Origin of the sequence: Tessaracoccus oleiagri, assembly GCF_900103275.1 — a bacterium.
Lineage (GTDB): Bacteria > Actinomycetota > Actinomycetes > Propionibacteriales > Propionibacteriaceae > Arachnia > Arachnia oleiagri.
Genome location: NZ_FNGP01000006.1, coordinates 55,956 through 111,766 on the forward strand (window position 1 = coordinate 55,956; position 55,811 = coordinate 111,766).

Annotated in this window: 56 protein-coding genes and 2 tRNA genes (2 of these 58 cut by a window edge); 15 read left to right on the forward strand and 43 right to left on the reverse strand. The window is 71.3% G+C overall.

The genetic code is table 11. From position 1 onward, the window contains the following. From BLR46_RS13890 to BLR46_RS13900, 3 genes are all read right to left on the reverse strand, one after another. Nucleotides 1-1,462: the 5' portion of an ABC1 kinase family protein gene (locus tag BLR46_RS13890; protein ID WP_093253449.1), read on the reverse strand. The gene continues 230 nt to the left of window position 1, outside the view; the window shows 1,462 of its 1,692 coding nt (coding positions 1-1,462); the start codon lies at nucleotides 1,460-1,462; its stop codon lies off the left edge, out of view. A gap of 81 nt (nucleotides 1,463-1,543) precedes the next feature. Then, nucleotides 1,544-4,042: an ATP-dependent Clp protease ATP-binding subunit gene (locus BLR46_RS13895; RefSeq protein WP_093253453.1), complete on the reverse strand. Its 2,499-nt coding sequence runs from the start codon at nucleotides 4,040-4,042 to the stop codon at nucleotides 1,544-1,546. Between the two features lie 91 nt (nucleotides 4,043-4,133). Beyond that, a complete protein-coding gene (locus BLR46_RS13900; protein ID WP_093253455.1) occupies nucleotides 4,134-4,490 on the reverse strand; it encodes a histone-like nucleoid-structuring protein Lsr2 in 357 nt (118 codons plus the stop codon). A gap of 287 nt (nucleotides 4,491-4,777) precedes the next feature. On the opposite strand from BLR46_RS13900, the gene BLR46_RS13905 reads away from it, so the two are divergent. Continuing rightward, nucleotides 4,778-5,656: an NADH-quinone oxidoreductase subunit D-related protein gene (locus tag BLR46_RS13905; protein ID WP_176761793.1), complete on the forward strand. Its 879-nt coding sequence runs from the start codon at nucleotides 4,778-4,780 to the stop codon at nucleotides 5,654-5,656. Between the two features lie 9 nt (nucleotides 5,657-5,665). Here the strand turns inward: BLR46_RS13905 and BLR46_RS13910 are convergent, their stop codons facing one another. The 11 genes from BLR46_RS13910 to BLR46_RS13960 form a co-directional block, all read right to left on the reverse strand. Continuing rightward, complete coding sequence (locus BLR46_RS13910; protein WP_093253461.1) at nucleotides 5,666-6,241, reverse strand: hypothetical protein; 576 nt, start codon at nucleotides 6,239-6,241, stop codon at nucleotides 5,666-5,668. 90 nt (nucleotides 6,242-6,331) lie between these two features. After that, nucleotides 6,332-6,820, reverse strand: coding sequence for a DUF3180 domain-containing protein (locus BLR46_RS13915; RefSeq protein WP_093253464.1), 489 nt, complete (start codon nucleotides 6,818-6,820; stop codon nucleotides 6,332-6,334). Continuing rightward, nucleotides 6,817-7,380 carry a 2-amino-4-hydroxy-6-hydroxymethyldihydropteridine diphosphokinase gene (folK, locus tag BLR46_RS13920; protein WP_093253467.1) on the reverse strand — a complete coding sequence of 188 codons (564 nt, stop codon included), beginning with the start codon at nucleotides 7,378-7,380 and terminating at the stop codon, nucleotides 6,817-6,819. Before folK ends, BLR46_RS13915 begins: the two co-directional genes overlap by 4 nt. A 2-nt stretch (nucleotides 7,381-7,382) precedes the next feature. Next, nucleotides 7,383-7,745 (reverse strand): dihydroneopterin aldolase, encoded by a 363-nt coding sequence (gene folB, locus BLR46_RS13925; RefSeq protein ID WP_218118484.1) that lies wholly within the window; start codon nucleotides 7,743-7,745, stop codon nucleotides 7,383-7,385. Between the two features lie 56 nt (nucleotides 7,746-7,801). Next, nucleotides 7,802-8,575, reverse strand: coding sequence for a dihydropteroate synthase (folP, locus tag BLR46_RS13930; RefSeq protein ID WP_218118485.1), 774 nt, complete (start codon nucleotides 8,573-8,575; stop codon nucleotides 7,802-7,804). Nucleotides 8,576-8,577: 2 nt separating this feature from the next. Beyond that, entirely contained in the window at nucleotides 8,578-9,144 is a 567-nt protein-coding gene (folE, locus tag BLR46_RS13935) for a GTP cyclohydrolase I FolE (protein WP_093253732.1), read from the reverse strand. Further along, the gene (ftsH, locus tag BLR46_RS13940) at nucleotides 9,144-11,204 is read right to left on the reverse strand and encodes an ATP-dependent zinc metalloprotease FtsH (RefSeq protein ID WP_281230860.1); all 2,061 of its coding nucleotides are present in this window, start codon (nucleotides 11,202-11,204) and stop codon (nucleotides 9,144-9,146) included. The genes folE and ftsH overlap by 1 nt, the downstream gene beginning before the upstream one ends. Nucleotides 11,205-11,277: 73 nt before the next feature. Beyond that, the gene (hpt, locus tag BLR46_RS13945; RefSeq protein WP_093253469.1) at nucleotides 11,278-11,829 is read right to left on the reverse strand and encodes a hypoxanthine phosphoribosyltransferase; all 552 of its coding nucleotides are present in this window, start codon (nucleotides 11,827-11,829) and stop codon (nucleotides 11,278-11,280) included. A 4-nt stretch (nucleotides 11,830-11,833) separates the two neighbouring features. Further along, entirely contained in the window at nucleotides 11,834-12,760 is a 927-nt protein-coding gene (gene tilS, locus BLR46_RS13950; protein WP_093253471.1) for a tRNA lysidine(34) synthetase TilS, read from the reverse strand. Next, nucleotides 12,753-13,622 carry a zinc-dependent metalloprotease gene (locus BLR46_RS13955; protein WP_176761794.1) on the reverse strand — a complete coding sequence of 290 codons (870 nt, stop codon included), beginning with the start codon at nucleotides 13,620-13,622 and terminating at the stop codon, nucleotides 12,753-12,755. Before BLR46_RS13955 ends, tilS begins: the two co-directional genes overlap by 8 nt. After that, nucleotides 13,622-15,076 carry a D-alanyl-D-alanine carboxypeptidase/D-alanyl-D-alanine-endopeptidase gene (locus BLR46_RS13960; RefSeq protein WP_143008317.1) on the reverse strand — a complete coding sequence of 485 codons (1,455 nt, stop codon included), beginning with the start codon at nucleotides 15,074-15,076 and terminating at the stop codon, nucleotides 13,622-13,624. Before BLR46_RS13960 ends, BLR46_RS13955 begins: the two co-directional genes overlap by 1 nt. Before the next feature lie 41 nt (nucleotides 15,077-15,117). Between BLR46_RS13960 and BLR46_RS13965 the strand changes: the two genes are divergently transcribed. The 5 genes from BLR46_RS13965 to BLR46_RS13985 all read left to right on the forward strand — a co-directional run bounded on the left by BLR46_RS13965 (nucleotide 15,118) and on the right by BLR46_RS13985 (nucleotide 20,937). Beyond that, nucleotides 15,118-15,669: an inorganic diphosphatase gene (locus tag BLR46_RS13965; RefSeq protein WP_281230861.1), complete on the forward strand. Its 552-nt coding sequence runs from the start codon at nucleotides 15,118-15,120 to the stop codon at nucleotides 15,667-15,669. A gap of 58 nt (nucleotides 15,670-15,727) precedes the next feature. Further along, complete coding sequence (locus BLR46_RS13970) at nucleotides 15,728-16,891, forward strand: sensor histidine kinase (protein ID WP_093253478.1); 1,164 nt, start codon at nucleotides 15,728-15,730, stop codon at nucleotides 16,889-16,891. After that, nucleotides 16,888-17,553: a response regulator gene (locus BLR46_RS13975; protein WP_093253481.1), complete on the forward strand. Its 666-nt coding sequence runs from the start codon at nucleotides 16,888-16,890 to the stop codon at nucleotides 17,551-17,553. Before BLR46_RS13970 ends, BLR46_RS13975 begins: the two co-directional genes overlap by 4 nt. A gap of 85 nt (nucleotides 17,554-17,638) precedes the next feature. Further along, the gene (locus BLR46_RS13980; protein WP_245701739.1) at nucleotides 17,639-18,409 is read left to right on the forward strand and encodes an ABC transporter ATP-binding protein; all 771 of its coding nucleotides are present in this window, start codon (nucleotides 17,639-17,641) and stop codon (nucleotides 18,407-18,409) included. Beyond that, entirely contained in the window at nucleotides 18,409-20,937 is a 2,529-nt protein-coding gene (locus BLR46_RS13985; protein ID WP_093253486.1) for an FtsX-like permease family protein, read from the forward strand. Before BLR46_RS13980 ends, BLR46_RS13985 begins: the two co-directional genes overlap by 1 nt. An 18-nt stretch (nucleotides 20,938-20,955) precedes the next feature. Here BLR46_RS13985 and BLR46_RS13990 read toward each other — a convergent pair whose 3' ends face one another. Continuing rightward, on the reverse strand, nucleotides 20,956-21,885 hold the full coding sequence (locus BLR46_RS13990; RefSeq protein WP_093253490.1) for an NAD(P)-dependent oxidoreductase: 930 nt from the start codon (nucleotides 21,883-21,885) through the stop codon (nucleotides 20,956-20,958). Between the two features lie 72 nt (nucleotides 21,886-21,957). On the opposite strand from BLR46_RS13990, the gene BLR46_RS13995 reads away from it, so the two are divergent. Next, nucleotides 21,958-22,920 carry a TRM11 family SAM-dependent methyltransferase gene (locus BLR46_RS13995; protein ID WP_093253494.1) on the forward strand — a complete coding sequence of 321 codons (963 nt, stop codon included), beginning with the start codon at nucleotides 21,958-21,960 and terminating at the stop codon, nucleotides 22,918-22,920. Between the two features lie 9 nt (nucleotides 22,921-22,929). Next, nucleotides 22,930-23,421 (forward strand): SixA phosphatase family protein, encoded by a 492-nt coding sequence (locus tag BLR46_RS14000; protein ID WP_093253498.1) that lies wholly within the window; start codon nucleotides 22,930-22,932, stop codon nucleotides 23,419-23,421. A 1-nt stretch (nucleotide 23,422) separates the two neighbouring features. On the opposite strand, the gene BLR46_RS14005 is transcribed toward BLR46_RS14000, so the two are convergent. From BLR46_RS14005 to ssd, 20 genes are all read right to left on the reverse strand, one after another. Beyond that, entirely contained in the window at nucleotides 23,423-24,496 is a 1,074-nt protein-coding gene (locus BLR46_RS14005; RefSeq protein ID WP_093253501.1) for a winged helix DNA-binding domain-containing protein, read from the reverse strand. Then, nucleotides 24,489-25,841, reverse strand: coding sequence for a flavin monoamine oxidase family protein (locus BLR46_RS14010; protein WP_093253504.1), 1,353 nt, complete (start codon nucleotides 25,839-25,841; stop codon nucleotides 24,489-24,491). The genes BLR46_RS14005 and BLR46_RS14010 overlap by 8 nt, the downstream gene beginning before the upstream one ends. 144 nt (nucleotides 25,842-25,985) lie before the next feature. Further along, nucleotides 25,986-26,061 (reverse strand) — tRNA-Thr (locus tag BLR46_RS14015). A 65-nt stretch (nucleotides 26,062-26,126) separates the two neighbouring features. After that, nucleotides 26,127-27,785 carry an alpha/beta hydrolase gene (locus BLR46_RS14020; RefSeq protein WP_093253507.1) on the reverse strand — a complete coding sequence of 553 codons (1,659 nt, stop codon included), beginning with the start codon at nucleotides 27,783-27,785 and terminating at the stop codon, nucleotides 26,127-26,129. A gap of 9 nt (nucleotides 27,786-27,794) precedes the next feature. Then, a complete protein-coding gene (locus BLR46_RS14025) occupies nucleotides 27,795-29,225 on the reverse strand; it encodes a DoxX family protein (RefSeq protein ID WP_093253512.1) in 1,431 nt (476 codons plus the stop codon). Between the two features lie 83 nt (nucleotides 29,226-29,308). Continuing rightward, nucleotides 29,309-30,451, reverse strand: a complete 1,143-nt coding sequence (locus BLR46_RS14030; RefSeq protein ID WP_093253515.1) for a DNA polymerase III subunit delta' — start codon at nucleotides 30,449-30,451, stop codon at nucleotides 29,309-29,311. Nucleotides 30,452-30,455: 4 nt separating this feature from the next. Then, the gene (gene tmk, locus BLR46_RS14035; RefSeq protein ID WP_245701740.1) at nucleotides 30,456-31,100 is read right to left on the reverse strand and encodes a dTMP kinase; all 645 of its coding nucleotides are present in this window, start codon (nucleotides 31,098-31,100) and stop codon (nucleotides 30,456-30,458) included. After that, entirely contained in the window at nucleotides 31,097-32,440 is a 1,344-nt protein-coding gene (locus BLR46_RS14040) for a hypothetical protein (RefSeq protein ID WP_143008319.1), read from the reverse strand. Before BLR46_RS14040 ends, tmk begins: the two co-directional genes overlap by 4 nt. 4 nt (nucleotides 32,441-32,444) lie before the next feature. Then, nucleotides 32,445-35,054, reverse strand: a complete 2,610-nt coding sequence (gene topA, locus BLR46_RS14045) for a type I DNA topoisomerase (protein WP_093253522.1) — start codon at nucleotides 35,052-35,054, stop codon at nucleotides 32,445-32,447. A gap of 68 nt (nucleotides 35,055-35,122) precedes the next feature. After that, complete coding sequence (locus BLR46_RS14050) at nucleotides 35,123-36,562, reverse strand: methyltransferase (protein WP_093253525.1); 1,440 nt, start codon at nucleotides 36,560-36,562, stop codon at nucleotides 35,123-35,125. A gap of 63 nt (nucleotides 36,563-36,625) precedes the next feature. After that, on the reverse strand, nucleotides 36,626-36,985 hold the full coding sequence (locus BLR46_RS14055; RefSeq protein ID WP_093253529.1) for an Rv3654c family TadE-like protein: 360 nt from the start codon (nucleotides 36,983-36,985) through the stop codon (nucleotides 36,626-36,628). After that, nucleotides 36,982-37,347, reverse strand: a complete 366-nt coding sequence (locus tag BLR46_RS14060) for a hypothetical protein (protein WP_143008320.1) — start codon at nucleotides 37,345-37,347, stop codon at nucleotides 36,982-36,984. Before BLR46_RS14060 ends, BLR46_RS14055 begins: the two co-directional genes overlap by 4 nt. Beyond that, nucleotides 37,344-37,574 carry a DUF4244 domain-containing protein gene (locus tag BLR46_RS14065; RefSeq protein WP_093253536.1) on the reverse strand — a complete coding sequence of 77 codons (231 nt, stop codon included), beginning with the start codon at nucleotides 37,572-37,574 and terminating at the stop codon, nucleotides 37,344-37,346. Before BLR46_RS14065 ends, BLR46_RS14060 begins: the two co-directional genes overlap by 4 nt. Before the next feature lie 148 nt (nucleotides 37,575-37,722). After that, complete coding sequence (locus BLR46_RS14070) at nucleotides 37,723-38,196, reverse strand: nucleoside deaminase (protein ID WP_093253538.1); 474 nt, start codon at nucleotides 38,194-38,196, stop codon at nucleotides 37,723-37,725. Between the two features lie 13 nt (nucleotides 38,197-38,209). Beyond that, a complete protein-coding gene (locus BLR46_RS14075) occupies nucleotides 38,210-39,148 on the reverse strand; it encodes an aldo/keto reductase (RefSeq protein WP_093253542.1) in 939 nt (312 codons plus the stop codon). Nucleotides 39,149-39,158: 10 nt separating this feature from the next. Further along, nucleotides 39,159-41,405: a DEAD/DEAH box helicase gene (locus BLR46_RS14080; protein ID WP_093253740.1), complete on the reverse strand. Its 2,247-nt coding sequence runs from the start codon at nucleotides 41,403-41,405 to the stop codon at nucleotides 39,159-39,161. 17 nt (nucleotides 41,406-41,422) lie between these two features. Beyond that, entirely contained in the window at nucleotides 41,423-42,010 is a 588-nt protein-coding gene (locus tag BLR46_RS14085) for a type II secretion system F family protein (RefSeq protein WP_093253545.1), read from the reverse strand. Then, complete coding sequence (locus BLR46_RS14090) at nucleotides 42,007-42,789, reverse strand: type II secretion system F family protein (protein ID WP_093253547.1); 783 nt, start codon at nucleotides 42,787-42,789, stop codon at nucleotides 42,007-42,009. The genes BLR46_RS14085 and BLR46_RS14090 overlap by 4 nt, the downstream gene beginning before the upstream one ends. Next, nucleotides 42,783-43,916: a TadA family conjugal transfer-associated ATPase gene (locus BLR46_RS14095; protein WP_093253550.1), complete on the reverse strand. Its 1,134-nt coding sequence runs from the start codon at nucleotides 43,914-43,916 to the stop codon at nucleotides 42,783-42,785. Before BLR46_RS14095 ends, BLR46_RS14090 begins: the two co-directional genes overlap by 7 nt. Continuing rightward, a complete protein-coding gene (gene ssd, locus BLR46_RS14100; RefSeq protein WP_093253554.1) occupies nucleotides 43,909-44,919 on the reverse strand; it encodes a septum site-determining protein Ssd in 1,011 nt (336 codons plus the stop codon). Before ssd ends, BLR46_RS14095 begins: the two co-directional genes overlap by 8 nt. A 102-nt stretch (nucleotides 44,920-45,021) precedes the next feature. Here ssd and BLR46_RS14105 point away from each other — a divergent pair, with 102 nt between their 5' ends. Together BLR46_RS14105 and BLR46_RS14110 are read left to right on the forward strand one after the other, a co-directional pair. Then, a complete protein-coding gene (locus BLR46_RS14105) occupies nucleotides 45,022-45,759 on the forward strand; it encodes a class I SAM-dependent methyltransferase (protein WP_093253556.1) in 738 nt (245 codons plus the stop codon). 53 nt (nucleotides 45,760-45,812) lie between these two features. Continuing rightward, nucleotides 45,813-46,271: a phage holin family protein gene (locus BLR46_RS14110; RefSeq protein WP_093253559.1), complete on the forward strand. Its 459-nt coding sequence runs from the start codon at nucleotides 45,813-45,815 to the stop codon at nucleotides 46,269-46,271. On the opposite strand, the gene BLR46_RS14115 is transcribed toward BLR46_RS14110, so the two are convergent. The 5 genes from BLR46_RS14115 to BLR46_RS14135 form a co-directional block, all read right to left on the reverse strand. Beyond that, on the reverse strand, nucleotides 46,268-46,792 hold the full coding sequence (locus BLR46_RS14115; protein ID WP_093253743.1) for an NUDIX hydrolase: 525 nt from the start codon (nucleotides 46,790-46,792) through the stop codon (nucleotides 46,268-46,270). The two genes, BLR46_RS14110 and BLR46_RS14115, sit on opposite strands and share 4 nt — an antisense overlap. A gap of 98 nt (nucleotides 46,793-46,890) precedes the next feature. Continuing rightward, entirely contained in the window at nucleotides 46,891-47,481 is a 591-nt protein-coding gene (locus tag BLR46_RS14120) for a TlpA family protein disulfide reductase (RefSeq protein ID WP_093253561.1), read from the reverse strand. Continuing rightward, complete coding sequence (gene nth / locus BLR46_RS14125) at nucleotides 47,478-48,146, reverse strand: endonuclease III (protein WP_176761796.1); 669 nt, start codon at nucleotides 48,144-48,146, stop codon at nucleotides 47,478-47,480. The genes BLR46_RS14120 and nth overlap by 4 nt, the downstream gene beginning before the upstream one ends. A gap of 5 nt (nucleotides 48,147-48,151) precedes the next feature. Further along, a complete protein-coding gene (gene sp36 / locus BLR46_RS15150) occupies nucleotides 48,152-48,310 on the reverse strand; it encodes a Sp36 family protein (protein ID WP_093253568.1) in 159 nt (52 codons plus the stop codon). 9 nt (nucleotides 48,311-48,319) lie between these two features. Continuing rightward, a complete protein-coding gene (locus BLR46_RS14135; protein ID WP_093253570.1) occupies nucleotides 48,320-48,580 on the reverse strand; it encodes a WhiB family transcriptional regulator in 261 nt (86 codons plus the stop codon). Nucleotides 48,581-48,670: 90 nt separating this feature from the next. Between BLR46_RS14135 and BLR46_RS14140 the strand changes: the two genes are divergently transcribed. The 5 genes from BLR46_RS14140 (at nucleotide 48,671) to BLR46_RS14160 (ending at nucleotide 53,798) form a co-directional block, all read left to right on the forward strand. Further along, complete coding sequence (locus BLR46_RS14140; protein ID WP_425441406.1) at nucleotides 48,671-51,154, forward strand: transglycosylase domain-containing protein; 2,484 nt, start codon at nucleotides 48,671-48,673, stop codon at nucleotides 51,152-51,154. Continuing rightward, nucleotides 51,154-52,056 (forward strand): metallophosphoesterase, encoded by a 903-nt coding sequence (locus tag BLR46_RS14145; RefSeq protein WP_093253578.1) that lies wholly within the window; start codon nucleotides 51,154-51,156, stop codon nucleotides 52,054-52,056. Before BLR46_RS14140 ends, BLR46_RS14145 begins: the two co-directional genes overlap by 1 nt. Before the next feature lie 58 nt (nucleotides 52,057-52,114). Then, nucleotides 52,115-52,191 (forward strand) — tRNA-Pro (locus BLR46_RS14150). 70 nt (nucleotides 52,192-52,261) lie between these two features. Further along, on the forward strand, nucleotides 52,262-53,158 hold the full coding sequence (locus BLR46_RS14155; RefSeq protein ID WP_093253580.1) for an aminotransferase class IV: 897 nt from the start codon (nucleotides 52,262-52,264) through the stop codon (nucleotides 53,156-53,158). Between the two features lie 22 nt (nucleotides 53,159-53,180). Beyond that, the gene (locus BLR46_RS14160) at nucleotides 53,181-53,798 is read left to right on the forward strand and encodes a DedA family protein (protein WP_093253583.1); all 618 of its coding nucleotides are present in this window, start codon (nucleotides 53,181-53,183) and stop codon (nucleotides 53,796-53,798) included. Here the strand turns inward: BLR46_RS14160 and BLR46_RS14165 are convergent. The 3 genes in view from BLR46_RS14165 to BLR46_RS14175 are tightly spaced (at most 8 nt apart) and all read right to left on the reverse strand, a layout consistent with a single transcriptional unit that may run on beyond the window. Further along, a complete protein-coding gene (locus BLR46_RS14165; protein WP_093253586.1) occupies nucleotides 53,789-54,373 on the reverse strand; it encodes a hypothetical protein in 585 nt (194 codons plus the stop codon). The two genes, BLR46_RS14160 and BLR46_RS14165, sit on opposite strands and share 10 nt — an antisense overlap. A gap of 1 nt (nucleotide 54,374) precedes the next feature. Continuing rightward, complete coding sequence (locus BLR46_RS14170) at nucleotides 54,375-55,034, reverse strand: hypothetical protein (RefSeq protein ID WP_093253590.1); 660 nt, start codon at nucleotides 55,032-55,034, stop codon at nucleotides 54,375-54,377. Between the two features lie 8 nt (nucleotides 55,035-55,042). After that, nucleotides 55,043-55,811, reverse strand: the 3' portion of a protein-coding gene (locus BLR46_RS14175; RefSeq protein ID WP_093253594.1) for a thymidine phosphorylase. 509 nt of this gene lie beyond the right edge of the window; the window shows 769 of its 1,278 coding nt (coding positions 510-1,278); its start codon lies beyond the right edge, outside the window — the gene reads right to left on this strand; its stop codon occupies nucleotides 55,043-55,045.

Consider the following 55,811-nt stretch of genomic DNA (forward strand, 5'->3'; position numbering starts at 1 on the left):
CCGTGACCCGGTTGGCCACCTGATGCATCGTCTCGAGCAGCCGGTCCTCGTCGAGGGCGTTGATGCGGAACGTGAGTTCGCCGTTGCTGAGCGAGTCGAGGATCCGGTTGGCCCGTCGCGGCAGGCTCGCGGTGAACTCCTTGAGCTCCAGCGCGCCGGCGACCGCAGCCCCGGGCGAGATCGAGAACCCCGACTGGAGGATCGTGGTGACGTTGGCCCGGATTGCCTCCGCCGGCGCGAAGTCGGGGTCGAGGTGCTGCACGGCCTGGTCGAGGTTCAGGAGCGCCTTGCCGATCATCGTCATCTCGGCCGGCGGCCGCAGGCCGTGGGTCCCGGAGATCCGCGCCATCTGCACGAGCACGGTGCCGGCCTGCACGTCGTTGCCCAGCGAGAGTGCGCTCGAGACGAGGTGCGCGACGTCCTCACGGAAGGCGGCAGCGTCGTAGTCGCTCAGCGGGTGGCCCATGGACGCGAGCACGTTGGCCGCCTCGTCGCCGTCGCCCTCGCCGATGGCGAGCAGCAGGCGGACGAGCTGGGCGCGCACGCGCTTCGGCACCCGGACCACCATGCCGAGGTCGATGATCGCGAGCCGGCCGTCGGGCGTGACGAGCAGGTTGCCCGGGTGCGGATCGGCGTGCAGGTAACCCTCGTTCAGCAGGGTGTCGAGGAAGAATCGGAACAGCGCGTCCGCCATCGCGGGGCCGTCGATGTCGAGCAGGTCGATCGGGCCGAGTTCGGTGACCTTGCGGCCGGGGATGAACTCCATGGTGAGGACCCGCGAGGTGCTGTAGTCGCGCACCGGCGCCGGCACGGTCAGCAGTTCCTCGTCCTCGACGAGCTCGCCGAACCGCTCGAGATGGGCGAGCTCCTTGCGGTAGTCCAGCTCGTCGGCGATCGAGCGCCGGAACTGGGCCAGCAGGTCGCCGGTGCCGATCCGCTCCCCGGCGGACGTGCGGCGGTCGATCAGCTCGGCGCCCTGGGCCAGCAGTGCCATGTCGGCGCGCACGGTCTCCCGGACCTCCGGCCGCTGCACCTTGACGACGACGTCGCGCCCCGACTTCGTGTGGCCGCGGTGCACCTGACCGAGCGACGCGGCCGCCACCGGCTCGTCGTCGAAGCGGTCGAAGAGGTCCCCGACCTCGGCGCCGATCTCGTCGGCGATGATGCGGCGCACGTCGTCCGCGGGGATGGGGTCGACGTCGTCCTGGAGCCGCGAGAGCGCGGCGGTGTACGCCTCGGGGAGCAGGTCGTGGCGCGTGGAGAGGAGTTGGCCGAGCTTCACGTAGGTCGGGCCCATGGCCTCCAGGTCGGAGGCCAGGCTTTCCGGTCCCGGCCCCTTGGCGTCCGCCTGCTCCTCCTCGACGAGGAACTCGTCGGCCTCCCCCGTGCTCAGGATGCCGGCCCCGCCGTAACGGGCCAACAGCTTCACCAGGTCCGCGACCCGCGTCACTTTCTCGCGCATGCCCCCACCCTAGGGGCTGACGCGACGAGGCGGCGCCCTCCTCGAAAGGAGAGCGCCGCCTCGGTCAGTGGTGGCCGGGTGCTATTCGCCGTCGTTCGGAGCCGGCGCCAACTGGGAGACGTCCGTCTTCTGCACGCCCGTGAACTTGAACGGCAGCTCGGATCCCTCCTCCGAGACGTCGACCTGGACGATCTGGCCCGCGCCGAGCTCCCCGAAGAGGATCTTCTCCGCGAGGATGTCCTCGATGTCGCGCTGGATCGCACGGCGCAGGGGCCGGGCGCCGAGGACCGGGTCGAAGCCGCGCTTGGCGACCAGCGACTTCGCGGCGGGCGTGAGCTCGATGCCCATGTCCTTGTCCGCGAGACGGTGCTCGATCTGGCCCACCATGAGATCGACGATCCGCTCGATGTCGGCCTGGCTGAGCTGGTGGAAGACCACGATCTCGTCCACGCGGTTCAGGAACTCGGGGCGGAAGTGCTGCTTCAGCTCCTCCGACACCTTGGCCTTCATCTGCTCGTAGCTGCCCTGCTGGTCGCCGGCCCGGCTGAAGCCGAGCGAGGCGCCGCGGGAGATGTCCCGCGAGCCCAGGTTGGTGGTCATCACGATCACGGTGTTCTTGAAGTCCACCACGCGGCCCTGGGCGTCCGTCAGTCGACCCTCGTCCAGGATCTGCAGGAGCGAGTTGAAGATGTCCGGGTGGGCCTTCTCGATCTCGTCGAACAGGACCACGCTGAACGGCTTGCGACGCACCTTCTCGGTGAGCTGGCCGCCCTCCTCGTAGCCGACGTAGCCGGGGGGCGAGCCGAACATCCGCGACGCGGTGTGCTTCTCGGAGTACTCCGACATGTCGAGCGTGATGAGTGCGTCCTCGTCGCCGAAGAGGAACTCGGTCAGCGCCTTGGTGAGCTCCGTCTTGCCGACGCCCGAGGGGCCGGCGAAGATGAACGAGCCGCTGGGACGCTTCGGGTCCTTCAGGCCGGCGCGGGTGCGGCGGATCGAACGGGACAGCGCCTTCACGGCGTCGTCCTGGCCGATGTACCGCTTGCCGATCTCCTCCTCCATGCGCAGGAGCCGCTGGGACTCCTCCTCGGTGAGCTTGAACACCGGGATACCGGTGGAGCCCGAGAGCACGACCGCGATCTCCTCCTCGCCGACCACCGCGGGGATGTCGGAGTCGCCCTGCTTCCAGGCCTCCTCCTTCTCCGCCCGCTGGGCGCGGAGCTTCTGCTCCTCGTCGCGGAGGCGCGCGGCCTTCTCGAAGTCCTGCGCGTCGATCGCGGCGTCCTTGGCGATCTTGTTCTGCGCGATGGCCTCGTCGAACTCGCGGAGGTCCGGCGGCGCCGTCATGCGCTGGATGCGCAGTCGGGCGCCCGCCTCGTCGATCAGGTCGATGGCCTTGTCGGGCAGGAACCGGTCCTGGATGTAGCGGTCCGCCATCGTCGCCGCGGCGGTGAGCGCCTCGTCGGTGATGGTGATGCGGTGGTGCGCCTCGTAACGGTCGCGCAGGCCCTTGAGGATGTCGACGGTGAGCGCCACCGACGGCTCCGCCACCTGGATGGGCTGGAAGCGTCGCTCGAGCGCGGCGTCCTTCTCGATGTGCTTGCGGTACTCGTCGAGCGTGGTGGCGCCGATCGTCTGCAGCTCACCTCGCGCGAGCATCGGCTTCAGGATCGAGGCCGCGTCGATCGCGCCCTCGGCGGCGCCGGCACCGACGAGCGTGTGGATCTCGTCGATGAACAGCATGATGTCGCCGCGGGTCTTGATCTCCTTGAGGACCTTCTTCAGCCGCTCTTCGAAGTCGCCGCGGTAGCGCGAGCCGGCGACGAGCGCGCCGAGGTCCAGCGTGTAGATCTGCTTGTCGCGCAACGTCTCCGGCACGTCGCCGCGGACGATGGCCTGGGCGAGGCCCTCGACCACTGCCGTCTTGCCGACGCCGGGCTCGCCGATCAGCACCGGGTTGTTCTTGGTGCGGCGGCTGAGCACCGTCATGACACGCTCGATCTCGTGGGTGCGGCCGATGACCGGGTCGAGCTGGTTCTCGCGGGCCGCCTGCGTGAGGTTGCGGCCGAACTGGTCCAGCACCTGGGAGCTGGTCTTCTCCGGCCCGACCTCGGGCGCCCCGGAGAGCGACGCCTCGCGGCCCTGGTAGCCGGACAGCAGCTGCAGGACCGTGTTGCGCACGCGGTTCAGGTCGGCGCCGAGCTTGATCAGGACCGACGCGGCGACCCCCTCGCCCTCACGGATGAGGCCGAGGAGGATGTGCTCCGTGCCGATGTAGTTGTGGTTCATCTGGAGCGCCTCGCGCAGCGACAGCTCGAGCACCTTCTTGGCACGCGGCGTGAACGGGATGTGCCCCGTCGGCAGCTGCTGCCCCTGCCCGATGATCTCCTCCACCTGCTCGCGGACGGCCTCGAGCGAAATCCCCAAGGACTCGAGCGCCTTCGCGGCCACTCCCTCACCTTCATGAATGAGGCCAAGCAGGATGTGCTCCGTACCGATGTAGCTGTGGTTCAGTAGCTTCGCCTCGTCCTGGGCGAGCACGATCACGCGACGCGCGCGATCAGTAAACCGTTCGAACATCCATTCCTCCTATTGGCTGTCGCCAAGCTTACCCGCCATCGAACGACGACCGGATTCTCTGACTGCGAACGCGACAGCCCCAGGACGGACCTCAGTGCGCGGCGGCGTACGCCTCCATGACCTCGCGGGGGATGCGCCCGCGCTCGGAGACCTCGAGTCCCTTGTCCGCGGCCCAGCGACGGACGTCCTGCGGCCGGGCGCCGCCACCGGCCGCCGGCGCTGCCGACGAGCGGCTCGAACCGCTCCTGCCGCGGCCACCGCGACGGGTGCTCCCCCCGACCCTGCGCGCATTGTCGACGAAGTCCGCCACGGCGTCATTGAACTTCTGGATATTGGCCTCGCTGAGGTCGATCTCGTAGCTCACGCCCTCGATGCCGAATTCGAATGTGCGGGTGGCCGACGAGCCGTCAATGTCGTCGATGAGGGTGACTTCAACCTTGCGTGCCATTGAAATGCCTTCCAGTATTGGTGCTGTGTAACGGTAAGATACACGCACGAACTATTCACCGAAAGACCGGATCGCCATTGTCCTCGAGAAATTTCTGCATCGGCGCCCTGGCCCTCCCGGATTTCGAACACATCTCACTGGGCCCCCGTCATCCGTCCACGGCCGGCTTCATTGCAGGTAGCGGGAGCGTCGTCGAGGGAATGTGGACGGGAATTGATATTCGGCCCGGATATGGCCATCGCGCGGCGGAAAAGCTATTCGAGGTCCGCGATTATCGCACGGCGATCATGCTGGCCGACCGGCACGATTGGCTGTCGGCGTTCAGCGGCGAACTCGTCGTCACGATGACGATCGAAAGCGCGATGCGGCTCACGCCCCCGCCGCGGGCGGTCATGCTGCGCACGATGCTCGCCGAAGTGGGCCGCATCCACAGCCACCTCTCCTTCCTCAGCTACCTCACCGACGACCCCCAGCGGCTCTGGTCCGTCGTCGACCGGATCAGGGAGGCGCTCCTCGACTGGTCGGGCAACCGTGTCCATCCCATGCTCAACCGCGTGGGCGGGCTCTCGGCCGACCTGCCCGCGGGCTGGCGCCTCCCCCTCGACGACGTGCGCCGGCTCGCCGACGACCTGGAGCGGCGCCTGGAGGCTGACGGGCGCTTCCGGGGGCTCGCGGTCCTCGACCGCGGGGACTGCCTGGCGTTCGGCCTGTCGGGGCCCGTGGCGCGCGCCGCCGGGCTCGACCTGGACCGTCGCCGCTCCGGCTACTTGGCCTACGACGAGGTGTTCTCCCCCGCGCCCACCCGGGCCGAGGGCGACGGCCACGCGCGCCTGGCGGTGCTGGTCGACGAACTGCGCACGTCGAGCGACATGGTGGAACGGCTGCTCGCCCGTGCCGCCGGCACCCCCGGGGAGGTGGGGATCCGGCTCGCCCGGCGCCTCAAGGTGCCGGAGGGCGAGCACTGGTCCGAGCTCGAGGCGCCGTGGGGCATCGCCGGCAGCCTGCTCGTGTCGAGGGGCGGCTCCACGCCGTGGCGCCTGGCGCTGCGGACCCCGTCGTTCGCGAACCTCTCCGCCCTCGGCCGCGCGCTCGAGGGCACCCCGGAGACGGCGATCGCCGACGCCGTGGCCACGATCGGCTACAGCGTCGGCGACGCGGACAAGTGAGGGAGCGGCTCAGGCGTGCTTGCGCAGCGGCGCGTCCAGTTCGTCGATGTTGACCATCCGGATGTCGACCAGCGTGGGGTGCTCGTCGTCGCCCCAGATGTCCTCCACCGAGGGGCTCGGGCGGTCCGGGACGAGCTCGATGATGCGGGACTCCTCGGCCTCGCGCTCCTCCGCGCCGCGGAGCTGCTGCTCCAGCTCGGCGATGCGCGCGTTCAGCGCCTCCACTCGAGCCTGCCGCTCGGCGACCTCACCGCGGAGCCATGCGGCGTTGCCGCGCATCGTGCTGAGCTCGGACCGCGCGGCGGCGAGCTGGGAGCGGAGCTGGGTGATGACGGAGTTGAGGCTGGCGGCCCGCTGGTTGAAGCGGTCGATCATCGCGACGGAGTCGGCGTGGTGGCGCTCGGCGGCGGCGGTGCGCAGCTCGACCTCGTGGCGGAGCTCACGGGCGTGCTCCTCCTGGAGCCGCTTGATCTGGGCGAAGGAGACGACGAGCGCGACCACCGCCATGGCGATGGCCACCACGACACCGGCGCGCACGACCCAGATGCTGCCGAAGAGGGACGCGAGGGCCGCTGCGGAACCCACGGTGAGGATGATGAGCGCAGCATTACGCTCCGATGAATTTGGTGCTACCCGACGACCTGCCATGAGGGGGATTCTATAAGGTCGTTCGAATTACGACGGGGACCCTTCAGCGTGTCGCTCATCTTGGGTGTCGTCCGGCGGGTCCTTGATCACCAATTGGCGCTCGATGAGCGACCCGGCCAACGCCATGACCAGCGCGGCGATGATCGTGCCCGAGCCCTGGACGACCCGCTGCAGCGGGGTGGAGGCGGACATGGCGGGCAGGTACTTCATTACGTAGACGGCGTGCGCACCGGCCAGCACCGCCCCCGTCACGATCAGCGACTTCGCCGTCACGAGGGCGATGAACGCCTCCTGCGAGCCCAACCGCCGCTCCTCGCGGCGCTTCGGGAGCAGCGCGGCGTAGATGATGCCGCCGACGCCGAGTGCACCCAGCACGATGGGCACCGTCCACGGGACGACCGGCGGGTACTCGGCGAGCGCGTCGTAGAGGGACAGGAGCAGCCAGCTCACGAGGGCCCCCGCCAGCACCGCGATGACGGTCTGGCGCGGGCTCGTCAGGGAGAGCTTGTTTCTCAAAAGCCTGTCGGGGCGATGATGACGATGTCGTCGCGGCGGACGATGCCCTCGGTGTCCACGTCCTCGACGAGGTCCGCGATGGGGCCGTGGCCCTCGAGTTCGGCATTGGGATCGATGTCCAGCCACGGGACGAGGACGAAGCCGCGCTCGTGGGCGTGGGGGTGGGGAAGCTCGATGTCACCCTCCGACACCCGGCGGCCCACCATGACGATGTCGATGTCGAGCGTTCGCGGACCGCCCGGGACGTCGCGTTCGCGGCCGAAGTTCTCCTCGATGGCCAGCGCCCGGTCGAGGAGGGTCAGCGGCTCCATCGTGGATTCGGCGACGATCACCATGTTCAGGAAATTGGGCTGGTCGGGCACGTCACCCCAGGGCGCCGTCTCGTAGACGGGCGAGACGTCGACGAGCATCAGTCCGGGCGTCTCGGCGAGGAAATCGGTGGCCTGCTGGAGAATGGCCGCCGAATCTCCCTGATTCGATCCCAGGCTGAACACGACCTTTGAAATGGGACGCAGGTTGCCGAGGGTGTCGACGTCGATATCGAAGGGACCGTTAGACATTTCTATCTACTCCTAGTGATGGTGACAGCCACGTCCGTGAACTTGTGGGCGATCGGCGCGTCGGGTTTGTGCACAGTCACCCGGACGGACTGGGCCATGGCCTGGCTCTTCAGGATTCCGGTCGCGATCTGGCTGGCGAGGGACTCGATGAGCTGCACGGGCTCGGATTCGATGACTCCGACGACCAGGTCGGCCACCGCGGAATAGTCGATCGTGGCGTCGAGGTCGTCGTGGCTCGGGAGTGTCGGCACGGCGAGTTCCACGTCGACCACGAAGTCCTGCCCGTTCGCGCGCTCGTCGGGGAACACGCCGTGGAATCCACGCGCGGTCAGGCCTGTGATCGTGATGGTGTCGATGGCGTTCACCTTTGCCCTGGGTGCTGTGACGTCTGGGAGTCTAGCGGAGTCCCGTCAGGAGTTTTTCACCGGGACCGCAGCTTCGACCCGACGAACACGCCGTCGAGCTGCAGTGCCACGTCGTGCGTCCGGACCGCCCAGGCGCCGTGCCACGCGGACCATGCGGTCACCATCGCGGTCGCGACGTCCCGGTCCCGAGCTCCCGCCAGGAACCGCTTCCGGGAGGCGCCGACGAGGACGCGATGGCCCAGCGCCTGGAACTCGTCGAGCCGGCGCAGCAGTTCCCAGTTGTGTCCGCCGGTCTTCGAGAACCCGAGACCGGGGTCGAGGATGATGCGGTCGGCGCCGATCCCCGCAGCGACGGCCGCGTCGCGTTGCACGAGGAGCTCGCGGATGACGTCCGCCACGACGTCGTCGTAGCTCGCCACCTCCTGCATGACGTCGGAGTGCGCCCGCCAGTGCATGAGCACGTACTCGGCTTCGGAGGCGGCGACCACGCCCAACATGGCAGGGTCCGCGAGGCCGCCGGAGACGTCGTTGATGATGGCGGCGCCGGCGTCGATGGACGCCCTCGCGGTGGCCGAGCGCATGGTGTCCACCGAGACGGTGACCCCGTCACGGACGAGGGCCTCGACGAGCGGCACGACGCGGCGGATCTCCTCCGCCTCGTCGACGCGCGGGGCGCCCGGCCGGGTGGACTCGCCGCCGACGTCGATCATGTCGGCGCCCTGGGCCAGCAGTTCGCGGGCGTGGGCGAGCGCGTCGTCGTGGTCGAACCAGCGGCCCCCGTCCGAGAACGAGTCGGGGGTGATGTTGATGATGCCCATGACCCTGGTCATGCTCAATGCCCCAGGATCAGGCTCATCGCCTCGGCTCGCGTGGCCGCGTTGCGCAGCGAGCCGCGCACGGCGCTGGTGATCGTCTTCGCACCGGGCTTGCGCACGCCGCGGAGCGACATGCACATGTGCTCGGCCTCGATGACGACGATGACGCCACCGGGATCGAGGTGCTCGACGAGCGCGTCGGCGATCTCGGAGACGAGGCGCTCCTGGATCTGCGGGCGGCGCGCGTACAAGTCGACGAGGCGGGCGAGCTTGGACAGGCCAGCGACGCGGCCGTCCTTTGAGGGGATGTAGCCGACGTGGGCCACCCCGTAGAACGGGAGCAGGTGGTGCTCGCAGCTGCTGGCGACCTCGATGTCCTTGACGAGGATCAGCTCGTCGTGGGCGACGTCGAAGGTCGTGCCCAGGACGTCGGACGCGTCCTTGCCCAGACCGGAGAACAGTTCCGCGTACGAACGGGCCACGCGGGCGGGCGTGTCCCTCAGCCCGTCACGCTCGGGATCCTCCCCCACGGCGAGGAGGATCTCGCGGACCGCGGCGGCGATGCGTGCCTGGTCGACTGCCATCAGGACCTCGGGGGCTGCCAGTCGGAGGAGCCGGGACGCTCCCAGCCGCTCGGGCCGGCCGGCGGCTGCGCCGGAGGCTCGACCGGGGGCACCGGGGCGCTCGGCGGGCCCCACACCGGCGGACGGTTGTCGCCGGCGGGCTCCTCGTCCTCGTCGGACTTGGGCGGCTGCACGGGCGGGATCTCGGAGGGGACGCGCAGGTCGGACCCGGTCCAGGCCGGGCGCTTCTCGCGACGCCGCAGCGCCTTGAAGATCTCCGCCACCTGCTCCTTGTTGAGCGTCTCCTTCTCGAACAGCTGACGGACGAGCTCGTCGAGCACGTCCCGGTTCTCCTCGAGCACGTCGAACGCCTCCTGGTGCGCCACGTGGATGAGCTTGGAGACCTCCTCGTCGACCACCGCCGCGAGGTTGTCGGAGTACTCCTTGGTGGAGTCGGTGCCGCGCATGCCCATGAAGGGCTCCGAGTCGCCACCGCCGATCTTCACAGCGCCGATGCGCTCGCTCATGCCGTACTGGGTGACCATGGCCCGCGCCACGCGGGTGGCCTTCTCGATGTCGTTGCTGGCGCCGGTGGTGGGGTCGTGGAACACGAGCTCCTCCGCCGCGCGGCCGCCCATCATGTAGGCCATCTGGTCGAGCAACTCGCCGCGGGTCTGGGAGTACTTGTCCTGGTCGGGCAGCACCATCGTGTAGCCGAGCGCCCTGCCGCGCGGCAGGATCGTGACCTTCTGCACGGGGTCGTTGCCCGGCATCGCCGCCGCGACCAGCGCGTGTCCGCCCTCGTGGTACGCGGTGATCAGGCGCTCCTTCTCGTTCATGAGCCGCGTCTTCTTTTGCGGCCCGGCGATCACGCGGTCGATGGCCTCGTCGAGCTCGCGCTGGCCGATGATGTCCTTGCCCTCGCGGGCGGCGAGCAGCGCCGCCTCGTTGAGCACGTTCGCGAGATCCGCGCCGGAGAAGCCGGGGGTGCGGCGGGCGATGGAGGCGAGGTCCACCGTCGACGCGAGCGGCTTGCCCTTGGCGTGCACGCGGAGGATGTGCTCGCGGCCGGCGGCGTCGGGCGCCTCGACGGAGATCTGGCGGTCGAAGCGGCCGGGGCGGAGCAGGGCGGGGTCGAGGACGTCGGGCCGGTTGGTGGCGGCGATCAGGATCACGCCGCCGCGCGCGTCGAAGCCGTCCATCTCGACGAGCAGCTGGTTGAGCGTCTGCTCGCGCTCGTCGTGGCCGCCGCCCATGCCGGCGCCGCGGTGGCGGCCGACGGCGTCGATCTCGTCGATGAACACGATCGCGGGGGCGTTCTCCTTGGCTTGGGAGAACAGGTCACGCACGCGGGAGGCGCCCACGCCGACGAACATCTCGACGAAGTCCGAACCGGAGATGGAGAAGAACGGCACGCCCGCCTCGCCCGCCACGGCGCGCGCGAGCAGCGTCTTGCCGGTGCCGGGGGGCCCGTACAGCAGCACGCCCTTGGGGATCTTGGCGCCGAGTTCGGCGAACTTCGCCGGCTTCTCGAGGAACTCCTTGATCTCGACGAGCTCCTCGACGGCCTCGTCGGCGCCCGCCACGTCGGCGAACGTCGTCTGCGGGGTGTCCTTGTTGGCCAGCTTCGCGCGCGACTTCCCGAACGACAGCGGCCCGCCCGCTCCGCCGCTGTTCATCATCCGGAAGATGAAGAAGAACGCGACGAGCAGGATCAGGAACGGCAGGCCCGTGTAGAGGAACATCGACAGCAGCCCGGGCGACGGGTTGAGGCCGTCCCAGCGTTCCAGGGTGCCGTCGGCCTTGCGCTCCTCGAGGAGCGAGATCACGTCGTCGATCTGCTGCTCGCCCACCCACACCGACTGGGTCTTGTTGCCGTCCATGTCGGTGACCTGGATCTGCTGCTCACCGTCGACGAGCAGTACCTCGCGAAGCTCCTGGTCGCTCTGGAGCAGTTCCATGGTCTGGCTGGTGGGAACGTTCTGGAACCCCGTGAACGAGCTGAAGAGCTGCCAGATCAGCATCATCGACACGACGATGATGAGGATCCACGCCACGGGCGATTTGAAGAACTTTTGCAAGGGGGCCCCGCTCAAAGAAGTCGGAATTCAGCAAACGGCAGCCTACCAGCGTGCCGCAACCGCCCCCTGCGGCTTAGCTGTAGACCTCTGACTTGAGCGTGGCGACGTCGCGCAGGTTGCGGTACTTCTCCGCGTAGTCGAGCCCGAACCCGACGACGAACTCGTTGGGGATGTCGAAGCCCACGTACTTCACGTCGACGTCGATCTGCGCCGCGTCGGGCTTGCGGAACATGGTCATGATCTCGAGGCTCGCGGGGCCGCGGGAGGCGAGGTAGTTCATCAGGTAGCTGAGCGTGAGCCCGGTGTCGATGATGTCCTCCACGACGATCACGTGGCGGCCCTCGAGGTCCTGCGAGAGGTCTTTCAGGATGCGGACGACGCCGCTCGACTGCGTGCCGGCGCCGTAGCTGGAGACCGCCATCCAGTCCATCTGGACATGGCTCTTCATGGCGCGCTGCAGGTCGGCCATCACCATGACGGCGCCGTTGAGGACCCCGACGAGCAGGATCTCCTTGCCGTCGTAGTCGGCGTCGATCTGCGCGGCCACTTCCGCGATGCGGTCGGCGATCTGGTCGGAGGTGAAGAGCACGTGCTCGAGGTCCTGCGAGATGTCGGATGCGTCCACCCGCTCACCCTAGCAAGCGCAGCTCCCCGTCGGTACGCTGCACCCTCGCGCACGGGACGTCGATCGGTCCCTGGCCGTGCCAGGCCGAGACGAGGGAGTCGACGGCGAGGACATGGCCCATGCCGACCACCGCTCCCCCGCGCGTCAGCCAGTTCTTCAGGACGCGCCAGCGCAGCGCCTCCGGGAGGTCCTTGACCGCGTCGACCGGCAGCGGGCCGTCGAGGGTGGCGACGGCGTCGCGGGCGAGCTGGTCGAGGAGGTCGGCGTCGGCGCGCGCCAGCTCCGCGGAGCGGCCGAGGCTGGGGACGATGTCGCGGCCGACGACGCCCTCGAAGTCGGCCAGCCACTTCCGCACGCGGACGCGGGTGAAGGCGTCGTCGAGGTTCATCGGGTCGCTCCAGTAGCGGATGTCCCACTCGACGCAGGCCTGCTCCGTCGTGGAGCGGCGCACCCCGAGCAGTGGCCGGACGAAGGGTCCGCGGGCCGGGGCCATGCCCGCCAGGGAGCGGATGCCCGAGCCGCGGATGAGGCCCAGGAAGACCTGCTCCGCCTGGTCGTCGAGCGTGTGGCCGAGGAGCACCGGGAGCCCGTCCTGGGCGAGCGCGTCGAGCCGGGAGTCGCGCGCCGCGGCTTCCACGCCCTCCACGGAGGGTTCGACGTCGACCTTCCGCACCTCGGCGTGGACCCCGCGCACCTCCAGGGTGCCGCGGACGTGCTCGGCGATGTCGCCCGAGTTCTGCTGCAGCTGGTGGTCGACGATCACGGCGCGGACGGTGCCGCCGCGCTTCTCCGCGCACCACTTGGCTCCGAGCGCGAGCGCGAGCGAGTCGGCCCCTCCGGACACCCCGACGACGACCTCGCCCCCGGGCCATGCGTTCGCGACCGCCTGCGCGACCTCCAGTGCTGCGGGACCGAGCTCTCGTTTAGCCATGGACCCTATTGAGCCACGCCTGCGGGTCGGAGATCTCCCGTTTCGAGGGAAGGTTCTCTGGTTTCTCGTACGCGGCGAGGACCGCGTTGCTGCGGGAGAGGCGCCGAACGCGGGTGCAGAACTCCAGGCCGTTGGCGTACTGGGCGGCCTTGTCGAGCAGGCCCGCGCCCCTGCGGGGCTTCCGGCGGAACGACTTGCGCATGCGTCCTGCGGTGCGGATGCGCCCCGAGTGGTCCGACACGTAGTCCGCGTGGCCCTCGAGGAAGGTCATGGTGGCGACGATCTGGTCCAGCGCGTGGCGGCCGCCCGCGTCGCGCACGAGGGAGGCGAGGTGCTCGCGCAGCCAGGGCGCCTTCTCGAACTGGAGCGCGTGGGTCTGCTCGTGGATCGCCACCCAGCGACGGAAGTCGCGCGGGACGAAGCCACGCGCCCGCTCCATGGCGTACAGGTTGGGCGCGACGAGGTAGAGCCGGTCGCGGCCGGTGAACGCGTCGTACTGTCCGAGCATGAAGCGGGATCCGAGCGCGAAGCCGACGCCGAGCGCGGCACCCAGTCCGCGGCGGCCGAGCTCGCGGCGGAGCCCGTCGGGCCGGTGCGGCCAGTCGAGCGTGTCGAGGGCGGCCTGGGTGATCGTCGAGGCGGCGCGCACCCACCCGTCGCGGTCCACGACGACGACGTCGCGCGCACCCACCGACTGCATCCGCATGCCGCGCGCGGCGATCTCCCCCGCCTCACGGGCCCGCTGCTTGAGGTCGGCGACGAAGCGGATCGCCTCCGGCCTCGTCACGTCGGGCGGGTCGCCGCGTCCGAGCCGCGCGATGCGCGTCGCCGACTGCCAGTGCACCTCGGGGGCGTAGTCCATCAGCACCCACATCCGGTGAGGACCCCGACGACCTGGTCCTCCCAGACCTTGGCGTCCCAGCCGCTCACCTGGCCGTTGGCGAGCACCGCGTAGACGACGAGGGCGCCGTCGCTCGTGACGGTGGTGCCGGCGAGCGACGAGACGAAGCTCAGGGTGCCGGTCTTGGCGCGCGCGACCCCCCGGGCGGCGCTGGAGACGGGGTCGGAGAAGCGGTCGGCGAGCGTGCCGGTGACGCCCGCGACGGGTAGCCCGTCGAGGATCGCGGTGAGCCGGGGCGTGGTGAGCAGGTGCAGGTTGGCCCGGGCGAGGAGGCCCGCCGAGAACACGTTGCTGCGCGAGAGCCCGGAGGCGTCGTCGAGGTGGGCCGTGTCCTCCCAGAGCCCGAGTTCGGTGAGCTGCTCGGCGATGGCCGCGGTGGAGCCCGCGAACGTCGTGGGATGGCCGGTGCGGGCCGCGAGCTGGAATCCCAGCAGCTCGGTGAACGAGTTGTTGGAGCGGAGCATCGCCTGCTCGACGAGCACGTGGACCGGCTCGGACTCGACGCGCGCGAGCTCCCGGCCCGAGCCCGCCACCGCGGCGGGCTCTCCGGTCACGGTCACCCCCAGCTCGGCGAGCTGGCCCGCGAACAGTTGCGCCGCGGCGAGGGCGGGCGTGCGGCTGCGGGCACCGTCGACGCGACCCTCGTCGGCCCAGAGCGCGGTGATCGGCGTGACCTGGTCCCGGTAGCTCTCCGGCCACGTCGGGGCCCAGCCGTCGCCCTCGAAGAGCGAGGCGTCGTAGCCGAGGCTGACCGTCGTCGTCCCGGCCTCCCGCAGCGCGGCCGCCGTGGCCTCCGCCAGTGCCCGGAGCGAGGCCGGCGCGGGATAGGCGCCCTCGGACACCGGCTCGACGCGCAGCAGCGGGTCGCCGCCGCCCACCAGCACGATCGTCGACGGGTCCGGCGCCACCACGCGGGTGGCGAAGCGTTCGTCGCCGTCGAACGCGTTCATGACCGCGACCGCGGTCAGGGTCTTGGTGTTGGAGGCCGGGATGAGCGGCTGGGCCGCGTTGCTGCCGGCGAGCACCTCGCCCGTGGCGGCGTCGAGGATCTCGTAGGCGATCGCGGCGGGGCTCCCGTCGGCGGTGACGATCCGGCTGGTGTCGAGCGCGGCAAGGCGCTGCTGCAGCACGGCCGGGTCGGGGGCAGGACCACCGGGGGGCAGCGGGGGCGGCGGGGCGAGGTCGGGCTCGACCACCGGTTCGGGCTCCGGGGTCGGCTCCACGAACATCGTGGGCGCGATGGTGGGCTCCCCGCCGGGGTTCTCGAGGCCGGCTGCGGTGAGGATGGGCCGGTGGAGCGCGGCGGCGACGATGCCGCCCGCGAGCAGCAGCGCCACGATCAGGCCGGTGATGGCCCAGTCGAGCCCTCGCGACTTCGGCACTCCCACCTCCAACGCGGTATCCTGCTCGAACAAGAACACCGCAAATTATAGGAGTTGGGGCAGTGAGCCAAGACATCCACGCCTCCTTCGAGCCGATTGAGCCGGGTCAGCAGGTCCTCTTCGACGTCACCGTCGAAATCCCGAAGGGGACCAAGCACAAGTACGAGATGGACCACAACACCGGTCGCATCCGCCTTGACCGCACGCTCTTCACCTCGACGCAGTACCCGTACGACTACGGGTTCGTCGAGGGCACGCTCGGTCAGGACGGCGACCCGCTGGACGCGATGGTGATCGGTGGTGATCCCACGTTCCCGGGTTGTCTCATCGAGTGCCGCGCCATTGCGATGTTCCGGATGACCGACGAGATGGGCGGCGACGACAAGGTCCTGTGCGTGCCGACGGCCGACACGCGCCGCAAGCACCTCGTCGACCTGGACTCGGTGCCCGAGTACATGCTGCTCGAGATCGAGCACTTCTTCTCGGTCTACAAGGACCTCGAGCCCGGCAAGTCTGTCGAGGGTGCCACGTGGACCGGCAAGGAGGAGGCCGAGGAGGAGATCCAGGCGTCCTTCGAGCGCGCCAAGGGGACCCCCTTCGAGCACCACCACGTCAACCTGGCCTGATCCCGAGTACGACCCCGGGTGGACGCGGCGCCGCGTCCACCGCCCCTAGGCTGTGCCCATGATGAGCAGGATCCGGTGGGGCGACGTCGCGCTCGCGCTCGGGGTCCTGGTGGTCCTCGGGACGCTGACGGCCGGGAACGCGCTGGCCGGCGCCGCCGAGACCGCCGCGTTCGTCATCCTGCCCTCGGTCCTCCTCGTGTTCCGGCGCAGCGCGCCGCTGGTGTCCGCGGTGGGCATCTACCTCGTGGCGTTGCTCCAGGTGATCGCCATCGGCACGCCGCTGCCCATCAACCTGACGGTGCTGATCGCCCTCTACTCCGTGACCGTCCACGGCCCGAAGGGCGCCGGCCTCGTGGGGCTCCTCGGCGGCGGTCTGGGCGCCGGCCTCTTCGCGCTCCTGCTCGGCACCTCCGGCCTGATGGAGCTGGTGGCCTACTTCCTCCCCACCGCGCTCGCCGTGGCCATCGCCTGGGCGCTGGGCCTGGTGGTGCGCATCCGCAACGAGCGCGCCGCGGCGCTCGCCGACCGGGCCCGCGCCCGCGAGGAACAGCGCAGCCGCGAGGCGGAGTTCGCCGTCGCCGAGGAGCGGGCCCGCATCGCCCGGGAAATGCACGACGTCGTCGCCCACTCCCTCGCGGTGATCATCGCCCAGGCCGACGGCGGCCGGTACGCCGCCGCGAACGACCCCCAGCAGGCGGTCAAGGCTTTGGAGACGGTCGCGGAGATCGGCCGCTCCTCGCTGGCCGACATCCGCCGCATCCTGGGCGTGCTGCGCTCCGACGAGGCCGACGGCCCCCTCGTGCGCCCGCAGCCCACCGGCGAGGACCTCGCCGAGGTGGTGGAGCGCGTGAAGGAGACGGGGGCCACCGTCGCCTACACGACCATCGGCCAACCCCGCCCGCTGCTGCCCGGCATGGGGCTGACCCTGCAGCGAGTCTGCCAGGAGGCCCTCACCAACTCGCTGAAGCACGCCGGCCCGGGCGCGAGGATGTCCGTGCTGCTGCAGTGGACCGACGACGCCGTCATCCTCCAGGTGGACGACGACGGCCGCGGCGCCGCCTCCATCTCCGACGGGGCGGGCACCGGCCTCGTCGGGATGCGGGAGCGCGCGGCGATGTTCGGCGGCCAGCTGCACGCCGCGCCCCGCTCGACCGGCGGCTTCCGCGTGCGCCTCGCCCTGCCGCTCCACCCCACCGGCCCCACCCGCAAGGAGAACCCATGATCCGCGTCGGACTCGTCGACGACCAGCAACTCGTGCGCGCCGGCTTCGCCATGGTGATCGGCTCCCAGCCCGACCTCGAGGTCGTGGCGGAGGCCTCCGACGGGCAGCAGGCCATCGACGAGTTCCCCGGCCGGGACATCGACGTCGTGCTCATGGACGTCCGGATGCCCACCGTCGACGGCATCACGGCCACCGAGCGCCTCACCGCCGCCGACGGCGCGCCGAAGGTGATCATCCTCACCACGTTCGACCTCGACGAGTACGTCCTCCGCGCGATCCGCGCCGGCGCGTCGGGATTCCTGCTCAAGGACGCCCCGCCCGAGGACATGCTCGCCGCGATCCGCACGGTGCACAGCGGCGACGCGGTGATCGCGCCGTCGTCGACGCGCCGGCTGCTCGACCACCTGGTCCAGGTCCTGCCCGACGAGCAGCGCGCGGCCCCGGCGGCGCTGGACGGCCTGACCGACCGCGAGCGGGAGGTGCTGGTGCTGATGGCCCGCGGCCTCTCCAACTGCGAGATCGCGGACCGGCTCTACGTCGCCGAGGCGACGGTGAAGACCCACGTCGGCCGGATCCTGATGAAGCTCAGCGCGCGTGACCGGGTGCAGGCCGTCGTCGTGGCGTACGAGACGGGGCTCGTCAGCCCCGGGGATGCCCGCTGACTCTGACGTACGACCTGGGGATGACCCCGGAAACCCTCCCCCGGCCGGACGCGCGCACCCCCGCTCCGCACGTAGCGTCAGAACCGTGAGAACGCTACAGCCCCTTGCCCCGACCCGAACCGAACCCGCCGCCCGAACGCGCGGCCTCACCAAGACCTACGGCTCCGGCGACGCCATCGTCCGGGCCCTCGACGGCGTCGACGTCGAGTTCGCCTCCGGGGAGTTCACGGCCATCATGGGCCCGTCCGGCTCCGGGAAGTCGACGCTGATGCACATGCTGGCCGGCCTCGATCGGCCGACCTCGGGCTCGGTGTGGCTGTCGAACATCGACATCAGCGACCTGAAGGACAAGCAGGTGACCCTCCTGCGGCGCGAGAAGGTGGGCTTCGTGTTCCAGGGGTTCAACCTCCTGCCGATGTACACCGCGCGGCAGAACATCCTGCTCCCCTTCGAGCTCGCCGGGCGCAAGCCCGACCCGGCCTGGTTCGACCAGCTCGTCGACCTCCTCCACCTCGGCGACCGGTTGACGCACCTGCCGTCGGAGCTGTCGGGCGGGCAGCAGCAGCGGGTCGCCATCGCCCGCGCGCTGATCACCCGGCCGGCGGTCGTCTTCGCCGACGAGCCGACGGGCAACCTCGACTCCCGCTCCGGCAGCCAGATCCTCTCGTTCCTCCGCACGAGCGTGCGGGAGCTCGGGCAGACGGTGATCATGGTGACCCACGACGCGGTCGCCGCGGCCCACGCCTCGCGGGTGCTGCTGCTGGCCGACGGACGGATCGCCGGCGAGATCACGGACCCCACGACCGACGCCATCAGCGCCGGGCTCGACGCGCTGCGCGTGGACGAGGTCGCGTGATGCTGCGCTTCGCCGTGGCGTCAATGCGCGCCTCCGTCGGCCGGCTCGTCGCCGCCGGCATCGCCATCGTGCTCGGCACCGGCTTCGTGGCGGCCACGCTGCTCACCACCGACGTGCTGCGCGCCACCGCCGAGGCCGCGGTCGTCGCCGACCTGAACGGCGCCGACGTCGTCGTCGAGTACGTCCCCTACACGCAGGAGCAGCTCCGTGAGATCGAGGCGCTGCCCGGCGTGGCCGGCGTCGACGAGTTGGTCACCGGTGGCGTGATCGTCGAGTCCGGCCACCGATCGCGCTACATCGACGTGCAGTCACTGCCTGTCCACGGCGCGCCCCCGCCCATCGCCTCCGGTGCCCTTCCGTCCGCCGACGGCGAATTGGCCATCTCCGCCTCCCTCGCCGACTCGCTCGGCGTGGCCGCCGGCGAAACGCTGCGCTGGTCCAGCGTCTCGAGTGAGCTCAACGGGACCCTCATCGTCTCCGGCATCACCGACCAGGGCAGCCTCCTGCTGGGCGACGCCCCCGGCTGGGCGAGCTCCGGCACGCTGGACGCCCTTCGCGGCACCGGCGCCCAGGAGGACACCTCCGCGCAGAACCGTCTGCTCATCCACGGCGACGGCACCTCCCAAGAGCGCATCGCGGCCGGGGTGCGCGGCGTCAGCCCGGACCTCGCCCCACGCACCGCGCAGGAGGTCACCGACACCAAGATGGCGGAGCTGACCGGGAGCGCGCAGTTCTTCGTCCTGTTCGGCATGGGCTTCGCCGCAGTCGCGGTGGTCGTCGCCGGCATGGTGATCGCCAACACCTTCGACGTGCTGGTCGCGCAGCGCACCAAGGTCCTCGCGCTCGTCCGCTGCGGCGGGGCGACGAAGGGGCAGGTTCGGCGCTCGGTGCTGATCGAGGCCACCCTGCTGGGGCTGCTGGCGTCGGTGGTCGGGGTCGGTCTCGGCCTCGGCCTGGGGCAGGCGGCCGCCTGGTTCCTGAGCTCGCGCACGTTCGGCGTGACGGCGCCGCGGTTGACCGACGTCGCGCCCACGACGCTGCTCGTGCCCGTTCTGGTCGGGGTCGTCGTGACCCTCGTCGCCGCCCTGGGGCCGGCCCGCTCGGCCACCCGGGTGAGCCCCGTCGCGGCGCTCCGTCCCGCGGCCGTCGACCCCGTCCGGGCGGGCGGGCGCGCGCGGAAGTGGTTCGGCGGTTTGACGCTCGTCGTCGGGCTGGCCCTGCTCGTCGTGCCGCCGACGCTCGTCGTGGCCACGGACGTGTCCGAGGGCGTCGACCTCGACACCCTGCTCGTGCTGCTCCTGCTGGTGGGCGTCACCGGCGGCCTCCTGACGGTGGGCGGCGTGCTGGTCCTGTCGGTGTTCTTCGTCCCGGCGGTCATCCGCGCGCTTGGCTCGACGCTCGCCCGGCTGCTCCCCGGGGAGGCCGCCGCGACGGCCAGGCTCGCCACGGCCAACGCCGTGCGCAACCCCCGCCGGACCGCGGCCACCACGTCGGCGCTCGTGATCGGCGTGGGCCTGGTGGTCATGATGGGCACCGGGGCCGCAACGGCCCGCACCACGCTCGAGCACGAGCTCGGGGCCCAGTTCCCGGCGGACCTGCTGGTCTCCAGCACGTCTGAGCAGGGCTTCGGCGACGCGGAGCTGGAGGCCGCGGAGGCGGTGGACGGCGTCGTCGGGCTCGCCACGGCTTGGGACCGATCGGTCAACCTCGCCGACGACCCGGGCACCGCCGTGATGGTGGTGGACCCGGTCGCACTGGACGAGGTCCTCGGTGGCCGGTCCTTCGCCGTCGCTGACGGCCACGTGGCCCTCAGCCCGACGGTGTACGAGCGGCTGGGCTCGCCGGAGGCCGTGCGGCTGGGCGACTACGGGATGGGGACCGCGGCGTCGACCGCCGAGGCCCTTCCGGTGGAGGTCGTGGAGTCGCTGCCCCTGCCCGCCGTAGTCGCACCCGACGCACTCGGCGATCTCGGCGCCCCGACCGCGATGCTGGTCGACGTCGACGACACGCGCGCCAGCGAGGTCGTCGCCGACGTCCAGGACGCGGTCTCCGACGCCAACCCCGAGGCACCGCCGAACATGGTGGCGCCGGTCGAGGTGCGCGCGACGTTCGGCCAGGTCATCGACGCGCTGCTCGCGGTGCTCATCGGGCTGCTTGGCGTGGCGGTGGTGATCGCGCTGGTGGGCGTGGCGAACACCCTGTCGCTGTCGGTGATCGAGCGACGGCGCGAGCACGGCGTGCTGCGCGCGGTCGGCGTCACGCAACCGCAGTTGCGCCAGCTGCTCGCGGTCGAGGGCGTGCTGATCTCGACCGCCGGCGCCCTGATCGGCATCGCGCTCGGCCTCGCCACCGGGTTCGCCGGCACGGCGATCATCCTCGGCTCGTCCGCGGAGTTCCGCTTCGGGCTCGACTGGCGCGTGACCCTGGGTTGCGTCGTGATCGCGCTGGTGGCGGGGCTCCTGGCGTCGGTGGTGCCCGCCCGGACGGCCACCCGGGTGCCGGTCGTGGCGGCGCTCGCCACGGAGTGACCGCCCCGGGCCCGCGGGTCAGCGGGCGAGGTTGCGCAGCTCCTCGCCCGCTTCCAGCGCCCGGATCTGGTCCTGGACCAGCGCCTCGGCGCCGATCGGTCGACCCCCGGCGGCGTGCGGCGTGATGATGAGGTTCGGCGCGTCCCACAGCGGCGACTCGGCCGGCAGCGGCTCCACCCTGGTGACGTCGATCGCGGCCCCAGCGATCGTTCCCCGGGTGAGCGCGTCGAGCAGGGCATCCTCGTCGACGGTGCGGCCCCGGCCCACGTTCACGACGTACGCGTGCTCGGGCAGCTGGGCCAGCCGTTCCGCGTTCAGGGCCTTGTCGGTCTCCGGGGTGTCGGGGAGGATCATGACCAGGATGTCGGTGCGGGCCAGCTCGTCGGCGAGCGCGTTCTCCGCCACGACCTCGTAGCCCGCCCGCTCACCGGCGCTGCGCGCGGCGCCCTTCACGTTGGCCCCCAGCGCGGTCAGCAGCGGCGCCAGCGCCTTGGCGATCGACCCGAAGCCCCAGAGCAGCACGTTGCTGTCGATCAGCGTGGTGACCGGCTTGGTGTACAGCGGCTGGCGTCCGCCGATCTCCCGGGCCCAACGGTGCTCCTTCTTCGCCTCGTGGAGGGTGGGCAGCTTCCGGACCAGCGCGAGCATCAGGGCGAGCGCATGCTCGGTCACCGTCTTGTCGTGCATGCCGACACCCGAGGCGATGACGGCCTCGTCCCGGAAACCGGCGGCCAGGACCGCGTCCGAGCCGGCCATCAGCGTCTGCACGAGCCGCACCCGGTCCAGCTGCGCCGCGACCTCCTTGAGCTGCGAGGGCTGGTTGCCCCACACCACCAGCACGTCGGCATCGGTGTGCGCCTCCGGGATCGCCTCCTTGATGTTGTACTCGACGACCTCGCCGTCGATGTCGAGCGCGAGCGGGAACGAATTCGGGACGAGAACCTTCATGACTCGATCCTAATGATCGGACAGGCGTCGTCCGCGCTCGCGCCGCAAGATGGTTGGCCGTAGCGTTGCCCCATGCCCGACTACCTGATGCTGCTCTCCCCCTCCGCGAACCGCGTCTATGCCGGCGAGGCCCCCCGCCTCGCCGCCGCGGAGCTGGCCGCCACCTGGCCGGGCGCCGAGGGCGTCCGCCCCGTGCGACTCGCGGGCGTCGACTACCTGGCACTCGCGGCGTCCGAGGAGGCCCTGCCGACGCTCGCCCGCCAGTCCGCCTGCTTCGCCTTGTTCGAGCAGGCCGGGGAGCTGCTGCGGCCGGTGCAACTGCCCGAGGTGTTCGTCCTCGAGGACGACCTCGTGTCCATCCCCAAGTACCAGGGCAAGACCAACGAGCAGTTCACCCAGCTGCTGCTGGGCGTGACGCTCGCGGCCGTCACCCGTGAGGCCGACGGCAACCGGCAGGTCCTCGATCCGCTCGCCGGGCGGGGGACCACGCTGTCCACCGCGCTGCGGCAGGGGCACGACGCGTACGGGGTGGAGCTCGACGCCAAGTCGTTCGAGGCGATGGCGGCCTTCTACAAGACGTACTTCCGGCGCAAGCGCATCAAGCACACCGCGGAGGTCACCGGCGTCAAGCGCGGCGGCCGGGCCATCGGGCGGCGGTTCGACCTCGCGCTGGACGGCCAGAAGGCCACGGTCTTCACCGGCGACGCCCGTGACTCCGCCGAGCTGTTCGGCAAGAAGCGGTTCGACGCGATCGTGACCGACGCCCCGTACGGCGTCGCGCACGGCGCGAACGCGGGCGGCGGCCGGGACCGCTCCCCCGCGGCCCTGCTGGGCCAGGCCATCCCGGTGTGGGCCTCCCAGCTGAAGCACGGCGGCGCGCTCGGGATCAGCTGGAACACCTTCGGCCTCACGCGCGAGGACCTGGCCACGATCTGCCTTCGGGGGGGCCTCGAACCCGTGGAACACCCCTCCGACTTCGCCCATCGCGTCGACTCTTCCATCAAACGCGACCTATTGGTGGCCGTGAAACCGTAGGGTGGGCGCATGCATCTCATCCTGATGCGCCACGCGAAGACGGAGGGCGCGAACCCCCGCGGTGACCACGCCCGCGAGCTGATCGACCGCGGCCGCGCCGACGCGGTGCTGGCCGGAGAACGGCTGGCCGACCTCGACGTCGACTACGCGCTGGTCTCCACGTCGGCCCGCACCCGCCAGACGTTCGAGGCGTTGGGGCTCGACGTCCCGGTCGAGTACCTCGACGCGATCTACGAGCAGGACGTGCGCGAGATCATGCAGCGGATCGCCGAGGTGCCGGACGACGTGCACTGCCTGCTGGTGGTCGGCCACTCCCCCTCCGTGCCGGCGCTGGCCATGGAGCTCGCGAGGGAGGCCGGCGACGAGGAGCGTTCCGACGAGCTGGCGCACCACTTCCCCACCGCCACCTATGCCGTGTTCGAGGTGGGCCGTTCGTGGCAGCAGCTCACCGACCTCGGCAGCTTCGAGTCGGTGCGCCTGCGTGAGGTGGTCCGCCCATAGGTCAGGGCGCGACGAAGGGGAACTCCGCGAACCGGCGCCGCACGCCCGCCTGGGCGGCCTTCGGGACCCCTTCGGTCTCGGTGACCTCGAGCGTTCGACTGCCGTTGCGTCCGCCCCGCGTCCAGAATCCCCGCACGACGCCGTCGACCACGATGGAGCGCCGGAAGACCCCGTTGTTGCCCGGCACCAGCGCGCGGTGCGTCGCCTCGTCCATGGCGAAGAGCCGGTCCTTGTAGCCGAGGATGAACTCGTCGAACCCCGGCAGGAGCAGCGGGGCCGCGGCGGCCCGCGCCAGGTCGGCGACCCGCCCGTGGAGTCCCGCCGCCGCGAAGGTCTCGTCGCCGAGCGCCTCGACGTCGTCGGCGAGCAGCGGGACCGCCCTGCGGATACGGGCGAGCGGGAGCTTCGTCCACCAGGCGAAGTCGGCGATGGTCGCCGGCCCGCGGGTCCGGAAGTAGCGGCTGGCGAGCTCCCCGATCGCTGCCGTCTCGTCGCCCCCGAACCGGTCTGCGATGCCGGGCCCGAGGGTCTCGGAGGCGAGGACTATCTGCTGGTCCGAGCCGTTCCAGGGCCCGTGCACGAGCCGCCCGTCGGCGATCAGCACGAACAGGATGTGGTAGGCGCGGCCCCCGCTGGGGTCGATGCCGACCGAACGCAGTAGTTCCTGGTAGCGCGCCCGGCTCACGCCGTCGCCTGCGGCGTGCGGCGCGACCACCTCGAACGCGCGCTCGATGGCGTCGTCGCCGAAGTCGTGGTTGCGGGCTCTCCGCTGGGCCGCGGCGCGCAGCGTCGGCGGCGCGCACAGCTCGGTCATCCAGCGCAGGTCGGCCGCGGGTGCGAGGAACACCGTGCCGCGCATCGGGTAGCCGCGCACCAGGGTCCGCGCGTCCAGCGCGGCGAGCACCTCGTCGACGCCGCCGCGGCGGGTGCGGAGCGCGGTGGAGGCGAGCACGCCGGGCAGGTCCTGGCCCTGCATGAGCCCCAGCGCCGAGACGGCGTCGAGCGGAGAGGCATAGGGCCGGTCGACGAGCCCTTGGGCGACCAGGCGTGAGCGCGCGAGGGTTCGGTCAGGCACTCTGCGAGGCTACCGCAGCGGCAGCGCTCAACCCGGAGCGCACGGCCCCTTCCATGTAGCCGTTGAACTTCGTGGTGTACTCGGCACCGGCCCAGTGCAGGACGCCCTCGGGCTCGGCGAGCCCGGGGCCGACCGCGGTCCAGATGCCGGGCGCGAAGTGGGCGCCGTGGCAGCCGCCGGAGTACGGCTCCGCCGACCAGTCGCGCTCGATGTAGGCCACCGGCTTCGGCACGTCGGAGCCGAAGGACTGCCGGACCGACTCCAGGAACGCCCGCTCGCGGATCGTCGTGGTGCGCTTGGACAGGGAGTCGGCTTCGGAGCCGGCGAAGAAGCCCATCAGGTGGCCGCCGGTGGTGCCGTCGGTGGTGGTGTCGAAGGTGACGCGGACCGCGCCCTCGTCGGCGCTGGACTGGCCGGAGAGGCCGCGTTCGCGCCAGAACGGCCGGTCGAACAGGAGGTACGCCTTGATGACGTTGCCTGGGCTGACCTTGTCCGCGGCCTCCGCGCGCCACGCCGGCAGCGGTGGCTCGTGCTCGAGGTTCATCGCGAGCCGGGGCGGCAGCGTCGAGATGACGTGGCGCGCGCGGATCTCCTCGCCGTCCGCCAGTTCGAGCGTGGCCTCGTCGGCACTGTGGCGCACCTTCGTCACGACCGTCCGCAACCGGACGACATCGCCGAGATCCTTCCCCAGCGCTTCCGCGACACGGTAGACGCCCCCGCGGACCCGGAGCTGCTGCAGCTTGCCGTTGGTGGCCAGCATGCTCTCGAGGTCGGGGCCGGTGCCGACGAAGTCCAGCCCCTGCTTGAGGGTGGTGTCCTCGTCGAGCTCGCCGAAGGCGGCGCGGTACACCTCCTCGAAGCGCTGTTGGGCCTTCTTGGTGCGCATGTTGGACTTCGCCCAGCGGCGCAGGCTCTGCCCGAGCCAGACGTGGTTGGCCGCGGCCCACGCGGGGTCGTCCTCCAGCCGGTGGGCGAGGCGACGGAGCCGCAGGAGGCCCTGGCCGAGGTCGGAGATCTCGAAGGGGTTGAGGGTGGCGCGGTCCTCGTCGGTGGGGATCTGGACCGCCTTGCCGTGCGCGCGGACGATGAAGTCGCCGCCCTGGGTGGGCAGGGGAATGGTCTCGAGGCCGTACTTGTGCACGAGCTCCAGGAGCGCGTCGAAGCCGGGGCCGATCCACTGTCCGCCCAGTTCGAGGTAGGAGCCGTCGGCCAGTTCCGCGTTCTCCACGCGTCCGCCCACGCGGTCGCGGGCCTCCAGCACCACGACGCTCAGTCCGCGACTCCGCAGGTCCTGCGCCGCGACCAGGCCGGCGAGGCCAGCACCGATGATGGCGCAGTCGAACATGGTCGTCCTCCTCTTGTGAATCAGCAGTTTGCTGGTCCAACCCTACAAACCCGTGAAAAGCGATCTTCGGGCACCCCGACTTTGGCTGACCTAACCTGTCGGCGCCGGCCCCGCGACGGGGGTGGGCCAGGGGTATGGAGGCAATGGAGCCGTCCACGGGATTCGAACCCGTGACCTACGCTTTACGAGAGCGTCGCTCTACCTACTGAGCTAGGACGGCAGCAAGGCAAGACTATAGCGGCCCGCTGCCGCCGATGCCCAATTCCGGGGGCGACTTTTTCGCGCTCAGGTGCAGCGGGTGCCCTCGTCGGGGAGGGTGCCGTCGGCGAGGTAGCGGTCCACCGCGTCGGCGACGCACTCGCTCGGTCCGGTGACGGCGCCGTGGCCGGGTCCGTCGTAGGTCAGCAGCGTCGCGGGCTCGAGCTGCTCGGCCATCCGCACGGCCTGCTCGTACGGGGTGGCGGAGTCGCCCGTGCCACCGATGACGAGGATCGGGTCGGCGCCCTCGGCCGTGAGCTTGTAGGGCGGGTTGGACTCCGCGGTCCACAACTCGCAGGCGTACGTGATGCCCATGTGCCGGCCGAGGACGGGAGCGCGCCGGGCACCCTCCGCAGCGAGCTCCTGCACCTCGTCGACGCCCTCGTCCGGCCAGTCCGCGCAGAGCATGGCGGGGAAGGCGTAGGCGATCGTGTCGTACCGGTCGGTGCCCCGCCCGTTGAGCTGGTCGGCGGAGGCGAGGAGCGCCTCCCCGTCGCCCCTCATGGCGGCCTGCAGCGCCAGCGCGAGCACCCGGTAGGCGCTGCTGTCGCCATAGAGGAACAGCGCGATTCCGGTGGCGGCGTGGGTCTGGGTGAGCAGCCGGTCGCCCACCGGCAGGGGCGACTGGTCGAGGCTGTCGAGCCATTCGCTGACCTGCTCCTGCAGCTCGGCCGAGGAGGGCCCGTTCAGGGAGCAGACCTCCTGGCCGGCGCACCAGTCGGCCCACGCGACGAACGCGCGCTCGAAGCCCTCGATCTGGTAGATGGGCTCCGCATCGGTGATCTCGACGGCGGCGTCGAGGATGAGCCGACCCGAGGTGTCCGGGAACAGTTCGGCGTACATGGCGCCGATGTAGGTGCCGTACGAGACGCCGAAGAAGTTCAGCTTCTCGGCGCCGAGCAGGTGACGCAGGAGGTCCATGTCGCGCGCGACCTCGACGGACGAGAGGTGGTCCAGCAATTCGCCGGAGCCGTCGCGGCACTGCTGCGCGAAGTCCCGGTAGCCGTCCTGGAGGGCTCGGTCCTCCGCGTCGTCGTCGGGGCTGCCGTCGAGGCCGAGGATCTCGTCGGTCTCCTCCAGCGTGCCGCAGACGACGTGGGTGGAGCCGCCGGTGCCGCGCGGGTCGAAGCCGACGATGTCGTAGCCCTGCCAGTGGTCCGGGGCGAAGGAGGCGGCGAACTCCCGCCCGCTGGCGCCCGGCCCGCCGGGATTGACGAACAGGGGCCCGTTGACGGGGTTCGGGCTCGCGACCCGGTTCACTGCGAGCTCGATGGCGGCGGCGGCCGGGTCCTCCCAGTCCAGGGGCGCCAGCACGGTCGCGCACTCCGTCGCCTCGCCGCACTCGGCCCAGTCCAGGCTCTGCTCGGCGTAGGCGCGCAGGTCGGGTAGGCCGGCGGCGAACTCCACCCCGGGGTCCCCCTGCGCCTCGTAGTCGAGTTGCCGGTCGGGGTTGAGTTCCTCGTCGACGTCGAACACCTCGATGGAGTCCAGGGGCTCGGGGAGTTCACCCGGGAGCCGGTCCTCCTCGCCCAGCTCACTCGGCGACGGGCGGGCGCTGGGGCTCACGGTGGGCTGCTGGTCGGCGGGTGCACCACCGCCGACCATCCCGAAGAGAAACAGCGAGGCTACGAGCGCGACCGCCAAGAACCCGATGACCGTCTGGGTCAGCCGCAAGCCTCTGTCCATGCGTCCAGCCTAGTGGCTGCGCGCGGCCCTCGAATTGTCGCGAGCCCCGCGGATGGCACCGTCGATGCTCCACCGTCCGGCGCCGAACGCCATCAGGACCAGGGACACCGCCGCCGTGAGGAGGGTCCGGTCGCCGAGGAAGCCCTCCATGCCCTCCTGGAAGACGCTGAACGCGCCCCACCGGATGGTGACGAGGGAGGCGACCGACACGAAGAGGAGCAGGAAGCCGACGCCGCGGACGCCGAGGCCCAGCACGAGCAGCACGGCCATGGAGACCAGCCCGAAGCCGAGGATCCAGGCGACCAGCCGCGGCTCCGGTATCACCGTGCCGGAGAGGAAGTCCGTCGCGGCGTCGACGTCCTGGAGCACCTGGTAGCCCAGGACACCGATGATCGCGGCGACGACGAGGCGCAGCACGAACAGCGAGAAGGCGCCGAAGAACCGGTCCGACTGGCGCTTCACGGGCGCGTTGACGACGCGGGTGTTGTCGGTGTCCGAGCCCGGGACCACGCCGAGGCGGGCGTCCCGGGCGTCGCGCTGCTCGCGCAGCCGCGCCATGCGGGCCTCCTCCTCGGCCTGCTCCTGCTGGAGGCGCGACTGGTCGATGACCTGGGTCTGGTCCTCCCGGTCCTCCTCGCGGTCGCGGCGGTAGAGACCGGCGAGCCCTGCTCCGCCCGCCGCTCCGGCGGCGGCAGCCGCGGCAGCGGTACCCACCGCGCTGTGCGGACGGTCGGTGGCGTCGTCGCGCACCTGGTGGGCCTCCTCTGCGGCCACCTGCTCCTCGAGGGGGCGCTCGTCGGCCGGCTGCTCGTCGACCTGCGTCTCGGGGTGGGGTTCACCGCTCAGCGACGGGTCGACCGGCGGCACGATCGGCCGCTGGCGGACCTGCGTCTCCTCGACGTCGTCGAACCGCTCGCCGTCCACCTCCTCGACGGTCTGGCGTTCGCCCCAGGGGTCGCTGAGGACAGGGTCCGCCTGCCGCTCGTCGACCGGCTCGTCGACCGGCTCGTCGACCGGCTGATCGACGGGTGGCGGGGCCTGCAGGTCCTCGACGGGCCGCTCCTCCCCCACCGCGCCATCGCCGGGCGCGTCAACGGCGTACTCGTCGTCCCGGGCGATGGGCGAGACCGTGTCGTCGGCGACGATGTCGGGCTCCTGGTCGCCACGCGGGGCGTCGGGCTCGGTGAGCGCATCGCGCTCGGAGTACTCGGCGGTGGGCTCCTCGTCGCCCCACTCCTGGCCGACGGTGTCCTCGGGGCGCGACTCGGTGGGCCGCTGGTACTCCTTGGCGGCCGCGGGAGTGGGCACCGGGACGGCCTGCTCCTCCGAGTAATCGTTCCACTCCGCGGGGTTGATCTCGACGCCGTAGTCGGTGTCGCTATCCCAGTCCTCGCGCGGTGTGCCCTCCTTGACCCAGTCGTTGGAGTCATTGGTCGACATGGTGACCTCACTCAATCCCTAGACAGTCTTCCGAGCCATTCTGTCAGCCGGAAGCGTCCACGCCGGGCGGGACACGCGGCGCCTCAACTGCGCGCGACGCCGATCAGGAGCGACTCGAATGCCATCTGGGGTGCGACGTTGCCCTCCAGCTTGGTGCGGGTGTCGAGTATCACGTCCAGCGCGCGGATGGTCTGCTCCGGGGTCCTCCGCCGCGCGACCGGCTCGATGACGTCCTGCAGGTCGGCGTTGATGAGCGGCGTGTGCGGGGCGGTCTGCAGGGCGAGCACGTCGCGGTAGAAGGACGTGAGCTCGGTGAGGGTCCGGTCCAGGGAGTCGCGCACGATGCGCTTGTGGCGCTTCTTCTGCTCGTCCTCCAGGTCGCGGATGGCGGCCTGCGCGTGGCGGGCGACGCGGGCACCCCGGCCGGTGGCGCCGAGCGACTCCTGGAGCGCGGCCATCTCCTTCGCGTCCAACTCGGCGCAGAGTTCGTCGGCGTCGGCGTTGGCCGCGGCCACCAGGTTCTCCGCGGCGACGATGCAGTCCGTCAGCGACTTCAGCCGCCCGGGCAACGTGAGGACCTCGTGCCGGCGGATCCGGGCGTCCTCGGAGCGGGCCAGCGCCCGGGCGCGTCCGACGTGCCCCTGCGCGGCGCGGGCCGCGTGCGCCGCCAGCGCCTCCGGTACGCCGTCGCGCTCCATCAGGAGCTGGGCGACCGCCTCGTCGCTGGGGGTGACGAGACGGGCCACCCGGCATCGGGAGCGGATGGTGACGATCACGTCGTCCGGGGTGGGCGCGCAGAGCAGCCAGACGGTCTGCCGCGCCGGCTCCTCGAGCGCCTTGAGCAGCGCGTCGGCGCCGCGCTCGGTGACCCGGTCGGCGTCCTCCACCACGACAATCTGGTAGCGGCCCTGGACGGGCGCGATGTTGGCGCGACTGGCCATGCCGCGCGCCAGGTCGACGCCGATCGACAGCTGCTCGGTGCGCACCAGCGTGACGTCGGGGTGGGCCCCGCTCAGCGTGGTCCGGCACTGCTCGCACTCGCCGCAGCCGCCGCGCGGGCACTGGAGGGCGGCCGCGAAGGCCCGGGCGGCGTTGGACCGGCCGCTGCCGGGCGGGCCGACGAACAGCCAGGCGTGCGTCATGGCGTGCGCGTCGCCAGCGACGGCGCGGCGCAGCGTGGCGATCACGCGCTCCTGCCCGATCAGTTCACCGAAGACGTCCGCCATGGGCTCATCCTCCCACCTGTGTCGGACGATTCTCCCGCGTCCGCAGCAGGCGATCGACGGCCTCCGCTACCGCCGCCGCGATCCGCTCCCGGGTGTCCCGCGCGTCGAGGACGAGGTACTGGGCGGGGCGTTCGGCTGCGAGGTCGAGGAAGTGATGCCGGGCGCGGCGGTGGAGTTCGAGACCTGCGGCCTCGAGCCGGTCCTTCCGCTCGATCGTGGCGACGGCCGCGGCCGGGTCGGTGTCCAGCAGCACGGTCAGGTCGGGCCGGAGGTGGTCCACCGCCCACCACGCGATCTGGCTCACCTCGGCGACGTCCAGCGCGCGGCCGGCGCCCTGGTAGGCGATCATCGAGTCGACGTAGCGGTCGGAGACGACCACCATCCCCGACGCGAGCGCCGGGCGGATCAGCTGGTGGACGTGCTGGGCCTTGTCGGCCGCGTACATCAGCGCCTCGGCGCGGTGGTCGACGTCGCCGGAGGCGGGGTCGAGGATGAGGCGACGCAGTTCGGCGCCGAGCTCGGTGCCGCCGGGCTGGCGGGTGACGAGGTGCTCGACCCCGCGTTCGGCCAGGTGCCGGGTCAGCATGCGGACCTGGGTGGACTTGCCCACCGAGTCGCCGCCCTCGAAGACGACGAAGAGGCCGCTCACTGCAGCTTCTTCCGCATCTTCACGAGCGCCTTGCGCACCTTGGGGACGCGCTCCGGCCACGACTCGATGAACAGCCGCCGGGCCCGGTCCACGCTCCATTGGGCGTGCTCGACGTCGCGGCCCAACTGGAACGCCTCCGCAGGGCTCAGCCCCACGACCTCGATGTCCACCGGCGGCCGGACCGACATGCGCAGTCCGTCGAGGACGGTCTCGAGTTCGCGGCGGGCCTTGCGCAGCGGCTTCTCGAACAGCGGCTCGAGGATGGCGGAGGCGGCGTCGAGCTGCTCCGCGGACCGGAGCGCGGCCGCCCACGCCTCGTCGCTGCTGGACTTGCCGAGCCCACGGCAGCGGTCGAAGAGGATGAGCAGCGCCTGCTCCGTCCTGGCGAAGAGCACCTTGCGGGCGGGCTCGGCGCCCACGTCGCCCACCTTCGGGGCGCGGACCGCGCTGACGAGGGCGTCGATGACGCGGAGCAGAATCGGTTCGCGATCCTCCTCGACGGCGCAGGGCAACGCCTTGAGGTCCACCTCGAGCGCCTCGCGCCACGACGGTTCCAGCACGGGAGACAGACCCCGCAGGTCGCGGAAGATGAGCGAGAGCTCCTCCCTCGTGACGGCGGTCGTGCCCTCCAGCTCGCTCAGCATGAGGCTGTGGAGGTGCATCAGGAAGATCTCGGAGACGAACTCCTCGAGCGACATCCGCTTGTCGATCCCGAGCGGGGGGCGGAAGCTGGTGAGCCCGGTCGCGGGCGCGCCGATCCGCTCCTGCAGGGTGGGCAGGCGGTCGAGCGGCACGGCGTCGATCGCGGCCATGGCCGAGTGGATGAACTCTCGCTGCTGCCCGTCCAGCTTGACCCGCGGTTCCATGGTGATCTCGCGCGACCTCGAGCGGACCTGTCCGTCGCGGATGATGGTCACCACGTCGTCGCACACGTCGACGAGGTCGCCGTCGGGACCGCGCAGCGTGAAGGCGCGCCGCTCGAGCTCCATAGTCGCGAACGGGGCGATGGGCGCCTGCCGCAGGAAGAGGTTGAGACGGCGCCGGATGTGCGGCGGCAGCTCGCCGGAGCTGTCGAGCTCGTAGGACACCTCGTCGGGGAGGCCGGGCCAGGTGGGCGACGAGACGTACCACTCACCCTCCCCGTCGCGGCTCCGGTGGGCGACGACGACGTCGGCGCGCAGCAGCCGCCCCTCCTCGGAGTCGAGCACCGTAACGACCATCTCGTAGCTCGCCGAGGGATGGGCGACGATGCGCTCGATACCCACGGCCTCCGAGACCAGCGGCGGCGGCCCCGCGTCGACGGGCAGCCGGAACCACATCGGCGTTCTCCGCTTCGACATCGCCCTACTTCTTCCGGGTGGTGGTCTTCCGCCTGGCCGGCGCCTTCTTGGGCGCGGGCCCCTTGGCGCGCTTCGCCGCCAGCAGCTCGAATGCGCGCTCCTTCGTGAGCCCCGACGGATCCTCGCCCTTGGGCACGGTCACGTTCGTCTCACCGTCGGTGACGTACGGGCCGAACCGTCCACTCTTCAGGACGACGGGCTTGCCGTTGGTGGGGTCCTCGCCGAACTCCAACAGGGGTGCCGCGGCCGCGGCCCGGCCGCGCGCCTTCGGCTGGGCGTAGATCGCCTCCGCCTCCTCCAGGGAGATCGAGAAGATCTCGTCCTCCGAGGTGAGGGATCGCGAGTCGGTGCCCTTCTTGAGGTACGGGCCGTAGCGCCCGTTCTGGGCGGTGATCTCGACCCCGTCGGCGCCCGTCCCCACGACGCGGGGCAGGCTCAGCAGTTGCAGGGCGGTGGGCAGGTCCACCGACTCCAGCGTCAGCGACTTGAAGAGCGACCCGGTGCGCGGCTTGGCGGACTTGGGCGCGTCCTCCGGGAGGATCTCGGTGACGTAGGGACCGTAGCGGCCGTTCTTCGCGACGATCATGTTGCCCGACTCCGGGTCGACGCCGAGTTCCCGCTCCTCCCCCATGGGGGTGCTCAGCAGTTCCTCGGCGAGTTCGACGGTGAGCTGGTCGGGCGGCAGGTCGTCGGGAACGTTCGCGCGGCGCCCGTCGGCGTCCTCGACATAGGTGCCGTAACGGCCGACGCGGACGTCGATCCCGGAGTCCTTCAGCGGGAAGGTGGACAGCGCACGGGCGTCGATGTCGCCCAGCTCCGTCACGAGCGTCTCGAGGCCCTGGTGGCTCTTGCCCTCCGGGCCGAAGTAGAAGTCGCCCAGCACCTGCAGGCGTTCGGCCTTCCCCGAGGCGATCTCGTCGAGCTGCTCCTCCAACTGGGCGGTGAAGTCGTAGTCGACGAGCTCCGAGAAGTGCTCCTCCAGCAGGCGGGTGACCGCGAACGCGAGCCACGTCGGGACGAGCGCGGAGCCCTTCTTGAACACGTAGTCGCGGGCGGTGATGGTGCGGATGATCGACGCGTACGTCGACGGGCGGCCGATCTCCAACTCCTCGAGCTTCGCCACCAGCGACGGCTCCGTGTAGCGGGCGGGCGGTCGGGTCTCGTGCCCGGTGGCGGCGACCGCGTGGACCGCCGTCTCGTCGCCCTCGGACAGCCGAGGCAACTGGGTCTGCTGGTCGTCGGCGTTCGCGCCCTCCTCGACGCCGGCGACGTAGGCGCGCAGGAAGCCGTGGAACGTGATGGTGCGGCCGGACGCCGCCAGACCGACCTGCTGGTCGCCCTCGAGCGCGGTGAGCTTCACGGAGACCTGCTCCCCGATGGCGTCGGCCATCTGGGAGGCGACGGTGCGCATCCAGACCAGGTTGTAGAGCCGGTACTGGTCGCCGTGCAGGCCGGTCTGGTCCGGGTGGCGGAACGTGTCGCCGGCGGGGCGGATGGCCTCGTGTGCCTCCTGTGCGTTCTTCACCTTCGACGTGTAGACCCGCGGCTTGGGCGATAGGAACTTCTCCCCGAACAGCTCGGCGACCTGCTTCCGCGCCGCCGCGACCGCGGAGGCGGCCAGCGTCACGGAGTCGGTACGCATGTAGGTGATGAAGCCCTGCTCGTAGAGGTCCTGCGCCACCGACATGGTGCGCTGGGAGGTGAACCCGAGCTTGCGGCCCGCCTCCTGCTGCAGCGTCGTGGTGCGGAACGGCTCGTAGGGGCGTCGGGAGTACGGCTTCGCCTCGACGCTCTCGACCGTCGCGGTCGCGGTCCGGAGCGCGTCCGCGACCGCGCGGGCGCCCCGCTCGTCGAGGACCAGCAGGGAGTCGTCCTTCACGCCGCCCTGCGCGTCGAAGTCACGTCCCGTGGCCACCTTCCGGCCGCCGACGGTGACCAGCCGTGCCGGGAAGAGCCGCGGGTCGGCGTCGGCGCCGCCGTCGAGGGTCAGGTCCAGGTCCCAGTAGCCGGCCGGCACGAACGCGATACGCTCCCGCTCCCTGTCGACGATCAGCCGCGTGGCGACGGACTGCACGCGGCCCGCCGAGAGCTTCGGCATGACCTTCTTCCACAGCACGGGCGAGACCTCGTAGCCGTAGAGGCGGTCGAGGATCCTGCGGGTCTCCTGCGCGTCGACGAGGTCGGTGTCGAGTTCGCGAGGGTTGTCCACCGCGTCCAGGATCGCCTGCTTCGTGATCTCGTGGAACACCATCCGCTTCACGGGGACCTTGGGCTTCAACTCCTCCAGGAGGTGCCATGCGATGGCCTCGCCCTCGCGGTCACCATCGGTGGCGAGCAGGAGCTCGTCGACACCCTTCAGCTGGGCCTTGAGGTCGCGGATCGTGGCCTTCTTGTCGGCACCGACGACGTAGATCGGGGAGAACCCGTCCTCCACGTTGACGCCGGTGCGTGCCCACTTCTCGCCCTTGTACTTGGCGGGGACGTCCGACGCGGAGGTCGGCAAGTCGCGGACGTGGCCGCGGCTCGACGTGACGACGTAGTCCTTGCCGAGAAAGCTGGCAATCTTGCTGGCTTTCGTCGGGGACTCGACGATCACGAGGCGTTGAGGGCTCATCAGTTCTTCCTGTTACGAGGGCACGATCCATTCGACAATAGCGAATGGGCGCAATGTGGAGCGCATCGTCAGTCGAGGCGCAGGTACTGCTCCTCGAGCGCTTCCCGTACTTTAGGTGCAATCTCCAGCGAGAGCGCAGTCGGGTCCTTCTCGAGCAGTTCCGCCACGGCGGCGATGACCTGCCCGACGGTGAGGTCGCCGTCGAGCGAACCCAGCACCGCCGCCAGGACGGTGTCGACCTTCATCGCGCGGCGCAGCCCCGTGGACTGGCGCAGCACGATGTACTCCGGGTCGGCAGCCCCCGGCTCGCCGAACGTCTCCTGGGTGACGTCGACGATCCTCGGGCGCGAGGCGAGCAGGTCGTCCAGCGGCAACGTCGCGGCGTCCACGGCCGAGCGGTGCCGGGCGAACACCTCGCCGACGGGTTGGTGCACCGCGTGCGGCCAGGACTCGATCCGGACGTGCGGGGTGGCGCGGCCGGCGTCGGTCATGAGCAGCCACCCCATGCCGACCTCCTCGATGCCCAGGTCCTCGAAGTACTTCAGCCAGCGGTCGTAGGCGTAGACCCACTCCTCCGACCCGGCGAGACCCGCGTCCGCGAGCCACAGTTCTATATAGGAGAACTTGTCCATCCGTTCCCGCTCGAGGACGAACAGGTCCATCCCGTTGCCCTCCACCCAGCCGCGGATCCGCTCCTCCCACGGCTGGCCGTCGACGACGGCCCAGTTGACGAGGAGCTGGATGCTGCCGCCGGGGTTCAGGTGACGCGGCGCCTCGCGGAGGATCGCCTGGAGCAGCTCGTCGCCGGAGAAGTTGGTCTCCCGGTACATGAGCCGCGAGTCCGACGGCGGGCTCATCACGTAGGGCGGGTTCGAGACGATGAGGTCGAACTTCTCGCCCTGCACCGGCTCGAAGAGCGAGCCCTGGCGGAAATCGACCTCCGCGCCGCTCAGCTCGGCCGTGACGCGGGCCAGTTTCAGCGCGCGCGCGTTGACGTCGGTGGCCACGACGCGCTCGGCGTGGCGGCTCAGGTGCAATGACTGGACGCCGCAGCCGGTGCCCAGGTCGAGCGCGGAGCCGATCTGGGTGCGCATCGTCATCTGCGCGAGCGTGGTGGAGGCCGAGGACACCCCCAGCACGTAGTCGCGGCGCGTCGGGGTGGTGGCGGTGTCCATGCCCGGAGTGAGGTCGGCCACCGCCCAGCCGGACGCACCGTCGTCCTCCGAGCCATAGGGTCGGATGTCGACCAGCGCGCGGACGCCGTGCTCGGTCTGCTCCAGGAAGTCCGCCGCGTCGTCGAGCAGGAACGCCGCTTCCTCCATGCCCACCTCCTCCTGGAGGATGAACAGCCGGATCAGCGTCGCCAACTCGTCGTGCTGCCCGGCCAACGCCACCGTGGCCGGAACGGTGATGTTGCGCTGCAGCCCCTCCTGCCCGAGCTCGCCGATGCGCTCCAGCACCCCGTCGGCGTCGTAGCGGGCGTGCCGCAGTACCTCGCGAAGGCTCATGGGGGCTCCTGTCTCTTGGGCTGTCGGGTCGACACACTACCGGCCGTTGGGCGTCGTCCCGGGTCACATCGTGCCGGCGGTGGCGCGGCGTTCCACCGTGGAGGGGGCACCGAGGAACGCGGGCTCGAGGGCGACGGTGACGCCCGCGTCGAGCACGACGTCGGCGTCGCGTCCCCGGACCTGGCAGTGCGACAGCTCCGCCCCGTTGTGGGCGGCGGCCGCCCGCGCCGCCCCGCACGGGTCGTCGCCGCGCACGGCCGCGGAGACCCCGGCGAGCGCGGCCAGCTCGGCGACCTGTTCGGCGTGACGGATGTTGCCGAACCATCCGACGACCACGACGGCCGCGGCGGCCACCGAGAAGAGGACCAGCGCGACGCCGATTGTGAGCACCGCGCCACCGCCCCGCTCGCTGCGCGCCCTCATGGCCCGACCCCCGGCTCGTACGCCGCCCAGGCGCTGGCCCGGACCGGCACGTCGCCGATCCCGAGGACGAAGGACCGCGCCTCCACCGTGACCTCCACCCCACCGTCCCGGTGCACGACGGTGGACTCCCGCGGCGACCGGCGCTCGGCGACGGCCAGCGCCGCCTCGTCGCCGCGGGCTATCTGGCGGGCGATCTGCGCCGACGACTCGGCCACCGCGGCCTGCGCCACCCCGAGCAGGACCAGCGTCACGAGCCCGGCGGCCAGCAGCGTCGCGGTGACGATGCCGACCGCCAGCTCGATCGTGACCATGCCTCGGGGCGCCGGGCGACGGCGCCAACCGCCCAGGCCCCGCGTGCTCATCCGAAGAGTCCGCCGAGGAACCCCCCGAAGCCGCCGCCGGACGACACGACGTTGAACAGGGCCACCACCCAGTCGAAGAGCATCTCGAAGAATCGGTTGTCGCTGAAGATCCGCAACAGCAGGAGCGCCGCCGTCGCCGCGGCGAGCAGGCCGATCGCGTACTCGACGGTGGTGAGGCCCCGCTCGATGAGGCGCTTGGGCTTGTTGATGTGGACGATGTCGGACACTGTTGTCCCCTTCCCAGGAGTGCCGGATGCGTGTCATCCGCCACCCCCGTGATGGGCGCACCGGGCGTGCGACGCCCGGACCGCGACCCGCCTGTGGACGACCCCGCAGGGACAACACCATCGGCTGTGGACAGCGGTCGCAGTCCGCTCAGCCGCGGCGGGCGTGCAGGGCGCGCACGCGCTCGGACAGCTCCTCGTCCGGCCCGTCCACCTCGAGGCCGGGCACGACCTCGTTGATCGGCAGCGCCGCCACCGGCCCGGGCGCGAGACCGAGTTCCGGCAACCAGCCCAACAGCTGTTCCGTGGAGCTGGCGTAGACGATGCGACCCAACCCGACCCAACCATGGGCGGCCGCGCACATCGGGCAGTGCTCGCCCGAGGTGTAGACGGTGGCCGAGGCGCGCTCCTCGGGTGTGAGGTGCTCGGCGGCCCAGCGGGCGATCGCGAACTCGGGGTGCTGCGTCCGGTCGCCGCGCGCTACGTGGTTGTGGTCCTCGAAGAGGACCTCGCCGGCGGCCGAGACCAGCACCGAGCCGAACGGTTCGTCGCCGGAGGCGAGGGCCCGCTCGGCGAGGTCGACGGCCCGGATCAGGAAACGGCGATCCTCGTCGGTGATGGGCATGACTGGGCTCCTCTCAGCCGGGGAAGATCTCATCGAGCGCGGCGAGGTCCTCGGCGGTGGGCTGCCACGAGCCCGCGGCCGCGTTGGTGCGGACCTGATCGGGCGTGGTGGCGCCGGCGATGACGGAGGCCACGGGCGACTGGGCGAGCAGCCAGGAGATCGCCACCTGCACCTCGGTCACGCCGCGCTCGCGGGCGAACTCGCCGAACCGGCGCAGCTGGTCGAGGTCCGCCGCGTCGACCCGCTCCTGGCTGAGTCGGGACCCTTCGGGCGCGCGCCCGTCGGAGTACTTCCCGGTCAGCAGGCCACTGGCGAGCGGGAAGTACGGGATCAGCCCCAGACCGAAGTGGCGGGCCGCGGGAATGACCTCCCGCTCGATCCCGCGGTTCAGCAGGCTGTAGTGGTTCTGCGCGGAGACGAACCGCTCGTGGCCCAGCTGGCGGGCGACGTGGTCGGCATGGGCGATCTGCCAACCGGCGAAGTTCGAGTGGCCGATGTAGCGGACCTTCCCCGCACGGACCAGCGAGTCCAGCGCGGCGAGGGTCTCCTCGATGGGCGTGTCGGGGTCGGGCCGGTGGAGCTGCAGGAGGTCGATGTGATCCGTTGCGAGGCGGCGCAGTGAGCCCTCCACGGAGCGGATCAGGTAGCGGCGCGATCCCCGGTCCTGCCAGTCGGGGCCGTCCAGCGGGCCGGCGTCCATGCCGAACTTGGTGGCGACGACCGCCTCGTCGCGCCGGGAGCCGAGTGCCTTGCCGAGCTGCGTCTCCGACACACCGCGGGAGTACGAGTTCGCGGTGTCGAAGAGCGTGATGCCGGCGTCGAGTGCGGCCTCGACGACCGCGGTCGTGCCGTCCTGGTGCTCGGTTGCGGTGCCGGCGCGGCCGAAGTTGTTGCAGCCGAGGCCGACGACCGACACGGCCAGCCCCGAATGTCCCATGCGACGAATCTCCATGGGACCCACCCTAGTCAGGGAGCAACTCGCCGAGCAGGATCCGCGCGTCGGCCTTGCTGAGGACCTGGTTGGCGTTGCCGCACTTCGGGGACACCACGCAGGCGGGGCAGCCATCGTCGCAGGGGCACCGCTGGAGCCGCTCCAGGGTCGCGAACAGCCACTGCTCGACCACCTCGTAGGCCCGGTGGGCGAAACCGGCGCCGCCGGGCAGGCCGTCGTGGACGAAGATCGTCGCCAGCCCCGTGTCCGGGTGCAGCGCGGTGGAGACGCCGCCGATGTCCCAGCGGTCGCAGGGCGCGAACGCGGGGAGCAGGCCGATGGCCGTGTGTTCCATGGCGTGCGCGGCGGCGCCGACCTGCAGCGCGCCCCAGCCGAGGCGCCGGATCATCTCCGCGGGCACCGTCCACCACACCGCCTGCGTGTTCAGGGTGCGCGACGGCATGGTGAGCGGGGTGTGGTCCCACACCTCGTGCGTGAGCTCGTCGCGACGGAGGTAGCCGTGGACCTGGGTGGTGAGGCGCACGTCGCCCCGGTGGACGGTGGTCTCACCGAGCGGCCGTGACTCGAGGTCGCGCAGGACCTCGATGTCGAACGTGGACTGCGGCTGTGTGTAGTACTTCGGGCGAGCCGCCCGCACCATCGCCTGCTTCTCCTCACGGATCAGCTCCTCGACGATGAAGCTCTCCCCCTGGTGGAGGTAGACGGCGCCCTCGTGGACGACCGAGTCGGCCATGGCCTCGTCGACCGTGCCGACGACCCGGCCGGTCTCGCGCTCGATGATGTCGATCGGCTTCGCGCCGGCGGAGCGGAGGGTGATGTAGTCGACGGCGCGGTCGGGGCGGGTCCAGAAGTAGCGGCCGCCACGGTCCCGGAGCACGCCCTGTGCGCACAGGGCTTCCACGACCGTGGGCATCGTGGGGCCGAACCAGCGCGCGTCCGCGTGGGTCAGCGGGAGTTCCTGCGCGGCCGCCGCGAGGTGCGGTCCGATCACGTGCGGGTTCTCGGGGTAGAGGACGGCGTGCTCGACCGGGGCGGACAGGATCGCCTCCGGGTGGTCGAACAGGAACCCGTCGAGCGGGTTCTCCCTGGCGAGGAGCACCACCAGCGCATCGGACCCCCGGCGTCCGGCGCGGCCGGCCTGCTGCCAGAGCGCGCTCAGCTTCCCCGGGTAGCCGGCGATCAGGACGGCGTCCATCCCGGCGACGTCGATGCCGAGTTCGAGGGCGTTGGTGGTGGCGACTCCGCGCAGCTGCCCGGTCTGCAGGTCGTGCTCGAGCTCCCGCCGCTCCGCGGCCAGGTAACCGGCCCGGTACGACGCGATCGCGCCACCGGCGATCTCCTGGGCGTCGAGCGCGACCAGCTCGGCGCCCACCCTGGAGGCGACGAAGGCGATGGTCTGGGACCCGTCGTCGACGAGCCGGCCCAGGAGGTTGGCCGTGTCCTGGTTGAGCGAGACGGACGGCTTCCAGAGGGCGACGGTGCGGCGCGGCTTGGGCGCGGCGTCCTCGGTGACCGCCTCCACACTGTCCTCGCCGATGAGCCTGCCGCCGAACTCCGCGGCGTTGGGGGCCGTGCCGGAGGCCAGGAGCACCGTGGGCGTGGCGCCGTAGTGGGCGGCGATGCGGCGGAGCCGACGGAGCACCTGGGCGACGTGCGCGCCGAACACGCCCTGGTAACGGTGTGCCTCGTCGACGACGATGTAGCGCAGCCCGCCCAGCAGTCTCGACCAGCGCTGGTGGCCCGGCAGGATCGAGTAGTGGACCATGTCGGGGTTCGTGAGCACGAACGCGGCGTGGTCGCGGGCGAAGCGTCTGTCCGCCTCGTCGGAGTCCCCGTCGACGGCGCCGATCCGCCAACCCTGCGGGCCGAGCGCCGCCGCCGCCCGCGCCTGGTCGTGCGCCAGCGCCTTGGTGGGCGCGAGGTAGAGGGCGGTGTGGGTGGGGCGACGCAGGCGCGCGGCCGGGAGGGGGACACCGACCCGCCCCTCGCCCGTGGCGGCGATGATGGGCAGCAGGTAGGCCAGCGACTTGCCGGAGCCGGTGGCGGAGGTGAGCGCGACGTGGTGCCCGCGGTACGCCAGGTCGGCGAAGTCGGCTTGGTGTCGCCAGGGCGACTCGATGCCGCAGTCGCGGAGCCGGGAGATCGTCGCTTCCGAGACCCAGTCGGGCCAGGCGCCGTGGCGTCCGGGGAGCGCGGGCCGGTCGTCGACGGCGCACACCTCCTGCGACTCGAGCACCCACGACCAGTTCGACGACATGCCGGGCATGGTACTCGTCAGCCGAAGAAGTCCCCCAGGAGCCCGGCGATGATCGGGATCACCCCGACGAGGACGAAGGCGGGCAGGAAGCAGCCCATGAGGGGGCCGACCGACTTCACGCCGACGGTCCGTGCCCGTTTCGTCTCCTCGTCGTGCTGGACCTGCCGGAGGTCCGCGGCGTGACGCCGCAGCGCCTCGGACAATGCCGTGCCGGAACGCGCGGAGCGGACGAAGTCGCGCGCCGCGGGCCCCCAGACGGGGTCGTTCCGCAGTTCGGCCCATGCCTCCTCCGGGGCGCGGCCCACGTCGAGGTGGGCGAGGACCCGGCCCAGCAGGCTGGCGCTGGGGTCGGGCGAGACCTCGACCACCGAAGCGACGGCGCTCGCGACGGGCGCGCCCGCGTCGAGGCACACCGCGAGGAACTCCATCGCGACGGGCGCCTGCCGGCGGACGACCCGGTCCGCGGCCGGGCGCGGCCCCAGCCGACGCAGGGCGTTGCGCCAGGCGACGGGTCGGCGCGCGGGCTGGTCGAGTCTGCGCAGCGGCCTGCCGGGAAGGAGCAGTGCGACGCACAGGGCCGCGGCGAGCGCGAGGGGAAGTGTCATCGTCGCGCCAATCGCTCGATCCACAGCGTCCCGGCGGCCGTCAGGCCCATGGCCACGGCGCACAGCCACTGGCCCACCGGGTGGCCGAACAGGAACTCCAGCGAGTTGGTGCCGCCCAGGAACCCGAGGCCGACCGCACCCACCGGCAGCACCGCCATGATCTGGCCGGAGGCGCGGGCGGTGGCCAACTCCGTCTCGACGATGCCGCTGACCCTCTGTTCCTCCCGCAGCGTCTCCGCCACCCCCTCCAGGACGCCGGCGACCGGTGCGCCGCTGCGCTCGCTCACGCGCCACGCCGCCGCGATCATGCCCAGACCGTGTCCCCCGGGCTCGTGCTCGCGGGCACGCAGCACGGCCGGGACGTCGCCGCCCAGCGCGGCAGTGGCCGCGGCCTCCCGCAGGACCCCGTGCTCGGCGGCAGCCTCCCGGAGGGCGTGGACGGGGATCTGCCCCGACCACAACAGCGAGGCCAACAGCCGGGCGGCGGCTGCCACCGAGCGTCCACGCCGACGAGCGGCGGCGCGGCGGGCCCGGTCGGTGACGAACCAGGTGAGCAGGCCGGCCAGGATGGCGGCGGTGACGGCCCAACCGAGCCCTGACGGCCCGAGGAGGACCAGCACCACCGAACCGGCACCCAGCGCCACCGCAGCGACCGGAGCGAGCCGCAGCGACCGGCTCCGCCGCGTCGTAGGGACCACCGACAGGCGGGCCAGCGACGCGCGTCCGGGCCCCGGGACGACGAGCCACGCCGCCGCCCCTGCGAGCAGCGGCGTCAGCACAGGAGTTCCTCGACTTGGGCCGCCCCGGCCAGGCGTTCGATCCCACCAGGAACGAAACGGAGGCCGGGCAGGATGGCGACCCTGTCGGTGGCCTCGCGGTGCACCACACCGATCTCGTCCACCCTGCGGCGGCCGTGGACGTCGCGACGCACGTGCACCACCAGCCGCAGCGCGGCCGCGACCTGCGCGTGGCAGGCCTCCCGGCCGAGCCCACCGAGGGCGGCGAGGGCCTCGAGTCGGGCGGGCACGTCGGTCACGGAGTTGGCGTGGATGGTGGCGCAGCCCCCTTCGTGCCCGGTGTTGAGGGCCCGCAGCAGGTCCGTGATCTCTCCGCCGCGCACCTCTCCCAGCACGACCCGGTCGGGTCGCATGCGCAACGCCTGGCGGACGAGCTCGGCCAGAGTGATCGCGCCGGTGCCCTCGGCGTTGGCCACCCTGCCCTCCAACCGCACGCAGTGCGGGTGGTCCGGCACGAGCTCGCGCGCGTCCTCGACGAGGACGATCCGCTCGTGGGGCGGGACGGCGGCCAGGAGCGCGGCCAGCAGCGTCGTCTTCCCCGACCCGGTACCGCCGCTGATGAGGAACGGGACCCGCCGGGTCACCATCGCCCGCAGCAGGCGCGCGCCCTCCGCCGGTATGGAGCCGGCGGCGGCGAGGTCGTCGAGGGAGAAGCTCCGCGCCGCCGGGACGCGCAGCGACAGGCAGGTCCCGGGCAGCGAGACCGGGGCGAGCACGGCGTGCAGGCGCGTGCCGTCGGGCAGCCTGCCGTCGACGAAGGGACGGCTGTCATCGAGACGCCTGCCGGAGGCGGCCGCGAGCCGGATCGCGAGCCGCCGCACCTGCTCGTCGTCGACGAACGTGACGCCGGCACGTTCGAGCCCACTACCGCGATCGACGAACACGTCGGCCGGCCCGTTCACGACGACGTCGCTGACGCCCGGCTGCCGGAGCAGGTCGTCGAGCGGTCCGGCGCCGCGGGAGTGGCGACGCAGCCGGTCCATCGTCGCCAGCACCGCGGAGTCCGTGACCACTTCGCCAAGGTCGCGGAGCGCCGCCGCCACGTCGCGAGGGGTGTAGTCGCGGCCCAGCTCGCCGAGCCGGGACTGCACCAGCCCGAGGTCAACCATCGACGACCACCCGCCTCAGCTGCTCCACGTCGGCGCGGAACCGCCTCGCCGGCGATGCGACCGGGATCTGGCCCAACGCGGCCAGCCGCGGCACCGTCGGGTCGTGCCGGACCCGGGCCACCAGCGGCGCCCCCAGCGCCTCGGCCACCGCCCCGGCCGGCAGGTCCCTCCCCGGGCCGGTGCGCACGACGAGGCCGGCCGGCGGGACCGGCGCCCCGCGCGTCAGCATCCGGGCTGCGGCGACGGAACGCACGTCGGCGCCCACCACGAGCAGTTGGAGGTCTGCGTCGACGGCCGCCGAGACGCCGTCCAGCACGACGAGGTCCATCGTGCGGCGCAGGGAACCCAGCACGGCGCCCAGCGCCTGGGGAGCCGGCGGGCCGGGTGGATCGTCGCGGCCCGCGGGAAGGAACCGGGCACCGCCCACCTCGAGGAGCGAGTCCTGGAGGTCCCCCAGTTGGCCGGCCGCGCCCGCGAGACCGCCCCAGCGCAGACCCTCCACGGCCTCCGCGCCGACGAGGAGGTCCAGCCCGCCCCCGTGGGGCGCGAGTTCCACCACGACCGCGCGCTGGCCCCGGGCCGCGGCGAGCAGTCCCAGGGCGACGGCGCAGGTCGACGTGCCCAGGCCTCCCGACGCGCCGACCAGCGCCACCGTCGTCGCCCGCGCGACCGAACCCGCCGACACCGAGGCGAACAGCTCCGCCAGGCGGCCCGCCGCGTCGGGCAGCCGGACCACCGGGTAACCGAGCTCCGCCGAAGCATCGGCCAGCTCCGCCGGGTCTCGGCCGACGAGGAACGTCCGCGGCTGGTGGCCCAGCCACGCGGTGCGGGCCGCCATCTCCGGAGCGACGAGGCGCAGCGGCGCCCGCGGCCAGCGGCGGGCCAGTTCGTCGGTGCCCTGGACGACCTGCAACGCCACGTCCATCGCGATGGCGGACACCTCCAGCGTCTCCACGACGGCGGGGTCACGTGCGGCGACGAGCACCGCGTCATCAGCTTCCATGCCCCCGTGGTGGTCACGAGGGGCCGGTCGGGTGCACCGCGCGGCAAGTCTGTGGACAACCCCTCGCAAGCTAGGCTGTTCCCGGACTAGGAGGGTTTACCTGTGAGCACGTTTCCGTCAGAAGCGCTCGACTGGCTCGCCGTCTGGGGAGGGGTCCGTGGCCTCACCGTCGGCGACGACGCGTCGCTGCCGAGGCGCCTGGCGGGACGCGGCCACCAGATCTTCGCGCTGACCCCCGACGAGGCCCTGGTCGCCCGACTGAACGGCTACGGCAACATCACGCCGCTGCACGCGCGCGCGGAGGCGATCCCGCTCGACCCGTTCCAGTTCGAGGTGGTCTTCACCCACCAGGCGTTCCACAAGCTGGACCGGGCCCAGGCGCTGCCGCAGATCGCGCGGGTGCTGCGTCCCGGGGGCTGCCTGTCCGCCTCCTACCTCATCCGCGACGACTCGGTGCCGTGGGTGCGGCGCCTCGCCGCGCTGCTTCGCCGCTACGACCCGGTCGCGATGAAGGGGGACTACGGCCACCAGTCCCTGGAGTCGCTGCGCGAGTCGCACTACTTCCCGGAGATCGAGGAGCGCGCCTTCCGGATCTGGCAGCCCGTCACCCGCGACGACATGGCCAACATGGTGCGGCACCAGCCGTTGGCCAGGCACCTCGACGGCGACCAGCTGGACCGCCTCGTCGAGCAGGTGCTCGAGCTCTACGACGCGGCCGCCCGGCCCGGCGAGAACCTGAAGCTGCCCTTCCAGCTGCTGTGCTGGCGAGCCTGGGTCGACCACGCCGAACTGACGAACCCGGTCCAGCTCCCCGACAACGGGCTGGCAATCAAGGTCTAGCGCCTCACCCGGCCCGCGAAGGTCCTAGGCTGGAGCCTCAGAAAGGAAGCGACATGGCTGACAACGTGAACAACATCAAGGAGCAGCTCGGCGAGTTCCTGTCGAAGGAGACTGAACTGGCCAAGGCCGAGATCGTCCCGTCGGCGAAGAAGGCTGGGATCGGCTCGGTGCTGGGCATCGTCGCCCTCTCCTTCGCCCTTCACGCCATCTGGATGCTGGTCATCGCGCTCGCCGCGGTCTTCGCATGGCTCGTCAGCCTCACCGGGCTCAGCACGGCGCTGTCGATCGTCTTCGGCTTCCTGATCGCCGCCGTCATCTCGCTCATCGTGGCCGCCATCATCGGCTTCCTCGCCTACCGCAAGTTCAAGCAGGTCAAGGCCCCGACGGCCACGATCGCGGAATTCAAGGCCACCGCAAGCGCCATCATCGACGGCTTCAGCCACAGCGACACCGCCGTGCCCGCGCGGACCACGCAGCCCGGCTTCACTGTCGTCGACGACCGGATCGCCTAGTCGCGCATGTACTCGTTGGGGATCGGGACGACACGCTCCCGGTCCCAGCCCTGATCCCACCCGGCGAGCTCCAGCACCCAGTCGAGCAGGTGCGCGGTCAGCCCCCAGATGAAGCTGTCCGGGAGGACGAACGCGGGGCCACGGAAGCCCGCAGGGTGCTCGCACGTCATCCGGACGTCCGCGCTGGTGAGCATCGAGACCGGGTACTGGTGCACCGACTCGGTCTCGGCGATGTCGACGGCGTCCAGTTCGCCGCCCGGCCACGTGGCGACCACGGTCGTGACGTCGTAGTTGGAGGCCGGGACCCACAGCGGCGGCAGCTCCCCCATCACCGACACCTCGTGCGGCGTGAGGCCCACCTCCTCCTCCGCTTCGCGGAGCGCCGCACCCACCGGCCCGCCGTCGACGTCGTCGATGCGGCCTCCGGGCAGCGCCATCTGGCCCGCGTGACGGCGCAGGGTCGAGGCGCGTCGCACGAAGACGATCTCGGGGTCGGGCCGGTCGGAGAAGAGCATCAGCACCGCGGCCGACCGCTTGCCCCTGGGCGTGCGGTCGAAGTCGATCAGCGGCCTGCTCGGCGGGTCGACCAGTGCGCGGCGCAGTGCGCTGAAGTCGGCGGTCACAGGTGCTCCTCGATCAGGGACTCGAGCTGCTCGGTCGACTCGAACGGACCGGGATGGCGGTACCGGATGACGCCCTCCGCGTCGACGAGGACCGTCATGGGGATCCCGGGGACGCCGAGTGACGTCTGCAGGGTCTTGTCCAGGTCCTGGATGTGGGGGTAGTCCCACTCGACGAGCGAGGCGAACTCCAGCGCCCAGTCCGGCTTGGGATCGTTGTAGTTGATGCCGTAGAGGTCGACGTCGTCACGCGTCCGGTGCAGTTCACGCAGGAAGGGGGCCTCCTCGCGGCAGGGGCCGCACCACTGCGCCCAGAGGTTGATCACCATCGGACGCCTCGGCAGGCCGGCGAGGTTGACGACCTTGTCGGAGCCCAGGCAAGGGAGGGCGGTGCGCGGCAACCCTCCCTCCACCGGCTCGGCGGCGGGGTCGGTGTCGGGGCAGTCCGGCAGGCCGTACTCCTCCCTCAGCTGCGCGAGCGCGGCGGGGGGCACCTCGGCGCTCTCGGGGGTGGACGTCGGTGCCGGATCGGGCGCGGCGCATCCGGCCAGGAGCAGCAGCGTGGCGACGAGGGACCCGGCGACCCTCATGCGCGCGGTTCCCTGATGAGCGTGGCGGCGACGACCGGGTCCTGCTCACCGATGTCGCGGCTGGGGCAGAGGTCGCGGATGACGCACGCGGCGCAGGCGGGCCGCTTCGCGTGGCAGACGCGACGTCCGTGCCAGATGATCTCGTGCGACAGCTGCGTCCACCGCTCGGGCGGGAAGAGTGCCATCACCGCCTGCTCGACCACGTCGGGCTTCGTGGACGCGACCCAGCCGAAGCGATTGGTGAGCCGGATCAGGTGCGTGTCGGGAGTCACGCCCGGGACGCCGAAGGCGTTGCCGAGCACGACGTTGGCCGTCTTCCGCCCCACGCCGGGCAGCGTCACCAGCTCGTCGAGGGAGCCCGGCACCTCTCCGTCGAACTCGTCGACGACCGCGCGCGCGATGCCGATGATGGCGGCGGTCTTGTTGCGGAAGAAGCCGACCGGCTTGATGATGGTGGCGACCTCGTCGGGATCCGCTCCCGCGAGCGCCTCCGGCGTGGGCCAGCGGCGGAAGAGCTCCGGCGTCACGGAGTTCACCCGGCGGTCGGTGGACTGCGCGGACAGCACGGTGGCCAGCAGCAGCTCGAAGGGCGACCGGAAGTCCAGCTCGCACTCCGCCTCGGGATAGGCCGCGGCCAGCGCTTCCGCGATGGCGGTCGCGCTCAAGGCGGTCAGCCCTCCAGCGGACGCTTGAAGTAGCCGACGAGCGTGTCCGGGTTGGGCCCCGGCGCGAGCGTGATGAGCTCCCAGCCGTCAGCGCCGAAGTTGTTCAGGATCTGCTGCGCGACGTGCGAGAGGATCGGGGCCGTGAAGTATTCCCATTTGGTCATGCAGTCAGATTAGCTGCAGAGCACGTCCCGCCAGGACTTGATGTCGGGGCGGGCCCGCAGGAGCGCCCGACGCTCGCGCTCGGTCATGCCGCCCCAGACACCCCACTCGATGCGGTTGTCGAGGGCTTCGGCGAGACACTCCGACCGGACTGGGCAATCGCGGCACACCACGCGCGCCCGCTTCTGGTCCTTGCCCTCCGGAAACAGTGCGTCCGCCATGTCACGGCACTTCGCCTGAAGCGTCCACTCACTGACCTCGGCTAGCGACATGCTGCCCTCCTTTGCGCAGGTTTGTCTTCCGCTCACAACGCTAGCGCATAACGGTCCGGTAACGAAAGACCCAATTTCCGCATACGGGTAATCCCAAACCCTTCACGTAGACTGACCGCCATGAAGTCTGCGAAGCTGAGCGAGAAGGCCTATGCGACCTTTATGTTCCTGGCCGTCAGCCTCCTCGCCGGGGTGCTGTTGTCGGGCGTCGCAGTCCCCTTCGTAGCCATGGCGAGCGGTGGGGCGAGGGCCGCCGTCGACTCCCTCGACTACCTTCCGGCCGAGTTCGACACCCCGCCCCAGTCGCAGCGCTCCCGCATCCTCATGGCCAACGGCGAGGTCCTCTCCACGTTCTTCGACGAGAACCGCATCTACGTCACGCTCGACCAGATCGCACCGGTCATGCAGGAGGCACAGATCGCGATCGAGGACCACCGCTTCTACGAGCACGGCGCCATCGACTTCGAGGGCCTGGGCCGCGCGTTCTTCAAGACGATCAGCGGCGACACCCAGGGCGCGTCGACGCTGACGCAGCAGTACGTGAAGCTCGTTCGTGTGGAGATGGCGAAGGCCAGCGGCGACGAGGAGGCCGCGCGCCAGGCCGTCGAGGTCTCCATCGAGCGCAAGATCCAGGAGGCCCGGTACGCCTTCGCGGTCGAGGAGAAGTTCAGCAAGGACGAGATCCTCGAGCGCTACCTGAACATCGCCTACTACGGCAACGGCGCGTACGGTGTGGAGTCCGCCTCGCTGCAGTACTTCGGCGTCCACGCGAAGGACCTGTCGCTCGAGCAGGCCGCCATGCTGGCCGGCCTCGTGCAGAACCCCGTCGGCTACGACCCCGTGCGCAACACGCAGAAGGCCACCGACCGGCGCAACCTCGTGCTCCAGCGGATGGCCGACGTCGGCTTCGTCACGCAGGAGGAGTCCGACGCGGCCAAGCAGATTCCGTTCGACCCCGCCAAGGTGACGCGCACGCCGAACGGTTGCACCTCGTCGCGCTACCCCTTCCTCTGCGACTACGTCTACCGGACCCTCGTCTCCGGCCAGGTCCCGGGCCTCGGCGAGACCCGCGAGGAGCGCATCAACACGCTGCGCCGCGGCGGCCTGACGATCCAGACGCTCATCGACCCGAAGACGCAGGACGCCGCCGAGGCGGCCGTCGCCAACCTCGTGAGCCCCACCGACCCGATCGTCGCGAACTCCGTGGTCCTGCAGCCCTCCACCGGCCTCATCGTCGCGATGGCGCAGAGCCGTCCGGTCATGGGCGACGACATCGCCGCCGGCGAGACGTACTACAACTACAACGTCGACCAGGACATGGGCGGCGCCGAGGGTTACCAGGTCGGCTCCACCATGAAGGTGTTCGCGGCCGCGGCCGCCCTCGAGATGGGCATGGCCGTCACACAGGAGTTCGACTCCCCCGGCACCCTGAAGCTGGGTGGCGAGACGTTCCGCAGTTGTGAGCGTGACTTCCGGGCCCTGCCGGAGGACTGGTCCCCCTCGAACCTCGGTCGTCGCAACTACGGCAACATCGACATGGTGGAGGCCACCGAGAACTCGGTCAACACCTACTACCTGCAATTGGTGCAGAGCATCGGCAACTGCGGCCCCATCGAGCTCGCCCAGCGCGCCGGCGTCAAGATGGCCGACGGCAGCGACATGCGCGACCAGTCCAACATCGCCTCCTGGGTGCTCGGCACCAGCTACGTGACGCCGCTGTCGATGGCCGAGGGCTACGCCACCTTCGCCAACCGTGGCGTCCACTGCAGCCCGCGCATCCTGCAGTCGATCGTGATGGACAACGGCACGGAGATCGAGGTCCCGAGCGGCAACTGCGAGCAGGTCATCGAGCCCGAGGTGGCCGACGGCATGAACTACCTGCTGAAGTCCGTCATGGACAACGGCACCGGACGCCCGGCGCGGCTGCCCGACGGCCGGCCCCAGGCCGGCAAGACGGGCACCACGAACGAGAACAAGGCCGTCTGGTTCGCGGGCTACACCCCGGAGATGGCCGGCGTGGCGATGATCGCCGTCGACACCGACCCCAACCGCCCCAAGGTCGACACCCTCGAGGGGCTGCGCCTCGCCAACGGCGAGCGGCTCCGCGGCACCGGCGGCGGTGACGCCGGCCAGATCTGGCGCGCGGCCATGGGCGCTGCACTCGAGGGCAAGCCCAAGACCGACTTCACTGCGCCGACCGACCGCATCCTCGAGGGCAAGAAGATCCCGGTGCCCGATGTCTCGGGCATGAGTTATGAGGAGGCGAAGGAGACGATCGAGGCCGCCGGCTTCACGACCCGACGCTGGGGCGTCTACTCGTCGCGCCGCGCCGGTACGTTCCTCGGCGCGTCCCCGGCCGACGAGGCACCGATGTTCTCGGTGATCTCGCTGCGCGTCTCGGTCGGCCCACGCCCGAAGCCCAAGCCGGCCCCCGCGCCCAAGCCCGAGCCCGCCCCGCCGCCGGCCACCCAGGCCCCCCAGCCACAGCCCTCGACGCCCGCCGCTCCCCCGCCCAGTAACGGCGGCAACAACGGTGGCGGCAACGGCAACGGCAACGGCAACGGCGGCGGCTGATGCGGGGTCTGCTCAAGGCGGCCGGGCTGGTCGCCGGGGCCGGTGCCGCCTGTTTCGGCTGGGGTCTGCTTGAAGCCCACCTGTTCACGGTCCGACGCTTCACCCTGCCCGTCCTTCCCCCCGGTGGGAAGGACCTGAAGGTCCTCCACGTCTCCGACTTCCACCTCCTGCCCCGGCAACTGGACAAGATGCGCTTCATCCGGTCACTCGCCGACCTCGAGCCGGACCTGGTGGTCAACACCGGCGACAACATCGCCTCCAACGACGCGATTGCCGCGCTGCATGCGTCGTGGGGGTGGCTCCGGTTCAAGCCGGGCGTCTTCGCCCTGGGTTCCAACGACTACCAGGCGCCGCGCTTCACCAACCCGCTGCGCTACGTCATCCGCGGCCGGTCCGAGGGTACCGGCGTGAAGCCCACCCCGCTGGACACCGGCACGCTGCGGCGGCGCTTCGAGGACAACGGCTGGGTGGACCTCGCCCACCGGCGCCACGTCATGGAGGTGGCCGGCTACCGGATCGAGTTCCGCGGCACCGATGACGCGCACCTGGGCCGAGACGACTACGCCACCGTCCAGGGGCCACCGGCGGACGACGTCGACCTGGCCATCGGCGTGACGCACGCCCCCTACCTGCGGCTGCTCGACGGGATGACCGCCGACGGGGTCGACGTGATCTTCGCCGGCCACACCCACGGCGGCCAGGTCTGCGTCCCCGGGTACGGGGCGCTGACCACCAACTGTGACCTCGACACCGACCGGGTGAAGGGCGTCAGCACGCACACCGCCGGCGGCCGGACGGCGCACCTCCACGTCTCGGCGGGCCTCGGCAGCTCGCCGTATGCGCCGTTCCGGTTCGCCTGCCGCCCGGAAGTGAGCCTGGTGACCCTGACGGCACGCAGCTGAGCCGGTTGGCGCCGGGTCGGATCCCTGCGCTATGCTGAGCGTCGGCTCAAACGGCCATCGGGGTGTGGCGCAGCTTGGTAGCGCGCGTCGTTCGGGACGACGAGGCCGCAGGTTCAAATCCTGTCACCCCGACCAAGCGACTCCCGGGTCATCCTCCACGGATGGCCCGGGATTCTCGTTCGCGGCGACGGGATAAGGTCGGTTCATGGCCACTTCGACAACACCAGCCACTGCCGTCGTCGTCCTGCTCACCCCGGACCACCCCGACGGCGAGCTGCTCGATCCGTCGGTGCCCCACTTCTCCGCGCTCGCGCAGGGGCTCGCCCGCGGGGACGGGATCTTCGAGACCTCCCTCCTCGACCACGGCCGAGTTCGGAAGCTCGACGAGCACCTGTGGCGGCTGCAGCGCTCCGCCGGCATCGTGGGCCTCGACATCCCGGACGCGCACGCCTGGCGCCGCGCTATCGCCGCCGCGGTGGCGGCGTGGAATCCGGGCGAGATCGCCGAGGCCGTGCCCGACGAGGCCCTGGTGAAGCTCTTCGCCCTCCGCGGCTACGGCCCCGAGAACCCGCAGGGCTACGCATGGGTGACGGTGACGCCCATGTGGAGGTCGCTGAGGCCCGACGGCCCCATTCGGGTGGTGTTGCTCGAGCGCGGCCACGACTCGGCCACCATGGAGCGGGCGCCCTGGCTGCTGCTGGGCGCCAAGACGTTGAGCTACGCGCCGAACATGGCGGCGGTCCGCGAGGCGCGGCGCCGCGGCGCGGACGACGTGATCTTCACCAGCACCGACGGGCTGGTGCTGGAGGGCCCGACATCGACGGTCATCATCAAGCGCGGGGACACGCTCGGGACCCCGCCCGCCGAGATCGGCATCCTCCCCGGCACCACCCAGCGGGTCCTGTTCCGGGCCGCCGAAGCGGCCGGTTGGCGCACGTCGGTGGAGCGCCTGACGCCCGACGACCTCCGCTCGGCCGACGCGGTGTGGCTCGCCTCCAGCGGCCGGCTGCTCAGCCAGGTGGCCCGTCTCGACGACGCCGACCTGCCCGTCGACGACCGTGTGCACGCCGAACTCATGCGGCTGCTCGCGGAGCACTCCTGACCGGCGGACGTAGGATCGCCGGGTGAACCTCATCGAGTGGGCGATCCACGTCACCGAGAGCCTGGGCGGCCCGGGCGTGGCCCTGCTGCTCTTCCTCGAGAACGTCTTCCCGCCGATCCCGTCCGAGGTGGTCCTCCCCGTCGCGGGCGTGGTGGCCGGGATGGGCAGGCACTCGTTCGTGACCATGTTGCTCTGGGCGCTGGTCGGTGGTCTTGCCGGTGCCTACCTGCTGTACGGCATCGGGTACCTGGTGGGTCCGGACCGGGTCCGGCACTGGTGCCGTCGCGTACCGCTGGTGGACGTCGAGGACTTCGACAAGTCCCTCGACTGGTTCGCCCGGCACGGGCAGAGTGGCATCTTCCTCGGCCGCATGGTGCCGGGCGTCAGGTCGCTCATCTCGATTCCGGCGGGGATCTACCGCATGTCGCTGCTGAAGTTCACGCTGCTCACGGCCTCGGGATCGACGATCTGGAACACCCTGTTCATCGCTGCCGGCTTCTACCTGGGCGAGAACTGGCACGTCATCGAGCCCTACACCGACCTGTTCTCGAACCTGGTGGCGGTGACCATCGTGATCCTGCTCGCCTGGTTCGTCGTGACGCGGCTCCGGCGCAACCGGGGGCGAGAGCGTCACCAGTAGCGCCAGGCACCGCCCTCGACGCAGCTCAGCCCCTCGTCCCACGGGTACGGGACGCCCGCCGGCACACCGGCCTCCGCCAGTTCGGCGCACTCCGGCGGTTCGACGAGGGCGCTCGCCAACTCCTCCCACCCGCCCTCGGCCTCGCCGAGCAAGCCCATGACGCCGTACGGCCCGCAGCCGAGCACCGAGCCGACCGCGAACCCCGCGGGGTGGAACGCGGTGACCCGTGCCTCGACGGGGCAGTCCGGGAACTCCTCCGACCACTCCTCGCTGGCCAGCACCTCCTCCAGCAGCGCGTCCTTCAGGAAGGCGCGGAGGCCGTCGGGCAGCGGCGCCGCGTCGATCGCCTCGTCCGAGGTCATGGCGCCGGTCTCGACCTCCTGCCACACCCCCTCCACCGTCGGGGCCTTGACAGGCTCGGCCGGCGCAGCGGAGGCGGGAGCCACGGGGGCCAGGGAGGGCGACGGCGCGGCGGCGGCCTGTGACGCGTCGCTGGTCATCGGCTCGGAGGGCTCCGGCGCGGGCGTGCAGCCGCCGAGGACCAGCGCCGCGATGAGGATCCCTGCCCTGCGCATCTCAGTAGTTCTTCGCTCCGCCGTCGCTGCAGACCAGCCCGTCGGGCAGCAGCTTGGTCTTCGGGACTCCGGTGGGCACGTCGGCGTTGCGGAACGCGCTGCAGGGCTGCACCGAAGTGGACTCGACGAGCTCGGACACGCGACCGCTCCCGTCGGGGCCGTAGACGAACAGGGCCGCCCCGGCGCAGATCCCGGACTCGTCGGCCACCAGGTAGCCGTCGGGATGCACGGCGAAGAGGTTGAACTGCACGTTGCAGGGCTCGGCGAGGCGGCTCTTCACGTACTGGGTGACGGCCGAGGGCAGCCCGGCTGCATCCGCCTCGGACTCGGTGGACACCTTCCGGTCGACGATCGCCCATCCGCTGGCGGGCGCCTCCGCAGGCGGTTCCGCCGTGGGGCTGACGGTGACTGGGCTCTCCGACGGTGACGGCGACGACGCCGGCTCCTCTGACGCCTCCGACGTGGGCGAGGCCTCAACCGTGGCGCTGGGCGCGGTCCCGGCCGACTCCGACTCGGTGGCGGATCCCTGCTCCGTCGCGGAAGGAACCGCGGTGACGCTCTCCGAGGTGGCGGGCGCCTCCGTCGGACCCGGGTCGCCCGGGGTGGGGGCGCAGGCGGTCAACAGGAGCAGGCCGGCGAGACCGGCGACGAGGCGCTTCATCGGGCGCCTCAATCGATCCGGCCGAGGACGATGCCGGGCACCTCGGGTGCCGCTTCCGCGTAGCCGACCGCACCCTCCAGCGCTTCGAGCGCGCGCTCGAAGCGCTCCTCGGTGTCGGTGTGCAGCGTCATCAGCGGCTGGCCGGCGCGGACCTCGTCGCCGGGCTTGGCGTGCAGCTCGATGCCGGCGACGGCCTGCACCGGGTCCTCCTTGCGGGCGCGGCCGGCGCCGAGTCGCCAGGCGCTCACGCCGACGGCGTAGGCGTCGAGGCGCTCAAGGTGGCCGGACCGTTCGGCGGTGACGGTGTGCTGGTGCTTCGCGACGGGCAGCGGCGCGTCGGGGTCGCCGTCCTGCGCGGCGATCATCCGCCGCCAGACGTCCATCGCGCGGCCGTCGGCCAGCGCTGCCTCGACGTCCACGTCCGTCTTGCCCACCGCAGCGAGCATCTCGCGCGCCAGCGTGCAGGTGAGCTCGACGACGTCCGCCGGCCCGCCGCCCGCGAGGACCTCGACGGACTCCCGCACCTCAAGAGCGTTGCCGGCGGTCAGTCCGAGCGGGGTGTCCATGTTGGTGAGCAGCGCGACCGTCTTCACGCCGGCGTCCGTGCCGAGGTCGACCATCGTGCGGGCCAGCTCGCTGGCCTGGTCGAGCGACTTCATGAAGGCACCCGAGCCGACCTTCACGTCGAGGACCAGCGCGCTCGTGCCCTCGGCGATCTTCTTGCTCATGATCGAGCTGGCGATGAGCGGGATGGCCTCGACGGTGCCCGTCGTGTCG

Coding starts and splice junctions, on each gene's coding strand:
- BLR46_RS13990 (WP_093253490.1), bottom strand. CDS start 21,885: ATGAAGGTTCTCGTCCCGAATTCGTTCCCGCTCGCGCTCGACATCGAC.
- BLR46_RS14085 (WP_093253545.1), bottom strand. CDS start 42,010: ATGACACTTCCCCTCGCGCTCGCCGCGGCCCTGTGCGTCGCACTGCTC.
- BLR46_RS14050 (WP_093253525.1), bottom strand. CDS start 36,562: ATGAGCCTTCGCGAGGTACTGCGGCACGCCCGCTACGACGCCGACGGG.
- tilS (WP_093253471.1), bottom strand. CDS start 12,760: ATGGCTAAACGAGAGCTCGGTCCCGCAGCACTGGAGGTCGCGCAGGCG.
- BLR46_RS14070 (WP_093253538.1), bottom strand. CDS start 38,196: ATGCCCATCACCGACGAGGATCGCCGTTTCCTGATCCGGGCCGTCGAC.
- BLR46_RS13900 (WP_093253455.1), bottom strand. CDS start 4,490: ATGGCACGCAAGGTTGAAGTCACCCTCATCGACGACATTGACGGCTCG.
- BLR46_RS14170 (WP_093253590.1), bottom strand. CDS start 55,034: ATGAAGCGCCTCGTCGCCGGTCTCGCCGGCCTGCTCCTGTTGACCGCC.
- BLR46_RS14030 (WP_093253515.1), bottom strand. CDS start 30,451: ATGGCGGACGTCTTCGGTGAACTGATCGGGCAGGAGCGCGTGATCGCC.
- BLR46_RS14110 (WP_093253559.1), top strand. CDS start 45,813: ATGGCTGACAACGTGAACAACATCAAGGAGCAGCTCGGCGAGTTCCTG.
- BLR46_RS13995 (WP_093253494.1), top strand. CDS start 21,958: ATGCCCGACTACCTGATGCTGCTCTCCCCCTCCGCGAACCGCGTCTAT.
- BLR46_RS14135 (WP_093253570.1), bottom strand. CDS start 48,580: ATGTCGCTAGCCGAGGTCAGTGAGTGGACGCTTCAGGCGAAGTGCCGT.
- BLR46_RS14155 (WP_093253580.1), top strand. CDS start 52,262: ATGGCCACTTCGACAACACCAGCCACTGCCGTCGTCGTCCTGCTCACC.
- BLR46_RS14025 (WP_093253512.1), bottom strand. CDS start 29,225: ATGTCGACCAATGACTCCAACGACTGGGTCAAGGAGGGCACACCGCGC.
- BLR46_RS14075 (WP_093253542.1), bottom strand. CDS start 39,148: ATGGAGATTCGTCGCATGGGACATTCGGGGCTGGCCGTGTCGGTCGTC.
- BLR46_RS14020 (WP_093253507.1), bottom strand. CDS start 27,785: ATGGACAGAGGCTTGCGGCTGACCCAGACGGTCATCGGGTTCTTGGCG.
- BLR46_RS14055 (WP_093253529.1), bottom strand. CDS start 36,985: ATGAGGGCGCGCAGCGAGCGGGGCGGTGGCGCGGTGCTCACAATCGGC.
- BLR46_RS13905 (WP_176761793.1), top strand. CDS start 4,778: ATGCTGGCCGACCGGCACGATTGGCTGTCGGCGTTCAGCGGCGAACTC.
- topA (WP_093253522.1), bottom strand. CDS start 35,054: ATGAGCCCTCAACGCCTCGTGATCGTCGAGTCCCCGACGAAAGCCAGC.
- BLR46_RS14040 (WP_143008319.1), bottom strand. CDS start 32,440: ATGTCGAAGCGGAGAACGCCGATGTGGTTCCGGCTGCCCGTCGACGCG.
- BLR46_RS14165 (WP_093253586.1), bottom strand. CDS start 54,373: ATGCGCAGGGCAGGGATCCTCATCGCGGCGCTGGTCCTCGGCGGCTGC.
- folK (WP_093253467.1), bottom strand. CDS start 7,380: ATGTCTAACGGTCCCTTCGATATCGACGTCGACACCCTCGGCAACCTG.
- BLR46_RS13975 (WP_093253481.1), top strand. CDS start 16,888: ATGATCCGCGTCGGACTCGTCGACGACCAGCAACTCGTGCGCGCCGGC.
- BLR46_RS13970 (WP_093253478.1), top strand. CDS start 15,728: ATGATGAGCAGGATCCGGTGGGGCGACGTCGCGCTCGCGCTCGGGGTC.
- BLR46_RS13955 (WP_176761794.1), bottom strand. CDS start 13,622: ATGGACTACGCCCCCGAGGTGCACTGGCAGTCGGCGACGCGCATCGCG.
- ssd (WP_093253554.1), bottom strand. CDS start 44,919: ATGGAAGCTGATGACGCGGTGCTCGTCGCCGCACGTGACCCCGCCGTC.
- BLR46_RS14095 (WP_093253550.1), bottom strand. CDS start 43,916: ATGGTTGACCTCGGGCTGGTGCAGTCCCGGCTCGGCGAGCTGGGCCGC.
- BLR46_RS14145 (WP_093253578.1), top strand. CDS start 51,154: ATGCGGGGTCTGCTCAAGGCGGCCGGGCTGGTCGCCGGGGCCGGTGCC.
- sp36 (WP_093253568.1), bottom strand. CDS start 48,310: ATGACCAAATGGGAATACTTCACGGCCCCGATCCTCTCGCACGTCGCG.
- BLR46_RS14120 (WP_093253561.1), bottom strand. CDS start 47,481: ATGAGGGTCGCCGGGTCCCTCGTCGCCACGCTGCTGCTCCTGGCCGGA.
- BLR46_RS14080 (WP_093253740.1), bottom strand. CDS start 41,405: ATGTCGTCGAACTGGTCGTGGGTGCTCGAGTCGCAGGAGGTGTGCGCC.
- folE (WP_093253732.1), bottom strand. CDS start 9,144: ATGGCAGTCGACCAGGCACGCATCGCCGCCGCGGTCCGCGAGATCCTC.
- BLR46_RS13895 (WP_093253453.1), bottom strand. CDS start 4,042: ATGTTCGAACGGTTTACTGATCGCGCGCGTCGCGTGATCGTGCTCGCC.
- BLR46_RS13985 (WP_093253486.1), top strand. CDS start 18,409: ATGCTGCGCTTCGCCGTGGCGTCAATGCGCGCCTCCGTCGGCCGGCTC.
- BLR46_RS14060 (WP_143008320.1), bottom strand. CDS start 37,347: ATGAGCACGCGGGGCCTGGGCGGTTGGCGCCGTCGCCCGGCGCCCCGA.
- BLR46_RS14010 (WP_093253504.1), bottom strand. CDS start 25,841: ATGTTCGACTGCGCCATCATCGGTGCTGGCCTCGCCGGCCTGGTCGCG.
- folP (WP_218118485.1), bottom strand. CDS start 8,575: ATGACCAGGGTCATGGGCATCATCAACATCACCCCCGACTCGTTCTCG.
- BLR46_RS14000 (WP_093253498.1), top strand. CDS start 22,930: ATGCATCTCATCCTGATGCGCCACGCGAAGACGGAGGGCGCGAACCCC.